Here is a 57,671-nt window from a genome sequence, read left to right as displayed (position 1 = left end):
CGTGCAAAGGTCGTCCCGGTGAGAGTACTGGGTCGTTGTGGCGGTTATCTGTCGGACATCACCGACGGGATTGTCTGGGCTGCGGGGGCAGAGGTGGCTGGGGCGCCAATCAATCCCAATCCGGCGCAAGTCATCAACATGAGCCTGGGTGGATGATCGGACAGCTGCCCGGAAACCGCGCTGGCGGCTATCGACATAGCACGACAGAGAGGAGCCTCCATCGTTGTCGCGGCAGGGAACAACGCTGAAGAGAGTTCAGGATTCGCCCCGGCCAACTGTCCTGGGGCGATTACCGTCGCCGCAACCGACGATACCGGTGAACTCGCCAGCTTTTCCAATTTTGGCGCGACTGTCGACTTGGCCGCGCCAGGTACCCGTATTCTCTCGACCCATAACGACGGGGTCATCGGACCCGGCAGTGAAAGCTATCGGTTGATGAGTGGCACCAGCATGTCCACCCCCCATGTGAGTGGGGTTGCAGCCCTGCTCTACGGCATTGATCCCGGGATCACGCCGGATGAGGTGGCTGACATCCTGAACCGTAGCGCCCGACCATTTACCAACGCCTGCACAGGCTGCGGTAGCGGTATTCTGGATGCCCGTGCCGCCGTGGAGATGGTGACCAGCGACGAACCCGGGGTAACCATACTTCATGATGGTGTGGCGGAAACCGGCCTGAATGGTGATTTGGAGAGCCAACAGTTTTTCGCCATTGACGTACCGCCCGGCGCCAGCAGTCTGAGCTTACACAGCTACGGCGGCAGCGGTGACGCAGACCTCTATCTGCGGAGTGAAACCAAACCCGGTCTGGATCTGTTCGACTGCCGTCCATACCTCTACGGTAATGATGAGGAGTGCGTCATCCGACCTGTGCCGGCCGGCAGATACTATGTGATGCTGCATGGCTACAGCGCCTTTTCCGACCTCACACTGGTTGCCGACTATCTGTTGGATGAGCTTCAGCCGGATGGTGAGAGTTTTGACAACAGTGAGGATCATGAGATACCGCAATCGAGTCTGAGCGGCGCTTTGAACCCGATCCAGGTGGACCGGACCGGCGCCTCCGGGAGAGTCCGGATCGAAGTCGGAATCATCCATCAATCGGTCCGCGAGATCTCAGTTACTCTGATCGATCCAAGCGGTGCAAAACACAACCTGAAGGGATTCGGTGGTATTGGGGTGGATCTGTTTGAAACCTATCATCTTGAGCTGGCTGAACAGCCTTCTGAAGGTGAATGGACTCTGCAGGTCAAGGATCTGGGCAACAGAGGGAGAGGTTATATCGATTTCTGGAGAATCAGCTTTCCCTGAGATTTCGCGGCAAACAATCGGCTGAAAATGAAAAAAGCACTCAGGATAATCCTGAGTGCTTTTTCAGCATGGGTTGCTCAGATGTTCTTAGCTTTTGGCTTGACGTCTGCGCATGACACCAAAACCGATCAGCCCGGTGCTCAGCAGCAACAGTGCGGAAGGCTCTGGTACATTGGAAACCGGAGGTTGAGTTTCGTGGTTTCGGACCAGGAAGCTGCCGAAATCGTCGTCCACTTCGTTCGGGTTATAGAACATGTCACTGATATAGGCACTATCGTTTGTGCTGCTATCGACAACCAGCAGACCGGCGAGAGAGAGGCCACCCACTTGATCATCAACGAAACCTAAGGAACCACGCATGTTGTTGGTACCTACGGTTTCCTCATAGGTGATACCGAAGAGGAAGAAAAACGGGTTGTTATACCAGCTGGAACCGGTAGCGGTGAAAATCTCAGTATTACCGCTTGTGGATACTGAATTAGCGGTTTGACCGAACAGCACGTTGTCGCCGCTAGTATCGAACTCAGACCACATGGACCAGAACTGACTGGCAGTAGCGAGTGTGTAATCAGGATTTTCCAGCAGTGCCTGCTCTACTGTCCGGTTCTCAGTGAAGGTAAGATCCAACCAGTCCAGATCATTGACGGTGGTGTAAGAACCATTATTAATAATGAGTGCACTGGCATTTGTCGAAATACCGAGACATGCAGCTAAAAACAGACCAAACAACTTCTTCATGATAGCTCCCAAGCTTTTAAACTAATTGAGGGTAATAACCCTGTTGCATGAGTATATGCACTTCCCGTGCCAACACGAAGAATCAACAACTTACATCACACAAATTGAACCCCGTGTAAAATATATCGACATTCAGTAGGGTTTTAATTTCTAAATAAGTAATCTAATGACTACAAAGACTTAGCGAGGGCGCTATCTGAGATATCGAGACCGCCATTGGGGAAACGTGATGAGATTGCACGATTTTGGTTTCTCCCTTCAGTGCGAAACAGAGCTCAAGAAATCAAGTGAGAAACGGATCGCCATCAGCCTGGAATCAGGTCCAATAAAAAAAGCGCCCAGGAGAGAGTCTGGGCGCTTTTTTAGGATTTGGTAGGCGCGATTGGAGTCGAACCAACGACCTCTACCATGTCAAGGTAGCGCTCTAACCAACTGAGCTACGCGCCTGGAAAGAGGCGAATCATACAGGCAGCCATATAGAGATTGCAAGCTCCAACACAACAACTGAATTGAGATCTGACTAACGCTCACCGGTCAAGGGTACAAAAGTAACCGGGAGCAGGTTTGAAGTATGGACCTCTCCTGAATGATCTTTTTGCAGCAACATCAAATCCTGGGTGTAGTGGCGCTTGCCGACCGGCAAAACCAGGCGTCCGCCCGGGGCCAGCTGATCGATCAGTGGTTGGGGAATCTCTTCCGCTGCCGCTGTCACCATGATGGCATCGAAAGGCGCCTCTTCAGGCCAACCGAAATAGCCGTTGCCAACTCGATAATTGATGTTGTTGTATCCCTGCTTCTCGAGCAGTCGCTGGGATCGCTCTGCCAGTTTTGGAATGATCTCGATGGTATAGAGTTGATCGACCATCTCAGCCAGAACAGCGGTCTGGTAACCGGAACCGGTGCCCACTTCCAATACCTTGTCATCCCTTTTGGGAGCAACCAGGTCGGTCATCAGGGCAACGATAAAGGGTTGGGAAATTGTCTGTCCCTTGCCGATCGGCAATGGGCTGTTGTCATAGGCATGGGAGCGGAAGTTCTTTCTGACGAAACGCTGCCGGGGGACCCGGCTCATCGCATCGAGAACATGGTCGTTAAGCGTACTACGGCCAGTCATGCGACATGCGTAGTTCGCCTCCGCCTCTATATCGTGGAGCATTGCCTCAATATCTGCCATTGTCGACCTTGGGTCACGCCAGTGCTAAATATAGTTTAGATTCATTCTATTCTAGAATAACACCTGAATTTTTAAAGGCTTTCGCAAACTATCTATAAAAAATATATCAATTGTAAGTATTATTAATTCGATAGCCTAGCTAGCGCCTCAACACCAACTACTCTTTGAAGAATGGATTATCTCCCCAGTCGATGATGATTGGGGTATCGGCTGAAAAGTCACCATCGGCCAATTCCAGGTATGGAAATTGTCAGGCAATCAGCCCTTTCTGCTGAAGATTCTTGATCTGATCCCGGATCCCGGCCGCCTCCTCGAACTCCAGATCCTGGGCATGCCGATACATCTGTTCCTCCAGCTGCTGCACCCGTTTCGCCATCTGTTTGGGGGTCAGCTGAGCATACTCCGCCTCCTGATCCGCCACTTTTGCATAGCCTTTGGCGTTCATCTGCGCACCGGGATAGGCACCCTCCATGATATCGGCAATGGATTTGAGAATGGTTTGAGGAGTGATGCCGTTGGCCTCGTTATACTGCTGCTGCTTGGCGCGGCGCCGCTCCGTCTCATCGATTGCCCGACGCATCGAACCGGTCACCTGGTCGGCATAGAGAATCGCTTTGCCATTGGCATTTCGGGCCGCTCTGCCGATGGTCTGGATCAGAGAACCTTCGGAGCGTAAAAAGCCCTCCTTGTCCGCATCCAGTATCGCCACCAGCGAGACCTCCGGCATATCCAGTCCCTCCCGCAGCAGGTTGATACCCACCAGCACATCGAACTCACCCAAACGAAGATCACGAATGATCTCCACCCGTTCCACGGTGTCGATGTCGGAGTGCAGATAGCGCACCCGTACATCATGATCCCCCAGGTAGTCGGTCAGATCCTCCGCCATGCGCTTGGTCAGTGTGGTCACCAGCACCCGCTCCTTCTGCGCGACCCGCAGCCGGATCTCCGATAACAGATCATCCACCTGACTGCTCGCCGGACGCACCTCGACTTCCGGATCGACCAGCCCTGTCGGTCTGACCACCTGTTCGATGATGGCGCCGGAGCGGTTGATCTCATACTCCCTGGGTGTGGCGCTGACATAGATGGTCTGCGGCGCACGGTGCTCGAATTCCTCGAACTTCAAGGGGCGATTGTCCAAGGCGGACGGCAGGCGAAAGCCGTACTCCACCAGGGTCTCCTTGCGCGAGCGGTCGCCACGGAACATACCGCCGAGCTGCGGGATGGTGACATGACTCTCATCCACCACCAGCAGCGAGTTATCGGGGAGGTAGTCGAACAGAGTTGGCGGTGGCTCACCGGCGGACCGTCCGGACAGATAACGGGAGTAGTTTTCGATCCCGGAGCAGTAGCCCAGCTCGGTGATCATTTCGATATCGAAACGGGTGCGCTGTCCCAGGCGCTGGGCTTCCACCAGTTTATGCGCCGACTCAAGCTGGGCCAGCCGCTCTTTCAGTTCAACCTTGATCTGATCCACCGCCTCCAACAGGGTCTCCCTGGGTGTCACATAGTGGCTCTTGGGAAAGATCGAATATCGTGGCACCTTGCGCAGTACCTCACCGGTCAGGGGATCGAATACCGAGATCTGCTCGATCTCGTCATCGAACAGCTCAACCCGTACCGCTTCGGCATCCGATTCCGCCGGGTAGATATCGATCACCTCCCCTCTGACCCGGAAGGTCGCCCGGTGCAGCTCCACATCATTGCGCTTGTACTGCAGCTCAGCCAGGCGACGCAGAATGGCCCGTTGATCGATCAGTTCGCCACGACTCAGATGCAGCATCATGCCAAGATAGGAGCGGGGGTCGCCAAGTCCGTAGATCGACGAGACTGTAGCGACGATGATGGTGTCTTCCCGCTCAAGCAGCGCCTTGGTTGCCGACAACCGCATCTGCTCGATATGGTCGTTGATCGAGGCATCCTTCTCGATGAAGGTATCGGAGGCAGGAACATAGGCCTCCGGCTGATAGTAGTCGTAGTAGGAGACGAAATACTCCACCGCGTTATCGGGAAAGAACTCCTTGAACTCTCCGTACAGCTGGGCCGCCAGCGTCTTGTTGGGCGCCAGCACCAGGGTTGGTCGCTGCACCTGCTGTATCACATTAGCGACGCTGAAGGTCTTCCCCGAGCCGGTCACACCCAGCAGGGTCATCCCGGCTTCACCGTCTCCCAGCCCCTCCACCAACTTTTCGATCGCCGCAGGCTGGTCCCCTGAGGGAGAGAATTTTGAGCTTAAATTAAACGCTTTACTCATTTAGGGATTCTTCATCGTCAATTAATTGGCTATTATGGCATCCGGACATCGAAATCATACTACCTCTATCGACCGGGTTGAGGGCATAATGGATGTCCTTCATTAACAAATCCAATGGTCATCCATTGGGCTGATGTTTGAGCAGCTGGGATCAATAACCGCCATGAATTCACAACTATCAAGCCGCGTAAAAGCCGTTAAACCCTCACCGACTCTAGCAGTCACAGCCCGTGCAGCAGAGATGCGCGCCGCCGGCAAGGATGTGATTGGACTGGGCGCAGGTGAACCCGATTTCGACACCCCCGACCATATCAAGAAGGCCGCCGTTGAGGCGATCAACGATGGTTTCACCAAATATACCGCCGTGGACGGCACGCCAGGCCTGAAACAGGCGATCATCGACAAATTCCAGCGGGACAACGGCTTTGAGTACGCCATGGATCAGATTCTGGTCTCCTGTGGTGGCAAGCAGAGCTTTTACAACCTGGCCCAGGCGATTCTCGATCCGGGTGATGAGGTGATTATCCCGGCCCCCTACTGGGTATCCTATCCGGATATGTCGATCCTGGCCGGTGGTGTTCCGGTACTGGTCTCGGCCGGTGCGGCGCAGAATTTCAAGATCACCGCCCAGCAGCTGGCCGCAGCCATCACCGACAAGACCAAGCTGTTTGTGATCAATAGCCCCTCCAACCCCACCGGCATGGCTTACACCAAAGAGGAGCTGGCTGCCCTGGGTGAGGTACTCAAGGAGCATCCACGCATCATCATCGCCACCGATGACATGTATGAACATATCCTCTGGCCCGGCAACAGCTTCGTCAACATTCTGAATGCCTGCCCGGAGCTGAAGGATCGCACCCTGGTACTCAATGGCGTATCCAAAGCCTACTCCATGACCGGCTGGCGTATCGGTTATGCGGGTGGACCGGCTGAGATCATCAAGGCGATGAAAAAGATCCAGTCCCAGAGCACCTCCAACCCCACTTCCATCTCACAAGTGGCGGCCCAGGCAGCACTGGAGGGCCCTCAGGCCTGTATCGCCGAGATGCTGACCGCTTTCAAGGAGCGGCACGATTATGTGGTGGAACGGCTCAACAGCATGCCCGGCATCGACTGCCTGCCGAGTGACGGTACCTTCTACTGCTTTCCCAAAGTCGAACAGGCCCTGGCCGGCATCGATGGGGTGAGCAACGACCTGGAGCTCTCTGAATACCTGATTTCAGAAGCCGGAGTCGCGCTGGTGCCCGGTAGCGCATTCGGTCTTGCCGGCCATGTGCGTATCTCCATCGCGACCGGCCAGGATAAGCTGGAACAGGCGCTGGATCGCATCGAAGGCGTACTCAAAGGCTAACAAGCTTGCTTAGCCGCCGGATCATCGATCCGGCCTGAAACACAACGGGCGCAGGATGCGCATCACAGCTACTCCAAGGAGGGAGTCCCATGACATCTTCGTCTCTTGCCTGTCCGTATCGAAATTGCGGCTTAACCCTGGTTGAAATGATGGTAGCCCTGCTGGTGCTCACCATACTCATCGCACTCGGCGTCCCATCTCTGGCAACCCTCTCCATAAGGAACGAGCAATCATCCAGCCTCAACGGGTTTCTAAGTCACTTCTACCTGGCCAGAAGCCTGGCCATACAGCAGGAACAGCATATCATCATCTGCCCGACCTCAAGTGGGGAGCGCTGCAGGGAGGAAGCGATCTGGAGTGATGGACTGATCATCTTCGAAGACAGCAGACGGGACGGGGTTCTGGGATCTGACGAGCCGATCCTGGCGAAATACCTACTACCTGAACATTCAGAGCTGACGATCCAATCAAGCGAGCACCGTAAACGAGTGATCTACCATGGGGATGGTCGCCCAAGCGGCTACAACCTGACTCTCTCCTTCTGTGATCCAAAGGAGCGAATCGAGCCTAAGGCATTGATTGTGAATAACGTGGGCCGTATTCGCATTTCTGAGCGAGGTGCTGGGGATAGCCCCCTTAAATGTGTTCATTGATTGTACTTTTTATCGAGAAACTATTGACGCTAGGGCTCAGTCTCATTATTATGCGCCCCTCTTGAACAATTCCCCGGTAGCTCAGTCGGTAGAGCGGGTGACTGTTAATCACTAGGTCGGCAGTTCGAGCCTGTCCCGGGGAGCCAATTAAAACAAGCACTTAGGTTTAAACCTAAGTGCTTTTTTTATTTCCGAAGCAACCTTCTTTTAGCTTTTAGGCAGGATTCACAACCATCAACCCAGCTTGATCCCTTCTTGGTTTCTGGCCACCATTTTGCCGAATAGCCGATGCTCCATTCCACCCAATACACCTCAGAACGACCTACTTGGAAATCGACTTAGTTGATTTATCAGTCTCAAGCGGTCAGGGATTTCTTGTTAGACAGTGGCAGCGGGAGTTTAGAGACCGAAGTCTATATGACCAGCAAATCAATAGACTGAAAAACCATTAAATCCCTCTAAACAACACGATCTTTAAGCAATCTATCAACTTCAGTTCAAAGCTTATTGATAGAGAGTCGCAGCAGAGACCCTGTGACAACCTGCTCATTCCAAAATAGTCCTGAACCACAGATTGTGGCCAGTTAACATCCAGAATCGTGACTTATACTAAAGAATAAGAGCATCAACTCCTGTTTTTACGTTTGAATTATAAGAATACCGATAAGATTAAAAATTAATGTAAATAAAATATAAAAACCTTCATTCATCAAAACAATTAAGATCGGATATGAAGTCACTAATTACCTAGCCAAAGGAGTATCAAGTGAGAAGCTTCTTTTCATTATTACCTTTGTTAATCATTTCCTCTATTACGCAGGCAGATTGGAAGGTAGACAAAAACAGCATCGGTTCGTCAATAGCTCCAGTTGATATAGCTATCATCAGAAATGGGCTGGGTGACAGCTTCGCTTTGTATCGCATCTCCAAAGGAGGCGAAGTTTGGGCTAAATTCAATCTATCTGAGGACATTTCTGAACCTGCAGATTGGAATAATCCACCCATGCTGCGCATTGACGACAATAAACCGATAAGCCTGAGCCGACAGAAAGATCTGCAGTTAATGGGCGTAGCCGTAGATGCCTATAAATCGCAACAGAATCAGGTTGAATTTCTAATCTGGCATGGAAATGAAACCGAGGGACTATCTGATACCTTGCTACAGATACTGGAAGGTGATGAGCTTGTTGTTAGATATTTTCTCAGTAGTGGACATTATAAGGAGAGCTCTTTTCCACTGGCAGATGCGGAAGCCACGATTTCAAGGGCGCTTGATATCAGCAATAAAACAAATCGAACCATTCAACAAAAAACAACCACATTCGAAGAATTCGTTCTGCTAGAGATAAAACAGTGTTTACAACAGACAGAATCATCCAACACCTGCCTGAAACGTATAAAAGATTGCAGAAACAAAGCGGATAGAGACATCACCCAGTTTAATACCTGTTACAGATAGCCTTCAGAAGATATCAATGGGTTGCAGTAATATGCTGAACCGAACCAATCATACCGGCGTCGGCGTCCATTTTTATCGGGCGAAAACTTGTCAGAAACAGTTAACAAGGCGATGATTGTCGTGGAAAAAAACACATCGCGCTGCTAGGACCTGTTAACACTCTGAAATTAATATTTCGTCGAGCTAGATTGAGATACTGAGAACAAAACAGGAAATGCTGCATTGAGTTTATTACGATAACAGCCCAGGTTTGCCTCATCAAAACAAATCAACCCTGCTCTACTCAGCAGGGTTGATCTCTTCCTCAATAACTTCGTTATTTAGGGCAGACGAATCACCCGCTGTGGATTGGTGGCATCATCCATCATACTCACATTGCCACCCAGTACATTGATGATGTACTCCTCCAGAATCTGCTGCTCTCCAATGCTGGTCGCCCCAAGCACCACCGAAGCAGGAAATGCGGCATAGCCATCACCTCCGGTTGCAGTGAAACTGTTGGTGGCCAGCACAAAGGAGTCACTCAGGGCAGTTGCATCGGCAACACCATCGGTAACCAGGTTGACCACTGTACCGTCATGCTTGGTGATGGTCAGGTTACGCACACGGGATGGCGTGGTGACAGAGGCCAAGGCTTCCAGTGGTGGATTGGCTGTATCGAACTCCAACACCATGCCGGCTATCTGTGGAAAGCGGCCATCGGTGGCATCGGCACGGCTGACGGAATTCTCCATGGCAGCCAACACCTGATCCCCACTCATTTGCAGCACTGTGAGGGTATTATCGAAGGCAAGTGCGGCTTCCACTGCCAAGCGGATGATGGTTGGTCCCTGAATGGTATCGCGGATACCACCACCGTTCTTCAGGGCGATATCAACAGTCGGGAAGCCGTTCTGTTGAGCTCCCCAGATTGTGGAGTCAGCAGCCAGGAGGCCCAGATTGGTCTCACGAGTACGAACATCGGCACGAAAACCATTCAACGGATAATCCGTGCTGCCTACGACAAAGAAGGCGTCCTGGATGATGGTGGTATCCCGGATGGCATCATAGATGCCTACCACTCTCTTCTTTGGTCCGAGTCTGCGTGCACCCAGTTCCATCTTAAGGGCCTCTACGCCTGCTTCGTTGGTCGCTACAGGTCCACTGCGCATATCCACATCGGCAATATGGCCTGATTTATTGAAGGTTACAATCAGATTGCCTAGGTAGCGGTATTGCTGATCACTGTTGATCACCAGTACAGTCTCACCTTCACTGTCGACACGCCAGGTCGGGTAGTCTGCTTCAGCAGTGTCCTCCGGACGTAGCAGATTGTATGGGCCATCAGCGACTGGTCGGGCCATGAATCCGGTGGATCCGGCCGCCACAATAATATCTATACCCCGCAGGGCACTGGCTGAGAGGGGATCCGCGGTGAAATCCTGAGCATGGTCAAGCAGGATAATGCGGTTGATACCCTTGGACTCCAACAGTTCAACCTGTTCGAGAACCTGACCAACAGCAGAGATCAGTGGTTGGTTGTTTGCATCACGACCACCAACGAAATCGAGTCCAGGCAGTGTATTGATCGGATCCTCAATCACATTGAAGAAGTCAGCCGGAGCCCGACCAATCAATCCGATTTTGTGCTCACCACGTTTCACCCAGCAGCTTTTTACTACCTTTCCCCGACTCTTGGCACAACGCTTAGCATCCTTACCGATCTCAATCTCTGGTGTGCCATCTGCCACCACGACCTGGCTGAAATCCAGATTGACGGCTATGAAGGGGTAGCGTGCCATATTGATCATCTCGGCAAACTCATTGATACCACCATCAAACTCGTGGTTACCGATCCCATTGGCAGCCAACCCCATCGCATTGTAGATCAAGATATCACCCAGACCTGGTTCACCAAAGGCTTCAGTCGATGCCTGATAGAAAGGTCCCGGCAAGGTATGATCACCGGCAGTCAGGTATAAAGAGGGAGTACACTCCTGCTTCGCCACGCGCTTCAATCCTTTGGCTATCGTGGAGTAGTTAAGAATCTTCTCCTCTAAGGTGTTTGGGTCCTGGAATGAGGACTCATTATCTGAACTGTGGAGGATCTGTAGTTTGTTGTGGTAGTTGTATTCACACTGATGCTCATGAATATCTTCTTTCTCTTCATATCCACTATCCTCCTGATCAGTTTCAGAATCTGATCCTGCCAGTGCCGATGTGGAGATCATCATCGACGCTGTCAGCAGTCCGGCTACTGTTATTTTGAGAAACATGACTCTACTCCCTTATACACTGAAGTGTTCAATTGAGTGAGTAAGCCTAGGTCAGATTTCTTACAATATTTCGTAAGTTAGATGACCAGTAGATGATGAGTACAGCGGTAAATGTAGGGTTATTGATGACAAGTGCCAACCAACCATGGAGGTTGTCCTGAGCATGTCCCAATCTGGATTTTTATCTCAAATCGTTCAATGCCATAGGGTGGTTTTTATAGAAAGTCGATTGATTAAACATGAGAAGTAATATGATTGAAATTGTAAAATCGGCCGGAAGAAAGTTAATCGAATTCGAAACCTGTTACCGACCTAATCTCTGCCTCAAGTTGTCAGATGATTCGCTAAGGATCAAGCAATCGATATACAACAGAAAGCCATTCAACTAGTGACTGGCTTTATCGAGTACCATACGGAGGGGAATGTTCATATCCCGAAGAAAGTTGAAGTAGGCACGAGTGGCCTCTTTACTCATGCCGATCAGCATAATGCCACTCTTGTTTTTTACCGTGTAGATCACAAATCCGCGTAGTGTTTGTACTACGCCATGTATCCACACTTCCAGCAATACGATATCATTTGGGATCAGATTCGGTTTCTCCAATTCAAGCGCCATTCCGCCCAGACTCAAGTCCTGTGTGACAGCACTCCCAATATTTTGACCTCTTCTGATCAGGTCAACTTTCATGGACAGTCGTATACGAGGAAAATAGCGGTTTTCCACTTTCTGCTCCGGGTACATTGTGTAATCAATCCTCTCTTTTTCCCAATCACCTTTGTTATCTACTTAGTGATTTGAGGTTCCTACCACCGGTTTCCAGGCTGCACTCAGATGCACTTTGGAATGAGCCTCACAAATATCCAATTAAACCCATCCATTGAATAAGTATAACTATAAAACTTACACGCTCTATAAGTATATTATGATTGATTTACAACCCACCCTTACTCCGATAGCCGGCTTTCAATGACATAGATCAATACTCCTATGAAAATCTTACAAATTTTGACAATCTGTAAGTTGCGCTTCAATACAGTTGATATCAATTTGATGATTCAGTCCAAACAGACGCCCTAATTTAATGGATGAAAACTTATACCCTACTATTCTATAGATTGTTTTTATCGATCTTGAAATAAACAGGCCCATAAGTAAAAAAGTACAATAATGAATAGTTTCCAGGTCGAATATCTGGCAAATAGGTAAAACTCAATGCGCGAGCGGAAGTCTCCAGAAGCATGAATGAAGCGGGCAATCCTTACAGTGAATTACCTGGACAGATAACATCTGTATAGATCATGGAACCCGAATAGTTTTGGAGTATTACATTTTATGACAGATGATAAAAAGCAGCATCTATCAGAAGCACTCAACTGGATTGTATCCCTTCTGAATCAACATCGAATACCCTATATGATCTGCGGCGGGCTTACCGCGATTGGTTGCGGATCGACGTGAGAGTTAAATGACATCGATCTATTTGTACCAGGCAAGCTGTTCAGAAAAGTAGCGGCACTTGGAAGCAAATATCTCAGTAAACCACCACAACACTATTGCGAAGCCAGTGAAGGATGGGATCTGAAGTATGTTCAGTTCATCTATTGCGGTGTTAAGATTGATGTTGGATGTCCACATGGAGCGAATATCTTTGACGCTTCAAGCCAGAATGGTACTGTATTGAAACTCGATTTCACAGTTATCGAAACCAAAACAATTTTAAGTACTGAAGTTCTCCTGATGAAGCCTGAATCGTTAGGGCCTGTTAACACTAATCCAATAGACCCTAATTGAATATAAGACAAAATTGGGACGCCCTATTGATCTCCTAGACATTGAAGCCATAACAAAAAAACCATCGAAATGATGGCTTAAGGATCAAAACCTGTTAATGCAAATTAAATAATTTATCTACAAGGAACTCTTCTGCTTGATAGAATATGAAACTTATTTAATGAATAAACAGTAAAGATGTCAATTCTTAATGAACTACGCAAAAATCTGAGTTTCGCTATCCTCCTGGCCTCTTCAGGCTATACCATATTGTGCCTCTACTATTACCTCAACCAGGTCAACATCATTTTTCCCGCAAGCCGAATCGATGCTGATGCGGTATTGAATTTCACCATCGATCACCAGGAGCTTTTTATCGATACCCCAGATGGAGCTCGGTTGCATGGGGTGCTCTTCAAGGCAGAGAAACCCAAAGGGGTGATACTCCATTTTCACGGCAATGCAGAGAACATGCTCTCAATGCAATACGCAGCCGAGCCTTTTGTTCATCGAAACTACAGTTTTCTGGCAATGGATTATCGCAGCTACGGCAAGAGCAGCGGCAGATTGAGTGAAGAGAATCTGTTTGCCGATGCTGCCCTGTTTTTGGATTATCTGAAAACTTCAGGTTGGGACAGTTCTGAAATCATTCTTTATGGACGATCGATCGGGACGGGTGTTGCTATCCAACTGGCATCAAAATCCGATCTCAGGGGTATGATTCTGTATGCACCCTTTTACAGTTTGACTGATTTGGCGGCTTACCACTTCCCCATGTTACCCGCAGATCTGCTGCTAAAATTCCCTATGGACTCAGCCGGATACCTGAATAATGTCAAGCACCCTGTGTTGATCCTGCACGGTGCTGCCGACCGGATCATTCCTCTGGATCAAGCTGAAAGATTAGCCAGGATCAAAGGTAAGCTGGTCGTGTTGGAAAATGGCCGCCATAACAATCTGTATGGTAATGAGAGATTCTGGTTTGAAATCGATTCTTTTTTAGCCCGTATTTGAATTTCATTATTTACGGATCTATCTATCCTATCCCGGTATTTTCATTAAACCAACACGATCAATATGGGAATTATCTTCCTACTGCATTTCTACATAACGATGTGATTTCCAAGCTGATTCTCGATCCTTTTGACTCATAAATACTATTTAATTCAGTATCAATTTGATGCTGAATTGAGCTCAACTCAAATTCCCAAGATTGTTAACATCTAAAAAAATATTGACTTGAGCCACTTGATTAACTATTTATTTGTATCTAATTAAACGCGCATGTAGTTTAATTGCGCTATCATTTTTAAGTAGGGAACATCAGTATACTTCAGCCTGCGCAGCAACGACCAAACAATGAAGTAACTGATTGAGTAATAATAATTTCCAGGGGAATGATGTTATGTCATCAGATAAACGGGTAGGCATGGGACCAGTCCCTACTTCGCCTGAGATGTATATCAACGAGAAACAAGTCGATGGAATGTCGATCCTGAAGAAATTTGGCTGGAAACTGGTCTGTATCAGAAGACCGGGCTTAGGCCACGCACTTACCGTGCTGAAGAACAGTCAGGAAAAGTCAGTTGGCGTTCTTGGTGAGGATGGAATACTCAGACTCACAACCGATCTCAAGATCCGACAGGCCAGCTAGCGGCAGTCACCAAGATTTAAATTCAATATTATGGTGAGGTGGCTGGACGGACACCCCCACCCCCCTCAGTCGATATTTTCGATGGAAGCGGGATTTTCGATCTGATTGAGTTCCAGTGCTGCCTGGTACTCCGTGCTCTCCCATTCAAATCTCGGCAGATTACTGAACGATTGGATCAATCCATTGGTCCAGGCTTGTTGCAGCTCAATCAGATAATCCCCCTGCTCTTCAAATTTACAGCGGCTGGCCAGTTGAAATTCATCCGTCCGATAGAGTGACAGCTCATAAGGAGGCCCTACTGTGATATTGGACATGGTGGTGGAGCTGAGGGAGACCAGCGCCAGACGGGCGCAATCATTCAAAGGCAGATCGTGGCTGAGCACCCGGTCGAGTACCGGTTTGCCATACTTGGTCTCGCCAATCTGCAGGTATGGGGTGCTTTTTGAAGCCTCAATATGATTGCCTTGCGGATAGATCAACATCAGACCATGGGGTTGACCTTGGATCTGTCCGCCAATAATCAGTGAGACCTCACCACTGACACCCGCTTGTTGCAACGCACTGTTGTGCTGTTGCTGAACCTGCTGGCTCACCCGTCCCACATAGTCCGCTGCCTCGAACAGATACCTCGCAGAGAGCAGACTGTCGACTCCACTCGGGTAGTCGATATCCCGTTGAATGATATTGATGATCTCCTGGGTGGTGGCCAGGTTACCCGCCGAGAGAATCACAAACAGACGATCCGGCGCCGGGTTGAAGACATGCATCTTGGAATAGGATGTCACGTAGTCCACACCGGCATTGGTACGGGAGTCAGAAGCGAACAACATGCCATCTTTGACACAGATACCGAGACAATAAGTCATAAACCGACCTTTCTGTTTGAGTGTGTACCCAGGCATCTTAATACAAATTTGAAATCCCTGGATACCGTTTTCCGGGTTCGATCATAATTAATGTTCTCGCCTGGCTGGCATAAAAACTGCTCTATACCTGTTTAAGTATTGAAATGGCTATCAATACCACCCGAGAGCACCAATCTGGAGCATCCAGCGCACCATGTCAGTTCGAATTGCCATACAGCACCGTACCGAATACCACTTTGACCGCCCGGTTGATCTTGCACCTCACCTGATTCGCCTGCGTCCTGCGCCCCATACCCGCACACCCTTGCACCACTATGCGCTGAAGATTGAACCGCAGAAGAAATTTCTCAATTGGCAGCAGGATCCATTCGGCAACTATGTAGCCCGTTGTGTGTTTCTGGAAAAGGCTAAAAAACTGGTGATCGAGGTCAACCTGGTTGCGAACATGGTGACCATAAATCCATTCGATTTTTTTGTCGAGGAGGTGTGTGAACACTTTCCCTTCAAATATGAGACGCAACTGAAAAAGGAGCTGTTTCCCTATTTCGAGTTGAAAGAGCGTGGGCCCAGACTGATGGCCTGGTTGAAGCGTTTGAAGGCGGATCCGGTCGGCTTCGGTTATCAGTCAGATGGTAAACCGCAAGCCCCGGAGGAAGCGGGTCAGGGCCCCCATATTGTCCACTTCCTGGTCGAACTCAACCAACGTCTGCAGCAGGATATCGACTACACCATCCGCATGGAACCGGGTGTTCAGAGTTGTGAGCAGACCCTGACCAAAGCCAAGGGCTCCTGTCGCGACAGCGCCTGGCTATTGGTTCAGATTTTACGACACCTGGGACTGGCAGCCCGGTTTGTCTCCGGCTACCTGGTTCAGCTGGTGGCAGACCAGAAATCCCTGGATGGCCCTTCCGGTCCTGAGGCGGATTTCACCGACCTTCACGCCTGGACCGAGGTGTTCGTACCCGGTGCCGGCTGGATCGGTCTGGATCCCACCTCCGGCCTGTTTGCCGGTGAGGGGCATATCCCCTTGGCCTGCACACCGGATCCGGTCAGTGCTGCCCCGATCGTCGGCGCCACGGATAAATGCAAAGTCACTTTTCACCATACCAACAATGTTCAGCGGATCCACGAAGATCCCCGGGTCACCAAACCCTACAGTGACAGCCAATGGCAGGCGATCCTCAGTCTTGGTGACTTTGTGGATAAGCAATTGCTGTATGGTGACGTGAGACTCACCATGGGGGGTGAACCAACCTTTGTCTCGATTGATGACATGGACAGCCCCCAATGGAACACCGCCGCCCTGGGTCGCCATAAACGGGCACTGGCCGGGGATCTGCTGAAGCGGCTCAAAAAGGCATTTGCCACTGATGCCATCCTGCACTATGGCCAGGGTAAGTGGTATCCGGGAGAACCCCTTCCCCGCTGGGCACTGACCTGTGCCTGGCGCAAAGACAAACAACCGGTCTGGCGTCACCCTGAACTGTTGGACCAGCCTGACTCATCGAGCGAATACAACGCTCACCATGCCCAGTTGTTGATCCGGCATATTCAGAAGCACCTCGATCTGCTGGATGACCGCTATGTGGTACCGGGCATGGAGGACAACCTCTACTATCTGTGGAAAGAGGGTACCCTGCCGGCGAATGTGGATGTGCTCGACAGCAAGTTGAAAGATCCTCTGGAACGGAGCCGCTTGCGCCGGGTCTTTGAACAGGGTCTGCAGAAGGTGGTCGGTTACGCTCTGCCCATCGCCTGGGACTACCGTCAGGAGAGCTGGGTGAGCAATCCCTGGAACTTCCGGCGTGGCAATATGTATCTGATACCCGGCGACTCACCGATGGGTTATAGACTCCCGCTGGACTCTCTACGCTGGGAGAAGGCCGAGGAGCGTCATGAGATACATCCCCGGGATCCCTTTGATGAACGGCAGTTACAGCCGGAAATCAAAGATCGACTGCGCCTGACCCAAAGTGGTATGACCATCCCACTGCCGGAAGCACCCATGGCAGCCGACGATCCCTCGCTGTTTGAGCAGGACGACGAGATCCATGGCCAGGCTCTGATAAGGACCGCCTTGTGTGTGGAATCCAGGTCGGGACACCTGCATATTTTTCTGCCCCCATTGACTGAGCTGGAACACTATCTGGATCTGGTCAATGCGATCGAGGCCGCAGCGGTAGAGACCGGTTACGGGGTGATCATGGAGGGATACGAACCGCCCAAGGATCCCAGACTGGAGCGTCTGCAGATCACACCTGACCCGGGTGTCATCGAGGTCAACATTCAACCCAGCAGCAGTTGGCGGGAACTGGTGCAGCTCAATCAGACCCTCTATGAAGAGGCAAGACAATCCCGCCTGGGTACAGAGAAGTTCATGCTCGATGGTCGCCACTCGGGTACCGGTGGTGGCAACCATGTCACCATCGGTGCTGCCGATCCCGCTGACAGTCCGATACTGCGACGCCCACATCTGCTACGCAGTCTGTTGACCTATTGGCAACACCATCCGGCTCTCTCCTACCTCTTTTCCGGACTCTTCATCGGCCCCACATCCCAGGCACCCAGGGTGGATGAGGCGAGGGACGACTCCCTCTATGAGCTGGGCATCGCCTTCAGCGCGATGCCCCCTGGGGATACTCCGGCCCCCTGGCTGGTGGACCGGATTCTTCGCCATCTGCTGGTGGATCTGACCGGCAACACCCACCGGTCTGAATTCTGTATCGATAAACTCTACTCTCCGGACAGCCCCAGCGGCCGTCTTGGCCTGGTTGAATTCCGTGGCTTTGAGATGCCACCCCACGCGCAGATGAGTGCACTGCAGATGTTGCTGCTGCGCGCTCTGATCGCCCGCTTCTGGGATACCCCCTATGACCGGGCACCAGTCAGCTGGGGTACCGAACTGCACGACCGGTTTATGCTGCCCCATTTCGTCGCCCGGGATCTGGCCGATGTGGTGAATGATCTCAACCGCGCGGGTTATGCGTTTGAGAACCCATGGTTTGATCCGTTTCTGGAGTTCCGCTTCCCCCGCTACGGCACCATCAATGTGGATGATCTGGAGCTGGAGTTACGCTTCGCCATCGAGCCCTGGAACGTGTTGGGAGAAGAGGTGACGGTCCAGGGGACCGCCCGTTTTGTAGACTCCTCAGTGGAACGGCTGCAGACCAGAATCAAAGGCATCACGCCTGGTCGACACGCGGTCACCTGCAATGGCAGGCCGTTACCACTGCACAATACCGGCACCCATGGTGAGTATGTGGCGGGAGTTCGCTTCAAAGCCTGGCAACCGCCTTCCGGCTTGCACCCCACCATCGGCAGTCATGCGCCACTGGTGTTCGACATCGTGGATACCTGGAACCGCACATCCCTGGGTGGCTGCACCTACCATGTCGCCCATCCCGGTGGACGCCACTATGAAACCTTTCCAGTCAATGCAAACGAAGCCGAAGCCCGTCGCCTGGCCCGCTTCCATGACCACGGCCATACCGGCGGCACGATCAATCTGACTGAAGAGAGGATCAATCCGGATTTCCCCTATACCCTGGATCTTCGCACCAACCCGGGAGGCTCAAGATGACCATCAATCGGGAGTCCTTTGAAAACCATCCATTCTTCGATGAACTGATCACGCCCAACGGTCATGCCAGAGGCTATGCCCGTAAACTGATCAGCTATCTGGGTAAGCTCGATGAGGGAGAGCTGGCATCCCGCCAGCTGGGTGCCGAACTGGCGATCAAACAGATGGGCATCACCTTTCGCGTCTATACCGAAGAGGAGGGTTCCATCGATCGGGTCTGGCCGTTCGATATCGTGCCCCGGCTGATCCCTAAAAAAGAGTGGGACCGGATCGAATCCGGTCTTAAGCAGCGGGTCGAAGCACTCAATCTTTTCATTGACGATCTTTATCACAAACAGCAGATTGTCAAGGACAAGGTGTTTCCGGCGGAAGTGCTGGCAGATTCCGAAAACTTTCGTGAACAGTGTATTGGCGTCAATCCACCACTGGGTGTCTGGGCGCATATCTGCGGCAGTGATCTGGTCCGCGATGACAAGGGTGAGATCTATGTACTGGAGGATAATCTGAGAGTCCCTTCCGGGGTTTCCTATATGCTGGAGAATCGACTGGTGACCAAACGGGTCTTCCCGGAACTGTTCGAAACCTACAGTCCCCTGCCCATCGATGACTATCCATCCGAACTGTTCGATACTCTCTCTGCCCTGTCACCCCGTCCCGGAGATTATCCGGAGATTGTGGTACTCACCCCGGGTATCTACAACTCAGCCTACTTCGAACATGCCTATCTGGCACAACAGATGGGATGTGAGCTGGTTGAGGGACGCGACCTGGTTGTTGAGAAGGATGATTGTGTCTATATGCGCAATATCGAAGGGCACTCCCGGGTGGATGTGATCTATCGCCGTATCGATGATCTTTTTCTTGATCCCGAGGCATTCAATGCCGACTCGATGCTGGGTGTTCCCGGTCTGATGCGGGCCTGGAAAGCGGGTAATGTCGCGATGGCCAATGCCCCGGGGGCCGGTGTGGCGGATGACAAAGTGGTCTACTCCTTTGTGCCCGATATCATTCGCTACTATCTGGACCAGGAACCCATCGTACCGAATGTGCCAACCTGGCGCTGTATGGACAAACCATCCTGTGATTATGTCCTGGATCATCTTAAAGAGCTGGTGGTAAAACCTGCCAACGAATCGGGTGGTTACGGTCTGCTGGTGGGTCCGTCATCGTCCCGGCAGGAGCGAGAGACCTTTCGCAAGCTGATCGAGAAGAATCCCCGTAACTACATTGCACAACCAACCCTGGCGATCTCTACGGTCCCCACAATCAATGGTGGTTTGCTTGAACCCAGACATGTTGATCTGAGGCCGTTCATCCTCAGCGGCAAGTCGATGGAGGTGACCACCGGTGGGCTGACCCGGGTGGCACTGCGTAAAGGATCCCTGGTGGTGAACTCATCCCAGGGCGGCGGCAGCAAGGATACCTGGATCGTGGACAGTTAGGGCCTATCTGAGGAGTAAACAATGCTATCCCGAGTTGCACAAACCATATACTGGATAGGACGTTATCAGGAACGGGCTGAAAATACCGCGCGTCTGATCACCGTCAACACCAATCTGATGCTGGATCTGCCGCCCAAGGTTGCCCCAGGCTGGGATGCACTGATCAACCTGCTGGGCTGTTACGACTCCTATCTGGCACGTCATCCCGAGTTTACCGAGCGCCGGGTGGCGAATTTTTTGATCAACGATGAATCCAATTCCAGCTCCATCATCAGTACTCTCTGCGCATTGCGAGAGAATGCCCGCACCATACGCGAGATATTGCCGCGGGAAGCCTGGGAGTCGATCAACAGTTATTACCAGACTGCCCTGGAGCGTAAACAGAGCAGCTTTTCCCGCCAGGGGCGACAAACTTACCTGGAACATATCATTGCTGGCTCACAGTTGATGACCGGGCTACTGGCCGGCAGTATGAATCACGACACGGCCTACCGCTTTCTCAATTTGGGACGAAAACTGGAACGTGCCGATATGACAACACGTATCATCGATGTACGACCCGAAAATCCACTCCCGGAAGAGGCACCTGAACTGGCGCCATTTGAAGACATTCAATGGATGAGTATGTTGAAATCACTCAGTGCTTATCAGATGTATCGACAACATATGCAGGTCAGAATCAATCGTAAGGACGTTCTACAGTTCCTGTTTAAAACACAGGGTTTTCCCCGTTCAATAAGTTATTGCACGGAAAACATCCGTTTCAATCTCTCCCGTCTGCCGAAAAACAGAACACCGTTAAAAGTACTGAAAAAGATCGATACCCGCCTGACAGAGATGTTGACGGATAAGATGGATAACAATGAGCTGCATGAGTTTATTGACGATTTACAGATCGATTTTGGCACCCTGCATGAAGCGATTTCAAAAGCCTATTTCCCACCTGCTCTGATGTCCGCAGCATAATTGACAAAGGGTTTATTGAGTGGCGTCATTGGGCTGTAACATAAAGATGATTTGATAACAAAATAACGCGTACAATACTACGCACAACCACAACAAAAGGTGACTCCGAGTATGACGACGAAGTCCATACAACAACCTGAACCCGGTATTGTCCACGGACTGTTTCTCTACCTGCTTGTGTTTGCACTCTGGATGTTGTTGGTCGGTAATCTGGACACAGCGGAGATGGCTGCCGGAGTGGTGGTCGCTCTGATTGTCACTCTGGCAAGTCGACCTCACCTAAGCATCCTGACCGGGCTGATCATATCACCGACTGCCCTGCTTCCTTTGTTACGCTACCTCGGCACATTCATCGTGGCGCTTGTTCAAGCCAATCTCGATATGGCCCGGCGCGTGCTGAGTCCTTCACTGCCTTTGCAACCAGCCGTGGTTGAGGTGGAAACCAAACTCAAATCACCACTCGGCCGGCTGATTCTGGCCAACACCATTACCCTGACCCCCGGCACCCTGACTGTCGATGTACAGGATCAGGTACTGTTGGTGCATTGGGTCGACTCTCCCCCGGGGAGTGATCTGGCCTCCACCACCCAGGCCATCACCAGCAAATTTGAACAACATCTGAAAGGCTTCGTGTTATGACATTAACCCTATTGGAGATCGTGGCACTGGGCTTGTTGGGTGCGGCGGTACTACTCAGTCTGTTGCGCCTAATCCTGGGCCCCACAGCCCCGGACCGGGTGGTAGCCGCCGATACCCTGGCGGTGATCACGACATCGGGACTGGTGATCCTCGCCGCCCTGCTGGGCAGCCCGCTCTATCTGGATGTGGCTCTGATCTATGGCACATTGGCATTTGTCGGTGTTGTCGCCATTGCCCGTACGATTGAGGGGAACGGCTGATGAGACTGATTGCCGACCTGTTTCTTGTTATCGGTGCTGCCTTCACCCTGTTCGGTGCCATTGGACTGATCCGTATGCCCGATGTCTATAACCGTATCCAGGCAGGCACCAAGGCGGTCACCCTTGGCTCGCTCTGCCTATTGATCGGCATCGCTCTGCTCTACCCTGCCTGGTGGTCGAAGCTGTTGGTGATCGGCGTGCTGATTCTGATTACCAATCCACTCGGCTCTTCCACCATTGCCCGGGCACTGCTGAAGGCCGGGGTAAAACCCTGGAGCAGAGCCACCGTCAGCCATACAGGAGAGGCCGACCGATGAGTGAAGTAGAACTTTGGATCGCCCTGATCCTGGGGATCATGATGTTAAGCAGTGCGGTGTTGGCACTGGTGGTCAAAAACCATCTCGCTGCGGTAGCTGCCGCATCCGTGGTGTCGCTCGGTTTGGCGCTGCTGTTTGCCCTGATGCGGGCACCGGATGTGGCAATGACCGAAGCCGCTGTCGGTGCCGGTCTGAGCAGTTTGATCCTGGCTTTGGCGCTGCGACGCCTGGGCTTGTGGCAGATCGACAGCGGAAATGACAACAGCAATCTGCTGAGCGCTTCAACCAGGGGGAAAGAAGATGCGTAAACTCACCGGCCTGTTGTTTGCCGGCGGCCTGGGTTTCATGCTGCTGGCGATTACCAGCGGCATCGATTTCGGTAGTCCGCCAATGCGCATCGGCGAAGCCATACAGTCCGCCTCTCCTCAGGAGATCGGCGCCGCCAATATTGTCACCTCAGTGGTGCTGGGCTACCGGGGTATCGATACGCTCGGTGAGCTTGCCATCCTGTTTGCCGCCGCATCGGCTGCCGGACTGGTGCTGGGTCGCCGACATACCACCACGGGCACTCAGCGCAAAGGTGGTTTCGTGCTCTTTCATGGTGGCGCCTTGATCTTTCCTTTTCTGCTGACGATCGGTTTCTACATCATCTTTCATGGCCATCTGACACCGGGTGGCGGATTCCAGGGCGGTGTTATTCTTGCCGCAGCCTTTTTCCTGCCTCTGTTGGCCCGGCCCGGGGCGCGCCTGCACCACTCCATCCTGAGTGTCATCGAAGCCTTTGCCGGTGCCAGCTTTATTCTCATCGGACTTGCCGCCCTGGCGGAGGGCCAGGCATTTCTGCAACCGATGCTCAATCAGGATACCCTTGGCACGCTGATCTCCGCCGGGACCCTGCCACTGCTCTATATCGCCGTGGGTTTGAAAGTTGGTGCCGAGTTGGCAAGCCTGCTCTCCAACCTTGCACATACGGAGTCTGAACAATGATCCCGGGTGTGACACTTGAACTGATACTCTATGTCACAGCACTGGGGCTGGTGACTATCGGCCTTGCCGGTGTGGTGCTCAGCAGCCACCTGTTCCGCATGGTGCTTGCGCTGGTGATTGCCGAAGCGGGGGCCAATCTGATGCTGGTACTCTCCGGCTATCGCTGGGATGCGGTGGCGCCGATCCTGATGCAGCGAGCCGAACAACCGGCGATGGTCGATCCGGTTCCCCAGGCCATGGTGCTGACCGCAATCGTAATTGGCGTCGGCATTCAGGCACTGGCGATCAGCATATTGATTCGTATCCGCCAGCGCTATGGCAACCTGAAACGTCGTGAAGTGGCAGAAAAAATGGATGCTGAAATAGCCGCCAGTGCAGGAATCCGCAGGGACATCAGTCAGGATGAACCACTCGGTGAGCGTCCCCTGTCACCCCTTCCGGCTCATACCGCTGAATCCCGAGGAGGCGATGCATGAATAACCTGGCATTGACCATCGCCCTGCCTCTGCTTGGCGCCTTCTTACTGCCTGTGATGATGCGTCTCTCCCAGGCCATCGGTTTATGGCTCGGACCAATCATTCTAGGTTACGGCTGTTGGTTGTTGGGAAATCTCTGGTTCAGCGACATCAACCTGCCACTGTCGATTGTGATTGGCGGATTCGATGCCCCATACGGCATCAATCTCTATCTGGACTCTCTGGCCCTGTTGTTTGCCTTCGCGGTGCAGCTGCTTGGCTTGATCTGCTGGCCCTATGCATTGAATCAGGATACGGCCAGACGACAGGCCCTGATGCTGCTACTGGTTGCCGCCTCGACCGGACTGGCACTCTCCGGTGATCTGTTCAATCTGTATGTCTTTTATGAACTGGCTGCTGTGGCCACCTTCGGGCTGGTAGTTGCATCCAGCACCTCGGCAGCCTACGCCGCAACCTTCCGGTATCTGATATTGAGCGGTATCGGTTCCGTGTTGACTCTGCTCGGTATCGCACTGATCTACAGTCAGACCGGCACCCTCAACCTGGCCCATCTGGCACAACTGGCACCGGAGCTGTTAAACAATCGACTGGGATTGACCGCCTACCTGCTGATCCTGATCGGTATCGGTGTCAAAGCGGAGCTGTTTCCGGTCAACGCCTGGGTTCCGGAGATCTATGCTACCGCCTCAAGCCGGCTCTCCGGCTTCCTTGCCGGACTGCTGTCGAAACTGGCACTGCTGATCATTCTGCGACTGCTGGTGCTGATATTTGACCAGCCGGAAGCGATACAGATTGTTCTCATTCTCGGCATACTGGGTGTCATCAGCGGTGAATTTGCAGCCTGGCGCGCCAAGGATATGCGACGTATGCTTGGCTTCTCCTCGATCGGTCAGCTGGGCATTATTTTTATCGCCCTATCCTTACCGGATGAGCGGGGGCTGTTAGCCCTGCTGGCTCTCTCGCTTCACCATCTGGTGATCAAAACCGGGCTCTTCATGCTGGCTGACGGCTGGGGCGGATCACTCGACCGGTTGACCGGGATTGCCAAGAAGTCACCTGTCGGGGCAGCACTGTTTACCCTGTTCGCCCTCTCCCTGGTTGGTGTTCCCCCACTACCCGGTTTCTGGGCCAAATTCACCCTGATCACCGAGCTGGCAGCCCAGAGTGAACCACTCTATCTGATCGGTCTGCTGGTATTTCTTTTTGCCACGGTAATCGAGACAAGTTATCTGTTCCGTATCGTGACGAAACTCTACAGTTCAGCCGAGACCACAACCGAACAGCCTGAGCACGTACATTTGCCCGGCCTCTCACTGGCTACGGCTTCACTGTTCGGCGTCGCTCTGCTGTCGGCAACAATTCTGATCGCCCCGATCGGTGATGGACTGCAAGCCGTTGCGGCCGAGGCAAAAAATGCCGAGCTCTATATACAAACCGTGATACCGGCAACGCCCGGAGGCCCATTGTGATTTTCAGCCTGTTGGATGAGCTTTTGATCTTTTCGGCTGCCACGGTGCTGGTTGCCCTGATCCTGGGTCGCGGTCTGGCGGTAGGCTGGATGGTCACCATTCTCTATGGTGGACAACTGCTGGTCCTGATCAAGATGGCCGCACTGGGTTACGGCGGGGATCCCATCGCTTCCGAGTTGAGTCTCTCGGTGATGGGACAGGATCTCTCCTGGCGCTTCGATGCCCTGAGCTGGTTCTTTGCATTGATCACCCTGGTGGCAGCACTGCTGACCAGTTGGTTCTCCTGCGGTGAGTGGGAACGAAAATTCAAACAGCAGGGAGGCAATGTCTGGCTGTTTCATCTGGCCATGGCGTTAAATGTCTTCACCATGTTGATCCTGCTTGCCAGCGGCGATCTGCTCTCCCTCTTCATCGGCTGGGAACTGGTCAGTTGGGCAGGCTTCCTGCTGATGGCCGTTGCCGGTGGCGTTGCAACCAAGGCAGCCATGCGTTACATCACCTATGCCGTTGTCGGCGGGATGACGATCTTCGGTGGCATTGCACTGGTTTATGCGGCGGCCGGTTCACTGCAGTATGAAGCCATATTGATAGCGGTAGAAAAAATGAGCACCGGCCAGCTTTGGATGCTGGTATTGCTGTTCGGCAGTGGCTTCGGCATCAAGATGGGATTACTCCCCTTTCATCTCTGGCAGGCGGCCGCCTATGCGGAGACCCCGGGACCCGGCAGCGCCTTTCTCGGCGCCATCTCTTCCCGTATGGGCCTGTTTGCCATTCTGCTGGTATTGGTGAAGCTGTTCGGCATCGTCAACATCGACAGTCTCAAGATTCCCTTCACACTCATCGATGCCCGGGACCTGCTGGCCTGGATTGCGGTGTTTACCATTATCTTTCCCACCTATACCGCCCTGAAACAGAATGACGCCCGATATCTGCTGGCCTGGCATGGCATCGGTCAGGGTGGCTACATGCTGCTCGGCCTGGTCACCGCCAACTCCCTGGGGGCTGCCGGTGGTCTGCTTCATGTCCTCAACTATGCGGCCTGTCAGGCGGCGCTGTTGATGGCGGTGTTTGCCGTCATGCATCGCACAGGTACTGCTGATCTGAACAAGCTGGGTGGCCTGGTAGCACGGATGCCACTCTCCTTTCTGGTGCTGCTGACCGGCATCATCGGGCTGGCGGGCCTGCCCCCAATGAACGGTTTTGTCTCCAAATGGCTGGTCTATCGCTCACTGCTGGAAGATGGTATGCCACTGCTTTTCCTCGGCACCATCATCGGTACGCTGGGCACCATCCTGTCGGTCTATAAGCTGATTCACAATATGTTTCTCGGCCAACTGAGAGTGGAACATGAACATATTCGCGAAGCCCCCTGGAGCATGATGATTCCGATGCTGATACTGGCCGGCACGATCTTCACCACCGGACTGTTGCCGGGTATCCCGCTGACCTGGGTTACCGCCGCACTGCAGACGATTGGCCTCACTGGTCCCGAGATCACCCTGGGTGGCATCGAATCCTCCAGCGGCAGTCTCGATATGATCTGGGTGATCGGCGTGCTGTTTGCCGGCTTCGGTATCGGTGCTGTGATCTTCTACTCCGCCGGGCCGAGTAAGCGGGTTCATCAGCTCGACAACTACGCAGGCGGTCACTTTCTCAGCGCCGATGTGCGTTACCAATACAGTGACAACTTCTACTCCGGCCTGATGCATCTGATCCGTGGCTGGTATCGTGGCAGTTTTCAATGGCTGGAAAACAGCATTACCTCGCTGGTCGAGTTTCTCTCCCTTGGCATGCAGGGTATCTACCGTCGTGCCAACTCTGAATTCTATCTGTTAAGTACGGCACTCTTCATAATTGCCTGGGTGGTTTTCTAATGGCACCGATCGAACTTTTCATTGAGCTGACCCTGATGCCGCTGGTTGCCTTTATCGTCGGCATGATGATGGTGCTGATGATGCGGCGTATCGCGGCAAAGATTCAGCGTCGAGTCGGACCACCTTTCTTTCAGCCACTCTACGACATCGTCAAGCTTCACGGCAAACGCACTCAGGTCTCCCACGGTCTGATTCATGACATCGGTATTGTCATGGCCATGGGCGGCTATATTGCCGCAGAGACCCTGCTACCGGTACCCGGCATGAACGGCATCGCGGAAAAGGGGGGACTGATCACCCTGCTCTATCTGATGATGATTCCCTCCCTCGGCCTGGCGCTGGGTGTCGGTCAGTGCGCCAATCCCAATGGCTCGATCGGCATTGCCCGCGCACTGACAGCCATGCTGGCCTACGATATTCCATTGGTCATCGTGATCTTCGGCGTTGCCTATGCCGCCGGCACCACCAATCTGGTGGAGATCATCGCCACGCAACAGGCTGGTGGTTTTGCAACCTGGGGTGTGGTTGAGATGCCACTGCTGGCCATTGCCGGTCTGATCGCCATGCATGCTTCACTGGGTAAACAGCCTTTCGAGATCTATATCGCCCCGGCTGAGATTGCCACGGGACCGATGGTAGAGATGAGTGGTAAGTACCTGGGTGGCTTGTTTGTCATGCAGTGCTTCCAGCTCTACACCACCTCGGTGCTCTATGTGAGTCTGTTCCTCGGCGGTGGTACCACCTGGTTCGATTTTCTGATCAAGAGTTTTCTGGTGCTGGCCATACCGGTGAGTATCGCCTATCTGTTTCCCCGTTATCGCACCGAGGATCTGTTGCGTCTGATGTGGAAATGGCCGGTGATGCTGGGACTGATCGGCTTGGCTTTCGTGATGTGAATTTACGCCGACAGGGAGTGTGTTTGGCGAGTCCTTGTAAAACAGTGATTGTATCTCAAGGCAAATGAATACCGGCGCTGCCGGACTGACGAACCTGTAGTGAAAACACCACAGGCAAGTTAACACAACGACTTTGGTGATGGTTATGAGCACGTTACAAAAGATACCGGTAATCGAAGAGAAAAAGGGCAACCCCCTGGCCCGGGTGTTCGATGATTTGGTGCGCTTCTGCCGCTCACGTTCCCTGTTCATTCTCCATTACTGCACCGGCTGCGGGGCAATCGAACTGCCGCCGGCGATGACCTCCCGTTTCGATATGGAGCGGCTTGGCATTCAACCCATGGTCTCTCCGAGACAGGCCGATATTCTATTGATAACCGGCTATGTCTCGATCAAAACCCTGAAACGGGTGATCCTCACCTATGAGCAGATGGGTTCACCGAAATATGTGGTGGGGATCTGCTCCTGCACAGTCAATGGCGGCATGTACTGGCAGAGCTATGCAACCGCTAAAAAACTCGATGAATATATGCCGGTCGACCTCTATATCGCCGGTTGCATGCCAAGACCCGAGGCGGTAATCAGCGGTCTGCAGAAACTGATGGATCGTATCAACAGTGGTGAAGCCGACAGTTGGCAGGACTACTACCGCAACTATGACTACTACCTGGGCAATCAACAGAAACTGTTCGGTGAGGATTGGCAGACACCCACTGACATCATCACCGAAGCGAAACACTATGAGTTGATGGGTGAAGGCACCCTGGGCGATCACACCCGCCTGCTGGAGCAGCATCAGAAACCCCTGGAGGCCCTTGATATGCGCCTCGGCCACAACATCAAGGAGTCAGTTGAATGAGCCAGGAAGTCGCCCATTGGCTGGACAATCTCTTGAAGGAGATCGAAGGCATCGAAGTTCGTCGTAAAAGCAGTCGCCGGGTAAGAGTCGATGTACCGGCGGATGCCCTGCCCGCACTGCTGGAGCTGCTGCAGGGACGAGCCGGTTATATACACCTCTCTGCGATCAGTTGTGTCGACTGGATCGATGATGACGAGTTTGAACTGGTCTACCACGTCTGGTCCTATGAGAGTCACTCCCTGGTATCGGCCCATATTCGCATTGCCCGTGAACCTGGGGTCTATCTCTCGGTATATGACCTCTATCAGCCTGCTGGGTTTTTCGAACGGGATATCCACGAGATGTATGGCATCCACTTCGAAGGCAGTCCCAATATGGAGAAGTTCATCCTTACCGAATGGGACGGTCCGCCACCGATGCGCAAAGAGTTCGACAGCGAAGCCTATATCAACGAGCACCTGAGCTGGCAGGAGTACAACCCGGAGTGGTTACAGGAGCTGGTCGCCGAAGGTGGTGGTGTGATCATCCCGCCGGAAGAGCAGCGCTTCAGTCAAAAGAAGAAGTGAAGCGTTTTATCAGTCCGTAAATGAACGCGAATAAATGCAAATGCGGCCCCAAATTTTTAAAATAAGCGAAACGACATGAGACCTGAGAATTACGAAGCCCAGCGCCAGCCGCCGAGTAATGAGTATGAACTCAATTTCGGTCCGAACCACCCCGGTATTGAAGGCAACTATGCACTGAAGGTAAAGCTGCATGGCGATATCGTGCTGGAGGCCAAGGCGGATGGCGGTTATCTGCACCGGGGCTTTGAAAAACTGATGGAGCAGCGGCTGTGGATTCAGAATATTGCTCTGGTGCCTCGTATCTGCGTGCCTGACCCTTCACCGATGGAACTCTGTTACTCGATGGCGGTTGAAGAGCTGTGTGGACTCAAGGTCCCGCTACGGGCTCAGTGGTTGCGGGTGATGCAGCTGGAACTGTCACGCATCGCGGCTCATCTGTTCACCTTTGGCGGTCATGCGGCAACCACCGGTATGTACAGCACCATGTATTGGGGTGTGGCTGACCGGGATCTGTTGCTCGATCTGTTTGAGGAGTTTACCGGCGGCCGGGTCTACAGCATCTACAACATTCCCGGTGGAGTGCGTCGGGAACTGCCTGATGGTTTTCTGCGACGCTTGACAGAAACCCTCGACTACATCGAGTCTCGACTACCCGACTACGACAACCTCTTTTTTAAGAATCAGGTGTTCGTCAAGCGGGCCAAGGGCACCGGTGTGATGTCTCGGGAACAGGCCCTGGAATGGGGTGTCACCGGACCCAATCTGCGGGCCACCGGACTGGCCTTCGACGTACGCCGGGATGATCCCTATCTGGTCTACGATCAACTTGAGTTCGATATCCCGGTTGAAGAGAGCGGTGATGCCTGGGCACGTACCCTGGTGCGTCGCAAAGAGTTGATGGAGAGTATCCGCATTCTGCGCCAGGTGGTGGAGATTCTGCCTGACATCCACGGTCCGATACGCGCACCGATCCCCAATCCACTGGCCTGGAATGTTCCCGCCGGGGAGACCTACACCCGGGTTGAATCATCCAAAGGGGAACTCTGCTACTACGTGGTCTCCAACGGTGGCCCCAAGCCCTATCGGGTCCATGTACGGGGGCCATCGTCGATGCATGCAGTGCAGGTGCTGGAGAAGATGTCCGTCGGATCACGCATCGAGGACATTGCCCAGACCATGTTCTCCCTGGATGCCTGTCCGCCGGAAGTTGACCGTTGAGATCTATGGGTAATCGCTGATGTCCAAACCGATTGATAATGCAAAACTGAGCAAACAGAATGTGACCATCGAGCATGAGGAGGCAGGTTCAATCCTCAGCCCACTCAAGGCGTTGCAGTTTTTCTTGCGCAAACCGGTCACAGTCCCGCTGGAACCCCGCCCCGCGGCAGACAACTACCGTGGCTTTCATCTCAACGATCATGAAAAGTGCATCGGTTGCAGTTCCTGCCAGAAAGTGTGTGACAACGCAGCCATCACCATGGTCAAGGTTCCCCATCTGCCGGAAGATCCGATCAACGGGATACGCAATCTGCGACCGGCGATCGATTATGGTCGTTGCTGCTGGTGCGCCCTGTGTGTGGACATCTGTCCGACCAGTGCCATCTCCCTCTCCCGTGAATATGTTCATATCTGTACCCAGGAGGAGATCGACAGCTACTTCATTCTACCGAACGAAACCGGTATCCATGGCGAGTATTATGGTGAGGGTTGGCAGAAGACCAGTGACTCCGACCTGCTCGACCTGAACCGTCAGCCGATGGCCGAGCTGGAAGCCGAGGAGCGAATCGATAACTTCAATGAGATCGTTGCCGGCTATACCGATCAGCAGGCGGTGATCGAAGCCTCACGCTGCGTTCAGTGCGGCATGTGCCACGATGCCTGCCCCACCCATATGGATGCTCCCGAGTATATCCGCTCGATCTGGCAGGGCAACCTGGAAGAGGCGGTACGCTGGATCTATCAAAGCAATCCCTTCTCCCATGTCTGTGGCCGGGTCTGCACCCATCGTTGCGAGGATGCCTGTTCGATCGGCCGACGGGGTGAACCGGTCTCCATCCGCTGGCTGAAACGCTACGCTATGGATTCGGTGGATCATGAACGGATCAAACAGATTGCTGCGGAAGGTAAAGCGGACTACCTGAGCGGCAAACAGATCGCCATCATCGGTGCCGGACCGGCTGGTCTCACTGCCGCCTATGACCTGATACGCAAAGGTCATCAGGTGACGGTATTCGAAGCCCGTAAGGAAGCGGGTGGTATGCCCCGTTACGGTATTCCTGAATACCGCCTGCCCTACGACATGCTCGACCGGGACATCGATGTGATTACCTCCATGGGAGTGAAGATCCAGACCGGTATTCAGGTTGGCAAGGATATCACGATGACCCAGCTGGAAGCGGATTTTGATGCGGTGGTGTTAGCCATCGGTCTGCATCTTGGCCGCTCCACCCGGGTTCCCGGCGCCGACCACAAACAGGTCCGTAAAGCGATCGATCTACTGCGTAGAACCACCGATGATGAAGACTATGAGATTCCACACAGGGCTGTGGTCATTGGTGGTGGTAATGTGGCGATGGACATTGCCAGAACCCTCGCCCGGCAACAGCAACAACAGCTTGGCAAAGTACAGGTCACGGTCACAGCACTGGAAGATATGACTCACTTTCTGGCTGACCCGGTGGAGATCAAAGAGTGTCTGGAGGAAGGCATCGAGATCTATGATGCAAGAGGTCCCCAGGCGTGCATCATCAAAAACAACAAGCTGGTCGGACTGAAGACCTGGAAGGTCCGTTCCATATTCGATGAGCAAGGTCGCTTCGCACCGGAATATGATGAGCAGGATGAGCAGATACACGCGGCAGACATGGTAATTGAAGCCATCGGCCAGATGTCGGATAACAATCTGCTTGGTGACGAGCTGACGGAAGCCCTTGAGTGGCAAAGGGGCCGACTCAGTATCGATGAACAGGGACGAACTGCGGTCGACTGGCTGTGGGCCGCCGGTGACTGCGTCAACGGGCCGGATGTGGTTCATGCGATCGCAGATGGTCACCGTGTGGCGGCCAGCATCGATGAATGGTTGAATCAGCAATAACAGTAGGAGTGTCATCGCCATGTCTGAAAGTCATAGCAGCAGTTACGACAGACTGAAATCGAAAAAAAGCCTGGCTGAGATTCTTGAAGTTGCAATTGAGTTCGAACGTACTGCCCGGGATTTCTACACGAATCTGATTCCAAAAGTCAGTAAACAGATCCGCTATCTGGTGGAGGAGCTGGCGGAAGAGGAGCAACGCCATTTTGATCTGTTTAACGAACTGAAAAACCGTCCCGGCCTTGAGCTGCAGGTTCAAACCCTGGTGGAGATCCCGGCAAGTGATAAAAAGTTTTCCGATGCCATCCATCTTCCCGAACTGGGTGACAGACCCGACGACCAGTCGGTACTGCAATATGCATTAGGTCGTGAACATGCGGCCATGGAACAGTACCATGCCCTTGCCGAGAGCACCGAGGATGGTCCAATCAAGGAGCTGTTTCAGTTCCTTGCCAATGAAGAGACGGAACATAAGAACCAACTGGAAAAGGTCTATTACGAAACCATTCACAGTGGTGGCGTTTGAACTGCATTCTAACCACCACCGTGCTTTTGCAATGGTAACTCTTCACACGATCAATCGCTTCTGAAAGCCAATAGGTCGAGCCACCCATAATCGACTGTTCATCAGTGGTATCGAAAATCCCTATTGCCATATTATGTCTCTCGGTAAACCTCTAGCTTACCCGGCTTGATTACCGGATATTCAGGCTCCGTCAAGGTCATTCAGGCTGTTATCGGTCTTGAATTCAGTTTTGTATGCCAACCTGTTTTCAGCTGCGAAGATCAAATTAACCATAATCACAGAAACACATCCAATATACAAAGCAACCGCTAAACACCCTCGCGCCATAGGCTGGCCTAGTATAGGTACGCCAATATACATCCTGGCCATACCGCATATCAGTATCAGAAAACTCAATGGGTTATTGAAAGCGATGTACTTCTTTCTGATTACAGATGCTATCTAGGGCCTGTTATCACTAATCCAATAGGCCCTAGTAGGTTAACGAACGCATTGACTGCATCTTGGCACTCCATCAACAGTCGCATCGATACTCCTCTCTATAGTGCCAGGTCTCTTATCAATGACTATCGACTATTAAAACCAACCAAGCAGTTGTGTAAATCACTGACTTGCTAAAGCGATCAGAAATCAGGCCATATCACCCACTCTAGGTCTTATGACTTATATCTCAACTCAAATGAATTGCATTTAATTTTTATAATTCAACAACTTATTTTCTGGCCTTGAAATTGCTTTTTGTGGGATGTCCGCCAGGGAAAAGCAGTCAGCCGGATTTCGATTCGGACTCGGGAACAGAGATAAAAGTTCGATAACTTTATAACTTTATTCTGTGACTACTTGGAACAGCGATGTGATTGATCATCCGGATGATGATCATTAGCAACCTTTTAACATGTACAGCAGAATCTAATTTATGAAGTCTTTACCTAAAAACAGTATCAACTTTGCACTCATATCTTTTCTGACCATTACCACCCAACCTCTCGCTGTCGCAGATGAAGCAGAAGACCGCACATCGGATGAGGAGTTCGACGTCATCAGTGTTACAGCCTCCAGGATCGAGCGAAAAACCAAAGAGGTTGCCGGATCGATCGATGTCATCGATTCGGAACGTATCGAAAGCGAGAAAATGTTCAATATCAAGGATGCGATTCAAGGGAGCGCCGGCGTTCTGATCAACTCCAAGAATTCTGCCTACGACAGCCGCCTGATTATTCGAGGCGCCGGACAGAAAGCCAACTACGGGGTGCGGGAGATCATGGTCATCCGGGATGGGGTCCCAATGACAGACCCCGACAGCTTTTCCCGGTTTGATTTCATCGATACCCAGGATATCGAACGCATCGAGATAACAAAAGGGCCTGGCTCACTGTTTGGTGCTGGCTCTGCAGGCGGCACAATCCAGATCATCTCCAAATCAGTGTTCGACACGGACAGTAACCGGGTCAAACTGGGAGCCGGTGAATTTGGACAACAAAATCTGCATGGCCGCCTGGCTGGTGATATCAATGACTATAACGCCGCATCGATCACTGCTTCCTATCGTAAAACAGACAACGACTGGCGGGACTGGAACGAATTCGAATCCAAGCAATTGGCTTTGAAACACGGCTATCTGTTGGACAACGGTGGTACCTTGGAGTCAGAACTGAGTTACCATGAAGCGGATCTGCAACTACCCGGTTCCATGGATGATGAAGAGTTCGAGCGCTACCTTGACACCGGCGAACAGAAAGATACCACCAGCAGCCCCTGGCAGCACAGTGGGCGCTATTCCACAATCTGGTTTTTCAACTCCCGCTATGAACAGGAGATGGACAATCTCACACTCAAGCCACGTGTCTACGCCAATCAGTGGGATCACTACCACCCGGTAACCGGCGCCATCAACGACAACCCGGGAACAACTGTTCTCGGCACAGATCTCGAGATCACATACAAACATCAGCTGTGGGGAGAAAGCACTCTGGTCACGGGTGTGACAGCCCGCCGGGACAACACCGAAGGTGCGAAGAAATACACCTATGCCGATGTTGAGACAGCACCACCACCGGCCTGGAATCCAACCGGACCAGCAACCATTCTACACACCAATTCCGATCGAGCCGGCGATCTGCTTGAAGAGGAGGATGCCACCAATACCCTGTATGGTTTTTACATTCAGGAGACCATGCAACCGACTGAAAAAGTTAACCTTGAATTCGGCTTTCGTTATGACCGCAACAACTTTGACATCGATAGTACCGCTTTTGGTGAATACAGCTATGGCAGTGGGACCTATACCTTCTTTGACACACCGGAACTGACAAAAACCGATAAAACCTTCAATCTATTCTCACCCAAACTGGGTTTGACCTATGCGCTCGATCAGCGCGTCAATGTCTATGGCCTGGTTGCTCAATCCGGACAGGTGCCTTCCGAGTCAGAGATTCAGAGCAATCCGAAACTGGATGCGGCCACTGCACAAAACGTAGAAGTGGGCTTTAAAGGGCGTGAGCAGGCGTGGTCATTCGACCTGGCAATCTATCGCACCACAGTCACTGACGAGATTGTTTCAACCCTCAATGAGGATCTCACAACAGAGTTTCAAAACGCCGGTGAAACCTTAAAGAAAGGTGTTGAACTCAGTGGACGTTACGATGTTGCGAACAACATCTGGTTAGAAGGCAGTTTTGCTTACAGTGATTATACCTTCACAGATTTTGATGAACTGGTACGCAATGGACGCAGCCAAACACCTGTCGATCGTTCGGGCAATCAGCTCCCCTATATTCCACGTCAGCAATATGGTCTGGGATTGGGTTACTACCATCCACTTGGCATAAAAGCGGTTATCCGCAGCAACAGCTGGGGCAGCTATTACGTCGATAATGCCAATACTGAAAAGTACGACGGCTACGACTTCCTGACCAATCTGATGCTCAGCTATCAGACAGGCTCCCATACGCTCGCTCTGAACGTGGAAAACCTGTTTGACAAGCGTTACGCCACAGAAGTGAAGAAAAGTACCAGTGGCAATAAAACCTATTCGGCTGGCGCACCTCGAAATGCCATGCTCACTTATACCTATCTGTTCTGAGGATGAACATTCATGAAACCATCTATATTGGCGATCATGCTGGCTGCTTTGGTGTTGCCCCAGAGCGGGGTAGTTGCAGCGGATCAGGCACAGAACCTCAAAAACAGCAAGCCTGCAGTCTCACATGGCCACCGGGGAGCCAAAACCTTTCATATTGATAATCTGGATGGCGCCACGATTACCTATATAAAACCCGATCTCTCAAGCCAATCCATAACTCCGGTAATGGGTAGGATCACCATGCCGGTGAGTGGTGTGGACAACTATCATGCTCTGGTTGTAGAGAAGGATTGGGGTGATCATAAAGAGGTGATTATCCGATACCAATATATGTTCGGTCGTCCCAGTAAGCAGAATCCTGTCCGCTTGACCGCTGCTGAAAAAAGCGAGTTTGAGATTGTCCCGAATCCATTGCCTAGAGAACACTACCGATACCACAGTCAACAAGCTTGGCAGTTTCTGGCCCGATACCAGGGCGAGTTTGTCGCGAATCAGCCATTGACACTGAGTACCTCAAATGGCAGTGAACAGACTCTGAATACCGATCAACATGGCCGGGTCACTTTTCTTATTCCAGATGATTTCCCTGGCTTGATCGAAGGCGAGAGAAACAAACAGTCAGCACAATTCACCATCAGCGGTGAATACCAGGAAGGTGATACCACCTACTCCACCCAACTCGTTGCCGATTACCGGGTTAATCCCAGCCACTGGCAATCCACAGAGTGGGGAGTGCTGGTACTGGGTATCGGCTTCCTCGCTGGAGGCTATCTGGGACAAAACCTGAAGAAGCGGGATAAAAAAGCATGAGCATCTTGAATCTCTCCGTGATACGCAAACTGGTGCAGATCAGTGCCTTTGTCTTTTTTGTTTATGGTGGTTTGATTACCGGTTACTACCTGGAAGAGAAGATCAGTGGTGCCCTTCCCGCCCTCAGTTGTGCCTACGATTTCCAGGGTTCGGATCTCTGCACCCTGATTCCCATCCAACACCAAATGGATCACCGGCTTGGTGAGACCATTGCCAAAGGGGGAAATCTGTTGATGGGTGTGATGCCCACATTGATTACCCTGGGCACCTTTCTTGTACTGTTTGTGTTACTCAACAAGGCTTTCTGCGGTTGGCTCTGCCCTCTGGGCACATTCCAGGAGCTACTGCAGATGATCGGTCAGAAAATCGGCTTGCAGCGTCAGGAGTCACTCTCCAAATCCCTGGTTGCTAAGATCCGCCCTGTAAAGTGGTTCATTCTGGTGGTGCTGGTCTTCGGCTTCCCTTTGCTGACCGGTATGGGGATGATCAACCATGACCTGGGAGACCCGTTCTGTAAAATATGCCCCAGCCGAATCCTCACAACTCTGGCTACCGGCAGTACCGTGCAGCTGCATGTCGATACGGCAAATGCCACCACCATCACCCTGACATTATTCGCTGACTTTCTGTTCGGACTTATGATCGCGTTGGGATTGACACTCCGCCAACCCTTCTGCCGGATCTGTCCCATGCTGGCGCTACACGCCGTATTTCGCAAAATGGGCTTGTTACGGTTGATCAAAAATGCATCCCCACGATGTGATCGCTGCGGACTTTGCGCCAAGGCGTGTCCAATGGACATTCATGAAATCCATACCGACATGATCAGACGGAATGTCACTTTTGAAGACTGCACACTTTGCGGACGTTGCATTGAGTTCTGTCCTGATAAGGATGTTCTGCAACTAAAATATGCGTTCATACCGGTCTTCAGAGCTGACCCCCAGTATTTCAAAAAGCGAAAAAAGGCGCAGACCAATTGGGAAAAACAGAATCTGATCACCTGGTTTGGCAACAAAGGAAGCAAAAGCCGGGCTGAATCCTCATGATCCCAATCGAACCTGTCAGCCTGAGCTTTGGCTCTGCTCTGTTGCTGGGCCTCAGTTTCGGATCGGGTCCCTGCACCATTGCCTGTCTTCCCTATCTGGGACCGGTATTTACCGGTAGTGACCAGCGTGACTGGGGCGTATGGCGTACCCTGTTGCCCTTCTCACTCGGGCGTATTTCCGGATACACCCTACTGGCAGCTGCCGCTGGATGGGCTGGACTCTGGGTGGAAGACATGATCGCGGAACCCTGGGTACGCTGGTTCCTGGGTGGTGCGACCATATTGGTCGCGCTTTCGATCATCTTTCGTCGCCAGCCTAATGCCTGCCAATCTTCCTGCCAATCCGTCCATGGGATAAAGCCTGATGCGTTGAGCGCAAGTCTGAAGCCCACGCCTCTGGCACACAAGAGTCTGCCTGGCAGTCTCTATATGATGGGCTTCGGCATGGCTCTCAATCCCTGCGCTCCCCTGACTACCCTGATACTCGCCGCGGCTACCAGCGCCAGCTTGCTCAACGGTGCAGTTTTAGGCGCCGGGTTTGCAATGGGTGCCGTATTTCTGCCAACCCTGGTATTTGCAACGGGTCTTGCTCATTTCAGCCAGCAGATCAGGCTCCATTTGAATTGTCACCGACTGGCCCTCGAAAACACCAGCGTCGGACTGCTCATCCTGATCGGATGTGCCACAGCCCTGGGATGGATTACACCATGAACATTGAAGAACTGATCGCAAAAGGAGGCCCTGTAATATGGATACTCCTCGCTTACTCCTCGATAGGCCTGGCCATTGTACTTGAGCGTTACTTCCTTTTTATGCGCCTTCATCGCCTACCCAAAACATGGCTGTCGAATCTCGGTCAACTGCTTGAGCGAATGGATCGTCAAACACAAATCGCAGAGCTGAAGGGACCGGAAGCCCGCATCATTCAAGCCATGGTGCAGGCCGATAGCGAAGGCGTCAAAGATCTGCAAGGGGTTGGCAGTCGGCTACGCGATGAAGAGGTACAACGGATGACATTTGGTCTGCGAACCCTCTCTATCCTTGGCAATACCGCCCCCCTACTCGGCCTGCTGGGTACAATCACCGGTATGATAAAAGCCTTTATGGTGATTGAGCAGGCTGGTGGCAAGGTGGATGCACAAGCCCTCGCCGGAGGCATCTGGGAAGCCATGATCACAACAGGTGTCGGTCTTGCCGTGGCAATACCACTGCTGTTATTGCTCCACTTTCTGGAGGGCATTGTGGAGAGACGGGCACTATCGATGACTCGCTGTATCGCTCTGCTACTGGAACGTCGCTGCTCAACTTTCAACCAACAGGAGGAACCTCAAACGCCACATTGGGAGAATATTACCGATGGCGTATGAGTATCGCAGACACTCCAGTCATGTGCTCAATCTGACGCCTCTGATCGACATCGTCTTTCTACTACTGGTTTTTTTCATGCTGACGGCCCATTTTATCGAGGATGAGGCAATCGACATACAACTGCCGGAAGCGATCAGCAGTCAGTCAAGCCAGGAAGATCAGCCTTTAGTGATCAGTCTGCTACCCTCGGGAGAAATTCTGCTGGATGGTGAGTCAATACCACTGGTGCAGCTTGAGAAGAAGCTCAGTGCCATGCTTCATGCAAACAGCAAACGGGTGGTCCAACTCAAGGGGGATCGGACGGCCCAGTTTGGCCTGGCGATCAAGATCATCGATGCCGCCCGGAGCGCCGGTGCAGAATCGCTGGATATCCTGACCGAAAAACCATGATTGACGGCAAGCTCTTAAGATACATAGCTGCCATTTGCCTTTCGCTCGGTCTGCATATGGTGATTATGATCAACTGGTCTGATGAGCGGATCGACCATGCAAAGCTCGTCAAACCCAAAGCTGATCCTCTGTTGATTCAATTGAGCTTTTCACAACCTACTCAGAAAACAGTTCAACACAAACCGGTTGAGAAGAAAGTTGTAAAGCAGATCGCCAAAGCTAAGACAAAACCGAAACCCAAAAAGAGTCCCAGGAAAAAAATTGTCAAGACCAAAAAACCACCGCAGAAGAAAAAGCCAGTAAAAGTAACTGAAACCACTCAAGCGGATACCGTGGAGAAAATCGCACAACCCACCCCACCGAAAACGCAACCCATAGCAGAACTGCTGGAGATCTATCTTGCAGAAATTCTTTCCAGCATCGAGCAGAAAAAGCGTTATCCAAGCCTGGCACGCCGTAAAAACATCGAGGGAAAGGTAAGCGTCAGATTTAAGTTATCATGTAATGGTGATATTACCGATCTGAAGATTCAGGGGGCACATGGCCTGTTACGCAAAGCCGCCAACAAAGCCATCAAGGCAGCTCAGCCTTTCCCTAAAATCCCACAAGCATTGAAATGCCCCCTGCCGGTCACCTATGCCATGGCCTATTCCCTGAAACAGTAGTCGATCGACCTGGCCATAACTATCCATACACTCGATAAGCTCTCGGTTGATGAACTCTTCAGGAGTTGCTACTGAATCAACAGACAAAAAAAACCCGCATGAGGGGAAACACGCGGGTAAGGGTAAAACTACCTGATTCTCAATCGTGGTTTATTTCATTCTCGTGGCATTCAACACAGCCTACCATGTAGCCTTTCTCGAAAGTGGCACTGTTGCCATCAGGACAGAATGCGGTGCTGGAGTCACACTCCAGATCGCGGGTGACTGCCATTCTTGACAGTACGGTACCCAATCCGTCAGGACCATGACACGCCTTACACTCATCAGAGTTCCTCTCTGCCATGTCACCATGACCACCATCAGCAAACCGGGTGTTGCCGACTGGGTGCATACCATGAGGACCACCGAGAGTATTACCTAAATCACCTTCATGACAGGTACTGCACTCAATTATGGTGCCTTTATGGCCCTGCAGTTGATTGGCGGCCACGTTATCATTGGCAGCATCATGCTTGTTCGGCCAGATACCGTGTGTTGCACCATGACAGGCTTCACAGAAGATCCCTTCATGTCCCACGCTGACACGATAGAGCATGGGATTACCGATGCGTGGATCCTCGGGACCGGTTACCGCCGGGTTATCCGCCTCGATACTGTTTTCAGCAAAGCGCTTGTTACTCGGAACGATCGGAGTGGCTTTATCGTCATCTGAGAGATAGGCCTTGAAGAGCCGGATGTTGTCCGGATTGCTATCGGTATCGGCGGGGTTCACCACCGTGCCAGGCATACCAGCCATATTATCCATCGCATCACCGGTATGGCAGGAACCACAGCCAGGCTCATTGGCCCAGGGCACCCGGGGTTGTTGCGGATCGGCAGTTGTATCATAGAAGTTGCCGCCAAGCACAAAATCACCTGGATTATCCGGGGTAACCTTATCGGTAAAATCTCTGCCGACCTGCATCATATCGCCATGACAGTCCTGACAGAGCATACCGCCATTGGACATGGCGCCACGCAGACAATCGGTACGTCGACCAGGGTGACACTGGTAGCAGGTCTCCTGCAGTATTTCGCGGCGCTCCTGATGATTTGAGACAACACCAAACTCATCCTTGATGGCATCCGGCATATATGGAAAGATCGGTTCTCCACCCGCATCAGTGAGGCTGCCATGGTGGCTATGCATGACATTGGACATGCTCTTCACGGAGATCTGATTCCGACCATTGGCAAAACCGCCATAGGGATCGAACTCCGGTCCCAACGGACCGAGTTGCGCCAGATCGAGTGCCGGTGTGTAGTGACACTGCTGACAGACCACCGGGGTTTGATTCTCCAGATCAGTGCCATGCTTCTGATCATGCAAACGGACCAGATTAAGATCCGTTGCATACTCCTTACTGACTTCATCCGGCACCATTTCATACATCGGATCATCCAGGGATGATGCCACTTCGGCTAACGCTGACGTTGCCAGGCCGTTTCCACCATCAACACCCGCCCCGTGACAGGCACCGCAATTGGCTTCTCCAGAGATTGGTACGACGGTATCCACTGAGGCCAGAATGGTCTCACCCTGCTTGGCCTGGACGCGATAGAGAGGCCATGGGTTTTCCAGGCCGAAATCATCAAATGCACTGATCGGTATACCAGGCGCTTCAAACCAGTTCACATCCTCCACCACATAACCGAACTGGAAGTTCCTATCCAGGCCCAGGGCAGGAAACATATCGATGAAGAATGGCTGATCCGTCACAAAAGCCTCGAACTTCTCAAGCGCATTTTCCACATAGGGACCATGACGGCCAGGCATTGCCTGTTGCTCAGCAGAGAGACCGAAATCCCCCAGATAGAGTTGCTCAACGTTTGGCATGGGCAGACCCAGATCGAGAATATCCTCAACCGGACCAGCCGGATAGAAAGCAGGAAGAATACCGGGTGGATAGAAAGGATCGTAGGCGTCCCGGGCCACATCCCAGAAGTTGGTCTTGAAGACCTCGCCGGTTGCTACATTTCTGCTCGAATAAACTGGACCGGATTGCGCTGAATTCTGACCAGTCGTAATGATCGGGTCTTGTGGATTTGAAGCCGCTGAATAGTAAACATCCACGTCATTGGGCCCCAGGATCTCCGGTTCGAGACCACGTCTGATCACAGTCGCGTGAAGTACATTGAACGGTGGCAGAATACTTGAAATACGGGTATCGAAATCACCACAATGCATGCCCAGGTCATTGACGGCAAAAACACGATAATCGTCGGTATTGAGTAGTGGCTGCTCTGGAACCGGTTCTCCCGGTATACCGTTCTGACTGGTTGAGTTGATCGATACGGCAGTTGGCTGACCACCCTCCTGAATCGACGCAACGGTCATTACTTCGCTAGAGGCACCCTCGCCATCCTTCACGGTAAGCATCACCTGAAAGATACCGGTTTCGTTATAAACATGGGATGGGTTGGCTTCATTACTGGTGTTACCGTCACCAAAATCCCAGATATAAACCAGATCACCCATTTCCGGGTCACTGGAACCCTCACTTGAAAAGTCAACCGCCTGATTCGGGCTGCCTGCATAGGGCCCATTGGCATTGGCTATCGGTGGCATGTTGCCATCGCCACCGCCCATATCACCTTTACAATTATCCGGTGCATCCTTTACGCGCATCTCCTCCATGGTTCCATCAGCACTACGTTTTGCACTGACTTTACAGGGGACATCTGTGTCGTCTTCTATCTTGATTTTGAAGCGCCAGTCATCGTCTTTGGAAACAACACTCTCCAGAACATCCTCGGTTGCCGCATTCATGAGAACAACTTCGAGGTCTTCCCCACCCTTGCCTTTTACAATCAACCGGTTCTCTTCATACTTCCATATCGCTTTCTTTATGGTGAAAGACTCATCCTCACTTTCACTTTTGCTTTTACTATCACTTGCAGAAAGATTGTTGGAAGCTAGCGCCAGAAACCCTAAAGGCATTAAGGAATAGAAGATTGCTCTGGTCCATTTGTTTGCTCTGTTCATAGACTTGATAACCTTGATAGTCGTTTGTTTATTAAGGTTTTACGCCTATATGCAATACATCTATAAAGTGAGATGTAGGCTCCATGCACGACATGCGTGGCGAAACAACTAAAGCAAAAATTAGCAGTCTATGCTTAAGATTCTCTTAACTGAGGAAGGAACAGGTTCACAATTAAACCAGTCTCGTCTTTACGATCCTGTAGGTTGATATTTCCCTGATGCAATTCGCAAATTTCCTTAACAATAGAGAGGCCTAATCCACTCCCTGATTCCGTCTCTCCAGGGAGTCGGTTCAAACGTTCGAACACCCACTTTTTCTTATCATCCGGAATACCCGGACCAGAGTCCTCAACAGCAAGTTTGACACCCTTATAGTGAGTCTTTATGGAAACGGAAATCTTATTTCCACTGGGTGTAAACTTCATGGCGTTGGTCACCAGGTTACTCAGCATAATAGCGATCATTTCCCGATTGCCATTCAGCTCTATTTGATCATCGGCTATCAGCTCCATTTCAACCCGTTTACTGAGCGCCATTGGTGAAATATCAGACAGAACATCTTCTGCTACAGAGATCAGATCGAATACTTCAAACTGCATTCTGATTTTTTCCGGTTCTATCGATGCGAGTATCAGTAGTTGATTCACTACATGATTAAGATGATTCAATCCTTTGTTGATTTGAGTCAATCCCTTTTCGCGCTCTGCATCAGTACGACCGGTAACGCTCGATTGCATCTGTACCAGCATACCGGCAATCGGTGTACGCAATTCATGGGCCACATCAGCGGTAAAACGATTGTTCCGTTCAATCGAGACTTTAAGCCTTTTCAGCAGTGCATTCAGTTCATCGACAAGATCTGCCACCTCTTCTGGAATATGCTCAGCCGTTACCGGATTAAGATAATCGTAATCCCGTTCACCAATCAGTCGCGATACTGAGCGTAACGGCCTGAAACCCTGCTGAATTATGAACCAGAGCATGCCTGAAAGTGGGAGTACTATCAGCAGCGGTTTCACCACATCCTGAACGAATGAACTGACCAGTGCTTCACTGACAGCATGACCTCGGGCAACATGAATCCGGTAGTTGTGTTGTGTAATATTAAGGGTGTAGACTCGCCAACCTTCACCATCAAATTCGCTATCTGAGTAGCCGTCATCAACAGATGAAGTAAGCACATAACCTGGTGTCCCAGGCCCCTGAATAACCAGTTTATTATCATCGGACCATACCTGAAGCAACAGTGGAAAGTCGTAACCCGACTCACTCAAATTGATCTGGTAATCCTCAAGATCCAGCTCTTCCAGCTCATGCTCCGTAGCAACAGCCAACAGCTCTGCCACCAGTTTCAATTCCGCATCGTAGACCAGATTGATATCTCGGCTGGTTCGCCACCAGGTAAAGCCAAAGGTAGTGCCCCATAACAGCAGAATGGAGAGGGAAATCATCACCAACAATCGCAAGCGAATTGAGCGGATAATCATTTCACCTCCCCCCGGTTGAACAGTTTTACCCGATACCTTAATCAGCCATCCGGAAGATGCCGAGCATACCTTGATTCAGGTATGATACATCCACAATTACTCCCTTGGCGAATTGCACATCGAAGTCACAAAAGCCAGCTCGCAGCTCTGTTTAGAAACTGGTATGACACTGATACTTTATCCCGTTTCTGTATTGAGATTGGTGAAATACTCAGCCAATGTTGTCTCACGTACATGTGCAAGGGGCAACATTAATCGAGATACTCGTTGTCTGCCCAAACCACTTCACTGATACTACAATCCCATTTGGAGTTTTTGTTATCAGTAACGAGTTCAATCAGCTTGCTGATAATTCTTAATAGATTGTTGATAGTTATTAATTATTCTTTATCGCTTAGCGAGCAGACCAGGTTTCTCAATCACATATCCGACTCCTCTCACGGTACGAATCGGATGGTCGCCGAGCTTTTTTCGTAAATGATGGATATGCACTTCTATGGCGTTGCTCTCCACATCATCTTCCAGACAATAGACTTTCTCACTCAACTTGCGACGTGACATGACTCTGCCCATGTTCTCCATCAAGCTATGGAGGATATCGAACTCTTTTGCGGAAAGTGATATAGCACTGTTTTGAATGGTTACAGTATGCGCAGAAGGATCCAATACCAAATCACCATGACGAAGCATTTCCGGTTCCTGACCACTATGACGCCGATGAAGTGCACGAATCCGGGCGCATAGTTCATCGATATCGAAAGGCTTGACTACGTAATCGTCAGCCCCCCCATCCAGTGCCTTTACCCGATCAACCACCTCAGAACGTGCGGTCAATACGAGCACCGGAATCTGATTACCTTCAGATCGCAGTCTGGCCAGTACTTCCAGTCCAGACAACCAGGGAATATTCAGATCGAGTAACAGAACGTCATAATGAACACTTTTAACCGATTTCATCGCGGACAACCCATCGCGAACCCAATCGATACTCATGCCACGGCGTTCCATCACCGTTTTAATGCCGTCCCCCAGCATCTCATCGTCTTCAACTAATAACAGGTTCATATCGACTGACATACGTCCCCCGAGCAACAATATGTCACTGACCAGGCAGAGAGGCTCCTTCCTGTACTCAATCCACACAAGATTTGAGTGCCCTACACCTGGCGCTGAGTTTGTGCCGTCCATCCGATTACACGACAAATCTATGGCATACCTACTGTGAAATGCCATGTAATAGCATAGCAAGCCAGCTGGACAGCAGGGCTAATATTGGGAATTATATACCAAAATCCCGTAAAATTATAATATTGAAAATGTGAAACAGGGCACGTTCCGAACCCCATTCCTACGTCATCGCTGCCAAAGCAATGGCCTGACTAATAATAGACCATAACTATATTAAGCAATATGAAGATTAGCAGAACCAATCAAACCAGCAGAAAGAAGGCAACCGCTGCCGCTGTAACCAGGCTGATCGTTGTGGGCAGGGTTACCAGCATGACACCACTACCCAGCATTAGATAGGCCGTCTCCACCACCAGAATCCCCATGGCGATCCCTAAGGCCCTCGGCGTTTGCATCCACTGGGTCACCCCGGCCAGGGAGATAAAGGCCAAACCCAACAAGGCGGCTCCCATCATCCCTGCAAATGCCTGATTCACCGGCTCATTGCTGAAAAAGCCGACAATCAGATAGGGATCGACAATCAGAATCACTCCCCACAGAGTCAACATCACGATCGCGAGTACCAACGCCAGACGCTGCAAAACTCGGTTAGGCATAGTCCCTCCCAAATTATCTTTTAATTATCATGTAATTATAGAAAATTTCTCGACCGAATAACAGGGATAGTTAGCGCCAGCCCTAGCGCCTGATATTCATACGTGATATCAGAGGCTTGCACTGCCACCAGCCGCAGACCCTCATCCAGGTTGCCGGCCTCCTGACACTCTCGGTTGCCAACAGCCTGGCATCACGCTGATTCACCCATTAGTCAGGTGTCGCCATACTATTAATCCGGCCGCTGAAGACGACGTATTTAGCTACCGGGTTAATAGCATCAGGACATATCTTTTGTTCTCATAATGTTCTATACTTCAGCCACTGGAGATTAGAACTTTTAGAGAACAGTATATGCTCACAGCCACACAACATAAAACCTTGGCTTTTATCCGCCGCTATCTGAAACGGCGCGGATATGCCCCATCCCTGATTGAAATCGCCGAGGGGATCGGCATTACCTCCAAAGGCACCGCTCACCGCCATGTACAGGCACTGGCCGAAGCTGGACGTATCCGCCTGATTCCAGGTCGCAAACGGGGTATCGAACTGGTGGATGACGAGGAACAGTCCAAATACAGTCTGCCCCTGCTGGGCAGCATTGCCGCCGGTCGACCGATCGAAGCCATCGTCGGACAGGAGCGCCTTGATCTGGCCGAATACCTGGCCGGCGCCAACCGCTACGCCCTCCAGGTCAAAGGCGACTCGATGATCGATATCGGCATCCTGGACGGTGACCTGGTGATTATCGAACGCTGTGACACCGCCGACGACAACGCCATTGTCGTGGCTTTGATCGACGACCAGGAGGCCACTTTGAAGCGACTCAGGCGACTCAAAAGCGGTCGTATCAAGCTGATTGCCGAGAATTCCGAGATTGCCCCCATGATCTACACCGCGGACCGGGTAAGGATTCAAGGGGTACTGGTATGTCAACTCCGCCAGTATCACTAACCTCTCGCAGGGCCAGGGCCTGTTAACACGAATCCCATGCAACTTGACGACACACGCCCAGACACCCACTGGTCCCGCGCTATTATCCTGGTGGACATGAACGCCTTCTTCTGTAGCGTGGAACAGATTGACCATCCCGAGCTGCAGGGTATTCCGATCGGCATCACCAATGGTGCCCAGGGAACCTGCATTATCACCAGCTCCTACGAGGCCAGAACCTTTGGCGTACGTACCGGTATGCGCTTGAAAGAGGCGAAACGCCTCTGCCCCGGATTCAGGCAGGTCCCCGCCAATCCGCAACGCTATGCACAGATCTCATCCCGCATCATGACAGCGCTGTCAGAGATCACCCCCGATCTGGAGATCTTTTCCGTGGATGAGGCTTTTCTCGACGTCACCCACTGCCAACGCCTGCTCGGCACACCCCAGCAGATAGCTCATCAGGTCAAGCGGGCCGTATCCGAAGCATCCGGAGGCATGGTCTGTTCAGTCGGCGTGAGTGGCGATAAAACCACCGCCAAATACGCTGCAAAACGGCAGAAACCCAACGGTCTGACCCTGATCCCCCCCAGCCAGGCCCGCGCCACACTGGCTGACATACCGGTCACCGAACTGTGCGGTATTGCCCGGGGAATCGGTCGCTATCTGGCTGAACGGGGTGTCTATACCTGCGGTGACATGCAGCGCCTGCCGATCGGCGAAATCGGACGCCGCTTCGGTAACCCTGGGCGACGCATCTGGCTGATGGCCCAAGGGCTCGACCCCGAACCGGTCCATACCGATGTCGACGCGCCCAAATCCATCGGCCACGGCAAAGTCATGCCCCCCGACACCAGAGACCGGGAGGTTATCGACACCTTTCTGTTACACATGACGGAAAAGGTGGCGGCGCGGCTGCGGCTACATCAGTTTCGCGCCAGCCACTTCTATATCGGCCTGCGGCTTGAGGGCGGTTTCCTGAGCCGTAAATACCGTTGTGACCCACCTACGGATCACGGCCCGGATATTCTCGCCATGTGTGAGGATCTACTGAACAATCACTGGGCAGGAGAAGGCTGCTTTCAGGTGCAGGTCACAGCCCTGGACCCCAAGCCGACCGGCTACCAGAGAGACTTCCTGAATCCTGGGCAACAGCAGCGGGAGCGTCTCGATCAGGCGATGGATGAGGTCAACCAACGCTACGGGGAGTTTACGCTCGCCCCCACCCGTCTGCTCGGCCGCTCCAAAATGCCTAATGTGATCGCACCTGCCTGGAAGCCCTTTGGCCACAGAGAGACGATTCTGATGAATCACACTGAAGCCTGAACCATGATCCTGATCTGACAAGATGTGTACCGCTGTCTACTACACTTTTAACAATCAAGATGTCCGTACGGCATTTGCCGATTCCCGCGCCTGCCTGCCGGTCCGAAAAAAACAGGGTGATATAGCACTCCTGCCCTGGGGTAGAAGAAAACAACAAGCTGGCAAGCTGCCGCTGGGCGGATGGGCCAGGCTTGATGCCATCTATGGTGGGCATTGGGATCGCTGGCACCCTCTACCGGTGAAACTCGATATCCGCCAGTTCATGGAGATCGATTTTGAAGGAGCGCGACGCTGGTTCGACGTTACCTCCGGTAAGTGGATCCAAGGGCTGATTGCTCATTGGCAGCATGAACGTCGCGTCTATGTAGTCACCATCACGCCGGAACTGGAAGACTCAGAGTATGAGCGCTGGCCGAGAATACTCAGTGCCGGCAGCCGCTCGAAGTCGTTGATCACAGCTCATTTTGATCAATAGTCCAGTTGAAATCATGGAGGTGGAGCGGTGAATCAATCGATTGTTGCTATGGGTAGGCTTCTGACAACAGCTGCTTAACCTGAGCGATTGACTCTTCACTATCCCACTCGACAGGGCCAATCGCCTTGAATCTCAAAAAGCCTTGTTTGTCGATAAGAAAACTGCTGGGATAAACCGTGATACGCCAATCCTTTGTTACCGATTTAGTAGCATCGAGCAGTACGGGAAAGTTGAATCCCAACTTGCTGGCAATACGTGCAACCCGGTTTCTATTCTCATTGACATTAACTGCAAGCACCTGCAGATCATCTGTCTTCATATGTTCAACAAGCCTGATCAGTGAAGGCATCTCCTCGATACAGGGAGGACACCAGCTCGCCCAAAAATTAATCAGCACAACCTTCCCTTTCGCTTCAGAAAGATTGTGCTGCACCTTGTTAAGGTCATTCAATTCAATTTTTGCCGTTAACGTGGGCGGATTAACCGCTTCCAACCATCCTGCATTTCCCATATGACAGAACAGTAACAGCAAAAACCCAAATATCACTCCATAACCCTTCCTGGTGATAGTCATACAGGTAAAATATCGGATTACGGCCATCTCATACTCATTTAATTCATAATGTCATGGCGTTTATATTACACCGTTTATTTAGCAGCAAGTCAGCTTTTTCATTGAGTTATTCATTACAGTAGCAGGTTTTAGTTCGGTTCAGTGCCATGTGTGAATATTATGAAATCCTTTACTTCGACTCATCAGTCATATAGTTCTTAAAGTTTTTTCAGTCCACGTCGATTATTGATTATGAAAATGGAATCAATTATAGAACTAGGGAGTCTCTGATAATTTCAAACCGGTGCGACCAAAAGCAGTTCTCGTGAAACACCTCTGTTGACGAACATATCAGCGGTTCTTCAAGGAAATCTTCTGGATTCCAGATAAGTTGTAGCAAATTAATAATGCCTACAGGCGGCTTGTAGGGACTCAACATTTTTACCTGGCGGAATAATAAATATAACAGGTAACAAATTGTTTTATAGGGTATTTCCAGGAGAACGGCATGCAAGTTGTCTCTATATTTTCATCGATCAAAACAAAACTATGGCTTGGTTTCGGGCTGGTTCTTTCACTCTTTTCAATCAGTACAGCAGTAACTTTAATTAGTTTGAACGGGGTTAACAGTAATGTCGAGAAGGTCGTCGTAGACAGCCAACCCACCCTATTACTAGCGAAAGATCTCACCTTCCATATTGAACAGGCCACCGCGTCACTTGGTTTCTTTATGGTAACGAAAGAAGATTACCACCTGCAGAATTACACGAGAGCGATCAAAAACTGTAAAGATATTTTACAGGAACTCAGACAGGCGACTGTACGCAATCCTGAGATTGACTTTAATCAGCCTTTAAATTCCCTCAGAGATGATATTGGAGCATTTGAAGCAACGGCCAAACTATTGCAACAAAAGACCTCATCATTTGAAAAAAATTTTCCTGGAATCGACTATGCGAATCAGCACATAAATCCGATCAATCGCACGGTAATGCAATTAGCCTCGCAAATGATCCTGACAGAAGTGGATGAATATTCATCTGAAGAGCGTAAACAGTTACTCGTTGATCTGAGCGAACTAAGATATAGCTGGAGTCAGGTCATTAATGGTGTTAGAGGTTACCTCGCTTTTAGAAGTGACAACAATATTAATAATATTGACCTCTACCTTACACAGGCTGAATCTCTGTTACAGAACCTGATAAAGATGGAAGACCTTTTGACGCTTGATCAACTCGATTCAATAACAGGGGTTGCAGAGAGTATAGCTACTTTTAAAGAACATTATGCCAAACTGCTTGAGATTCATGGTGGGGATGAGTGGCGCAGTGATGCTGCACTGGTTCGTAACAACCTGAACGTTAACCTTCAGTCAATCCAAGGTAACCTTTCTAGCCTTGTCAGTCAGCTTCAGTCCTCCATCAATCAAACCAGTTCCTCACTAAGAGATAGTACACAATTTGTATTTGAATTGGTGATTGCATTGTTCATCCTTGGATTAACCTTAGGTATTGGGATTAGTTGGTTTATTGCCAAATCCATATCCGAACCCATCATGAATACCGCAAGTACCATGCAGAATATTGCAGACGGAGATGGCAATCTGATGATCACACTAGACCAGTCAGGTCGTGATGAGTTAGCCCAACTGGCCTCTAGTTTCAATGTTTTTGTCAGCAAGATTCGTGAACTAATCAAAAAAACCGCCCACTCAACTGAATCTGTTATAGAGTCAGTGGCACAAACCTCCGATAATACCAATCAGATAATTAAAGGCATATTGAATCAAGAGGTACAAACTGAACAGGTTGCAACAGCAATGAGTCAAATGACCGCCTGTATCAGCAATGTAGCTAAAAATGCATCGATTGCAGAGCAATCCGCTTTGACAGCGAATAAGGAGGCGCACAGTGGATGCACTATTGTTCGAAAAACATCTGTTGCTGTAAAGGAGCTAGCCGACGAAGTAAAACTTGCAGAAGACTCAATACTCAATGTGGAGCAGGAGAGCCTCAGAATTGGTGGGGTACTTGATGTAATCAAGAGCATTGCTGAGCAGACCAATTTGTTAGCTTTAAATGCAGCTATCGAAGCTGCCCGCGCTGGCGAACAGGGTCGAGGGTTTGCTGTGGTAGCCGATGAAGTACGGAGCCTGGCTACCCGAACCCACGAATCAACTGGCGAGATTGAAAATATGATTCAGTCGCTTCAGAACGGTACTCAGGAAGCGGTTTCAGTCATGTCGGCAGGTCGGGAGAAGGTCAATATAAATGTTCAATTGACTGAAGATGCACTGCGATCTCTCGGTACAATTAATCAGGCTGTTGAAACAATCAGTGAAATGAACACTCAAATTGCCACTGCTGCTGAGCAGCAGTGCACTGTTGCTGAAGAGATAAACAAGAATCTCTGCAGTATCAAGGACAGCAGTAAATTGAATGCTGATGAGGCAAATGCAACAGCTGCAACGGTGAATTCACTGGGTAATCTCGCCTCTACGCTTCAGAGTGTAATACAACAATTCAAGTTTTCTGGAGACAGTGGGCTTGACTTCAGTGCTGCCAAATCGGCTCACCTGGCCTGGAAGGCGAGACTTCGTTCTTTTCTGGATGGCACGTCCTCACTCTCTCACAAAGAGGCCGTCTCGCATCATGACTGTGTTTTGGGTAAGTGGTACTACAGTGACGGATTGGATCAATATGGCGATATCCCTGAAATGCGTTCAATAGAAAAACCACACCATGAATTGCATGAATTAATCAAGAAGATCATAGAAAAAAAGGAGAGTGGTCATATGAATGAGGCTGAAGCACTTTATACTAAGATCGCACCACTATCCTCTACCATTATAAATCTGTTGGAACAGGTAGAGAGGTCGATTGATACAGGCGAGAGCGCAGCATGATTTGCCAGTGAGGATGCTGTTCTGCAAAGTGTGGTTAATGTAACTTATGCATAGCGTATAACAGCATGTGTGATTTATAGAGATCGTTTCAATCTGGCCAGTTCCAAATCTAGCTTGTAGTTGGCTTCTTGTATACGCTCTTTTAAAGGTTGATAGTCAGCATTGGCTTCTTCAGAAAGTGGCATTTCTTCAGATAGTTCAAAGTATCGCTCCATTGGCGTTTTACCTTTGTGAGCGCCATGAGGACGATCCCAGTTGTAGTAGTGCTGCCCTTCTGCCAGCAGGTTATCAAGATCATCTGAAGACGTATCATTGGTTGCGTAGAACTCTACCTTATCTGTCTTCTGAGAGCGTTCAACTTTGCCGTTAAGATGAGGAGTTCCTGGTTTGTTGGGACGAAATATAATACCCAGTTCCACCAACTTTTCTTGAACTTTGGTCGCAAAAAACTCTCTACCTCGGTCAGTCTGTTTACGCTGAATAGGAAACGGTATCTCGTCAGTGACTGCATCATTAAAATCTAGTGTATTTGCCACCGTACGACGTTCATAGATGCGTAAAACCCTATAACGGGTGCAATCATCAATGGATGTATATTGATAAAGACCTGGGCCAATCTTACAGGTGTCCATTTGAACCCGGTCACCTGGAATGGGCCGTTCATACCTGATGAAATCGGACTTTTTCCTAAACTTTTGACAGTTTTTATCTGATGCTTTTTGAAAACCTTATGAATTGACGCGGGTGATAGCGAAATATTGTGGAGCCGCAATAACTCACTTTGAAGTCGTGTTGCACCAAGATTACGGGATTTCCTAAGGTCTAGAAGTAAGGTCTCCATCTCAATAGTGATTATGGCGTTGGGTGATGAGTGCGGGCGTCTGCTGTGGCTCTGTAAGCCTTCTTGACCATCGGCCTGATATCTACGCCACCACTTTCTCAAAGTGGGCCTAGAGATACTGCATCGCCTGCAAACAAAGCCTGCATCACCAGACTCTTCATAAAGACTAACCCATTGTAATCTTTGCTGAATTTCTCGGTTAATAGCACCCAATAATAATGAAAGGATGTCTAAGAATCACACAACTAATCGACCTATCTTCTTTTCCACCAAGATAATCCTATTGTAACCAAGCCGAGAGCAATTCCGGTTGAGAGAACCATTCTAGCCAGCCACTCTGGCCAGGCAGGATTTGGAGTGATCAACGCAAAAATACCAAGGACGGTCATCCAAAATGCAATTTTAGTTAACAGCGCTGCTTTTAACACACCTACTCCGAAGCTTATCTTTATAATACAATGTCTTATTGATCACTTATAATTTATCATATTATATTATCCATTGTTATTCACATCTCTATTTTTATTGATTTGCATTATTATAAATGCATGATCCAATATCTTACTGTAATTTTGAGTCAATAAGCTCAAACTATCGTTTAACTCTGTTCTCACGTACCAGATCTGCTTTTTGTTTTCTAAATAAAAAGCCTGGTAGTGGACAAGTATCGACTTACCGAGTTGATCAGTGGATCGCCTCATTGTTGTTATTACCGACAACCCCGGTATTGTTGTCAGTTGAACATGGTACTGAGCATCTATTCTGATTAGTCTTTTTTTGTCTTTGTCCGTGTAAGTAAAAAACTGCTTCGCTGCTGTCTGCTTATCATTAACAGCACTAGAGAATAGATTGACCGTGATATAGTCACCTTTTGGCAATCCATACAGTTTAAGGATATACAGACCATCACTTTCCAATGAGAGCCAATGTTTTTCTGATGAATTTACTGCTATAGGCACAAATGACATTATTATAATGACTATGAATTTCGTCCTTGATTTCATACCGACCTTTCTAACCACTCACTGTTATTTTTATACTATTTTACAATTATCCTTAATTCCGGTTTTTAGTTATTTAACTATCTATGCTTAATGATCACTCATATATGAAATAAACCCAACGGCACTCTGATTGAGCTTATACTATAATCATTTATGATACTTCGTCCATACATATTATCCTTGACTGACTATAACCAAGAGCACTTATCAGAATACTCTCTCAAAATAAATGAGTTTGAAACGACAATTATATTATATACATGATCCTATGTGCAGTTGGTGCTGGGCATTCCGCCCCACTCTCCACCGATTGTTAAATAATTTACCTTCAGAAATATCTTCCAGATACCTTTTAGGTGGTTTAGCACCTGATTCTGACCTACCGATGGACGTCAACTTGCGTAGAAAAATAGAGGGAACCTGGAAAACAATCCAGTCCAAAATACCAGGCACTGATTTCAATTACGATTTCTGGAGGAAGAATACACCACGTCGCTCAACATATCCTGCCTGTAGGTCTGTCATCGCAGCAAGAGAGATCGACTCGTCAAAAGAAGATGAGATGATCTACGCTATTCAACAGGCTTATTATTTAAACGCGATGAACCCTTCTGATTATCACACACTGGAAAACCTGGCTATGAATATCGGAATCAACGGCAGTCAGTTTTCAAAGGTTTTTCGCAGTGATGTCACAGCCAATCAACTCCATAAAGAAATCGGACAATGTAGAACGATGGGTGTATACAGCTTCCCTTCACTTGTATTAGAAATAGACGGTAGTTACTGGCCGATTCCAATTGATTACAATGATGCAAATACCATACTGGAATCAATCTTCGATATCAGTAGCTGAAATAAATTATAGATAGCATCCTTAACTCCTCTGTTATAAACTTCACTTTCGACAATATCAACTTACAATTAGCTTCGTATGCAAGATAGTAGCAAACTGGATAAACTTAGAAAGGATATCGTATTTTCTACCGACTTAGCGGGTGAGCATCTTATCTTTCACTCCACTTGGGGTATATTTTCTCCCAAGGAAATTGATGTTGGTACACAACTCTTGGTTAACCTTCTTGAGATCGAACCTGGCGATAGTTGCCTCGACCTGGGATGCGGATATGGGCCTATCGGTTTATATATGGCACGGCGCGCCTATCAAGGCAAAACTCTCTTAGTAGATAAGGACTTTATGGCAGTTGAGTACGCTAATGCCAACGCTGTACGTAACAATCTAAATAATGCAAAGGCGGTTTTAAGCAATGCATTTGATCATATAGACCCTAAAGCTAAATTTGATGTAATCGCTTCGAATATTCCAGCCAAGGTAGGTAAAGAGATGTTATCGCTGATTCTATATGACGCATACACAAGACTGAATTCAGGGGGTAAACTTTATGTAGTCACTATTAATGGATTGCGTCAATACATGAAACGTAACCTAAATGATATTTTTGGAGACTATAAAAAACTGAAACAAGGTAAAACCTATACTGTCGCAATGGCACAAAAGTTTCACAAATAATCTATTTTTCAGCTAAATAACTCAGCACATGGGAGACAGCAACCAACCCAAAAGTTGCTGTTACTGTCATTACAGAACCATAACCAGCACAATTCAAATCACTCTGAAATCCTTTATCACTATCCAAACATGTTAAGTCAACAGGTGCGCTCTGGTGCTCAGTAGAATATACACATGGCACACCAAATCGCCGCTTCAAATTAGTAGAAAAATTATAATTCTGTCTAAGAAGCTTTCTTGTTTTTGATAGTAATGGATCCTGTTCGCTGCGACTTAAATCTATTTTACGAATTTTTAGAGGATCGATTTGTCCACCAGCAGCACCAACGGTAATTATTGGTATTTTTTTTGATTTACAATAAGCAACTAAAGCAGCTTTGGTTCGGTAGTTATCGATACAGTCAATTACATAGTTGAACTCATTTCCAATTAACTGTTGTAGATTTTTCTCCTCAACGAACTCTTCAATTGCATTGACCCTACATTCCGAATTAATCTGCTCCACCCTTTGTGCAAGAACTTTGACTTTTGCTTTACCCAGCTCACTCTCTAATGCCGAAAGTTGTCGATTGATGTTGGATTCTGCTACGTGATCCATATCATACAGGCTTATGTTACCTATCCCGCTTCTAGCCAGTCCTTCAACTGCCCATGAACCAACACCGCCGACACCAACTACAGCTATATTTGAACCACGTATAAAATCAAACCCCCGTTTTCCGTATAAGCGTAAAATACCGGAAAATCGCCTATCGTAATCCATTAATTTCCACCTAGTATAAAACTAAAACCGTCATATAAGACTGACTTTAAAAACAAACAATTAGTAAGAGACATCAAGATATACACAATATATTCAATCGATTTTTGAGAGTAGCTTCTGTAATTGATTGACGAATTGGTCATGCATTGCATTTAGCTCATCCAATTTTTGCAGCATACGCTCCTGCTGACCACTGTTTGAGAGTTCATTCAACTCCTCCACCAAGAGATGTATATGTTCGTGGCA

General features: G+C 50.4%; 49 protein-coding genes, 2 tRNA genes and 2 pseudogenes (2 of these 53 running past the window's edge). 38 read left to right on the top strand and 15 right to left on the bottom strand.

All coding sequences use genetic code 11. From position 1 onward, the window contains the following. Window positions 1–543 (top strand): annotated as a pseudogene (locus A3193_RS20765) (S8 family serine peptidase) (its annotated part extends 744 nt beyond the left edge of the window); the annotation flags it as partial. Between the two features lie 72 nt (window positions 544–615). Next, window positions 616–1,311: a pre-peptidase C-terminal domain-containing protein gene (locus tag A3193_RS06215; RefSeq protein WP_235614971.1), complete on the top strand. Its 696-nt coding sequence runs from the start codon at window positions 616–618 to the stop codon at window positions 1,309–1,311. An 87-nt stretch (window positions 1,312–1,398) separates the two neighbouring features. Here the strand turns inward: A3193_RS06215 and A3193_RS06210 are convergent, their stop codons facing one another. The 4 genes from A3193_RS06210 to uvrB form a co-directional block, all read right to left on the bottom strand. Then, window positions 1,399–2,049 (bottom strand): PEP-CTERM sorting domain-containing protein, encoded by a 651-nt coding sequence (locus A3193_RS06210; RefSeq protein WP_069005707.1) that lies wholly within the window; start codon window positions 2,047–2,049, stop codon window positions 1,399–1,401. Between the two features lie 370 nt (window positions 2,050–2,419). After that, a tRNA-Val gene (locus A3193_RS06205) sits at window positions 2,420–2,496 on the bottom strand. A gap of 73 nt (window positions 2,497–2,569) precedes the next feature. Next, window positions 2,570–3,223, bottom strand: coding sequence for a protein-L-isoaspartate(D-aspartate) O-methyltransferase (locus A3193_RS06200; RefSeq protein WP_069005708.1), 654 nt, complete (start codon window positions 3,221–3,223; stop codon window positions 2,570–2,572). A 250-nt stretch (window positions 3,224–3,473) separates the two neighbouring features. Then, window positions 3,474–5,480: an excinuclease ABC subunit UvrB gene (uvrB, locus tag A3193_RS06195; RefSeq protein WP_069005709.1), complete on the bottom strand. Its 2,007-nt coding sequence runs from the start codon at window positions 5,478–5,480 to the stop codon at window positions 3,474–3,476. A gap of 163 nt (window positions 5,481–5,643) precedes the next feature. Between uvrB and A3193_RS06190 the strand changes: the two genes are divergently transcribed. From A3193_RS06190 to A3193_RS06170, 4 genes are all read left to right on the top strand, one after another. Continuing rightward, on the top strand, window positions 5,644–6,831 hold the full coding sequence (locus A3193_RS06190) for a pyridoxal phosphate-dependent aminotransferase (protein ID WP_069014731.1): 1,188 nt from the start codon (window positions 5,644–5,646) through the stop codon (window positions 6,829–6,831). Window positions 6,832–6,920: 89 nt separating this feature from the next. Next, complete coding sequence (locus tag A3193_RS06185; RefSeq protein ID WP_083218386.1) at window positions 6,921–7,484, top strand: GspH/FimT family pseudopilin; 564 nt, start codon at window positions 6,921–6,923, stop codon at window positions 7,482–7,484. 70 nt (window positions 7,485–7,554) lie between these two features. Next, a tRNA-Asn gene (locus A3193_RS06180) sits at window positions 7,555–7,630 on the top strand. Window positions 7,631–8,250: 620 nt separating this feature from the next. Then, a complete protein-coding gene (locus A3193_RS06170) occupies window positions 8,251–8,943 on the top strand; it encodes a hypothetical protein (protein ID WP_141694593.1) in 693 nt (230 codons plus the stop codon). Between the two features lie 320 nt (window positions 8,944–9,263). Here the strand turns inward: A3193_RS06170 and A3193_RS06165 are convergent, their stop codons facing one another. Both A3193_RS06165 and A3193_RS06160 read right to left on the bottom strand, forming a co-directional pair. Continuing rightward, complete coding sequence (locus A3193_RS06165) at window positions 9,264–11,198, bottom strand: bifunctional metallophosphatase/5'-nucleotidase (protein ID WP_069014328.1); 1,935 nt, start codon at window positions 11,196–11,198, stop codon at window positions 9,264–9,266. Between the two features lie 385 nt (window positions 11,199–11,583). Continuing rightward, window positions 11,584–11,940, bottom strand: coding sequence for a PilZ domain-containing protein (locus A3193_RS06160; protein WP_069005284.1), 357 nt, complete (start codon window positions 11,938–11,940; stop codon window positions 11,584–11,586). Window positions 11,941–13,167: 1,227 nt separating this feature from the next. Here A3193_RS06160 and A3193_RS06155 point away from each other — a divergent pair. Both A3193_RS06155 and A3193_RS06150 read left to right on the top strand, forming a co-directional pair. Continuing rightward, window positions 13,168–13,983, top strand: a complete 816-nt coding sequence (locus A3193_RS06155) for an alpha/beta hydrolase (RefSeq protein ID WP_069014327.1) — start codon at window positions 13,168–13,170, stop codon at window positions 13,981–13,983. 391 nt (window positions 13,984–14,374) lie between these two features. Continuing rightward, window positions 14,375–14,623: a hypothetical protein gene (locus tag A3193_RS06150; protein WP_139116978.1), complete on the top strand. Its 249-nt coding sequence runs from the start codon at window positions 14,375–14,377 to the stop codon at window positions 14,621–14,623. Between the two features lie 65 nt (window positions 14,624–14,688). Here the strand turns inward: A3193_RS06150 and A3193_RS06145 are convergent, their stop codons facing one another. Then, entirely contained in the window at window positions 14,689–15,489 is an 801-nt protein-coding gene (locus A3193_RS06145; protein ID WP_069005281.1) for a proteasome-type protease, read from the bottom strand. Window positions 15,490–15,682: 193 nt separating this feature from the next. On the opposite strand from A3193_RS06145, the gene A3193_RS06140 reads away from it, so the two are divergent. The 24 genes from A3193_RS06140 (at window position 15,683) to A3193_RS06020 (ending at window position 40,800) form a co-directional block, all read left to right on the top strand. Beyond that, window positions 15,683–19,069 (top strand): transglutaminase family protein, encoded by a 3,387-nt coding sequence (locus A3193_RS06140; protein ID WP_069014326.1) that lies wholly within the window; start codon window positions 15,683–15,685, stop codon window positions 19,067–19,069. Further along, window positions 19,066–20,511, top strand: coding sequence for a circularly permuted type 2 ATP-grasp protein (locus tag A3193_RS06135; protein ID WP_069005279.1), 1,446 nt, complete (start codon window positions 19,066–19,068; stop codon window positions 20,509–20,511). Before A3193_RS06140 ends, A3193_RS06135 begins: the two co-directional genes overlap by 4 nt. Window positions 20,512–20,532: 21 nt before the next feature. Next, a complete protein-coding gene (locus A3193_RS06130) occupies window positions 20,533–21,477 on the top strand; it encodes an alpha-E domain-containing protein (RefSeq protein WP_069005278.1) in 945 nt (314 codons plus the stop codon). A 111-nt stretch (window positions 21,478–21,588) separates the two neighbouring features. Then, window positions 21,589–22,116, top strand: coding sequence for a Na+/H+ antiporter subunit E (locus tag A3193_RS06125; protein WP_069005277.1), 528 nt, complete (start codon window positions 21,589–21,591; stop codon window positions 22,114–22,116). After that, window positions 22,113–22,376 carry a monovalent cation/H+ antiporter complex subunit F gene (locus A3193_RS06120; RefSeq protein ID WP_068995179.1) on the top strand — a complete coding sequence of 88 codons (264 nt, stop codon included), beginning with the start codon at window positions 22,113–22,115 and terminating at the stop codon, window positions 22,374–22,376. Before A3193_RS06125 ends, A3193_RS06120 begins: the two co-directional genes overlap by 4 nt. Beyond that, entirely contained in the window at window positions 22,376–22,693 is a 318-nt protein-coding gene (mnhG, locus tag A3193_RS06115; RefSeq protein ID WP_069014325.1) for a monovalent cation/H(+) antiporter subunit G, read from the top strand. Before A3193_RS06120 ends, mnhG begins: the two co-directional genes overlap by 1 nt. Beyond that, entirely contained in the window at window positions 22,690–23,001 is a 312-nt protein-coding gene (locus tag A3193_RS06110; RefSeq protein WP_069005275.1) for a Na(+)/H(+) antiporter subunit B, read from the top strand. Before mnhG ends, A3193_RS06110 begins: the two co-directional genes overlap by 4 nt. Continuing rightward, window positions 22,994–23,680, top strand: a complete 687-nt coding sequence (locus A3193_RS20955; RefSeq protein WP_069014324.1) for an MnhB domain-containing protein — start codon at window positions 22,994–22,996, stop codon at window positions 23,678–23,680. The genes A3193_RS06110 and A3193_RS20955 overlap by 8 nt, the downstream gene beginning before the upstream one ends. Then, window positions 23,677–24,156, top strand: coding sequence for a sodium:proton antiporter (locus A3193_RS06100; RefSeq protein ID WP_069014323.1), 480 nt, complete (start codon window positions 23,677–23,679; stop codon window positions 24,154–24,156). Before A3193_RS20955 ends, A3193_RS06100 begins: the two co-directional genes overlap by 4 nt. Further along, entirely contained in the window at window positions 24,153–25,625 is a 1,473-nt protein-coding gene (locus A3193_RS06095; protein ID WP_069014322.1) for a complex I subunit 5 family protein, read from the top strand. The genes A3193_RS06100 and A3193_RS06095 overlap by 4 nt, the downstream gene beginning before the upstream one ends. Next, entirely contained in the window at window positions 25,622–27,499 is a 1,878-nt protein-coding gene (locus A3193_RS06090) for a proton-conducting transporter transmembrane domain-containing protein (protein WP_069014321.1), read from the top strand. The genes A3193_RS06095 and A3193_RS06090 overlap by 4 nt, the downstream gene beginning before the upstream one ends. Then, window positions 27,499–28,395: a respiratory chain complex I subunit 1 family protein gene (locus tag A3193_RS06085; protein ID WP_069005270.1), complete on the top strand. Its 897-nt coding sequence runs from the start codon at window positions 27,499–27,501 to the stop codon at window positions 28,393–28,395. The genes A3193_RS06090 and A3193_RS06085 overlap by 1 nt, the downstream gene beginning before the upstream one ends. 145 nt (window positions 28,396–28,540) lie before the next feature. Continuing rightward, window positions 28,541–29,254, top strand: coding sequence for an NADH-quinone oxidoreductase subunit NuoB (gene nuoB, locus A3193_RS06080; RefSeq protein WP_069014320.1), 714 nt, complete (start codon window positions 28,541–28,543; stop codon window positions 29,252–29,254). Next, window positions 29,251–29,820: an NADH-quinone oxidoreductase subunit C gene (locus A3193_RS06075; RefSeq protein WP_069005268.1), complete on the top strand. Its 570-nt coding sequence runs from the start codon at window positions 29,251–29,253 to the stop codon at window positions 29,818–29,820. The genes nuoB and A3193_RS06075 overlap by 4 nt, the downstream gene beginning before the upstream one ends. Before the next feature lie 75 nt (window positions 29,821–29,895). Further along, a complete protein-coding gene (locus A3193_RS06070; protein WP_069005267.1) occupies window positions 29,896–31,038 on the top strand; it encodes an NADH-quinone oxidoreductase subunit D in 1,143 nt (380 codons plus the stop codon). Between the two features lie 19 nt (window positions 31,039–31,057). Then, window positions 31,058–32,914: an FAD-dependent oxidoreductase gene (locus A3193_RS06065; protein WP_069005266.1), complete on the top strand. Its 1,857-nt coding sequence runs from the start codon at window positions 31,058–31,060 to the stop codon at window positions 32,912–32,914. Window positions 32,915–32,933: 19 nt separating this feature from the next. Beyond that, a complete protein-coding gene (locus tag A3193_RS06060; RefSeq protein WP_069005265.1) occupies window positions 32,934–33,437 on the top strand; it encodes a ferritin family protein in 504 nt (167 codons plus the stop codon). 916 nt (window positions 33,438–34,353) lie between these two features. Continuing rightward, window positions 34,354–36,519, top strand: coding sequence for a TonB-dependent receptor (locus A3193_RS06050; RefSeq protein WP_083218590.1), 2,166 nt, complete (start codon window positions 34,354–34,356; stop codon window positions 36,517–36,519). A gap of 12 nt (window positions 36,520–36,531) precedes the next feature. Continuing rightward, window positions 36,532–37,329: a hypothetical protein gene (locus tag A3193_RS06045; protein WP_069005263.1), complete on the top strand. Its 798-nt coding sequence runs from the start codon at window positions 36,532–36,534 to the stop codon at window positions 37,327–37,329. Beyond that, window positions 37,326–38,378 (top strand): 4Fe-4S binding protein, encoded by a 1,053-nt coding sequence (locus A3193_RS06040; RefSeq protein ID WP_069005262.1) that lies wholly within the window; start codon window positions 37,326–37,328, stop codon window positions 38,376–38,378. Before A3193_RS06045 ends, A3193_RS06040 begins: the two co-directional genes overlap by 4 nt. Further along, on the top strand, window positions 38,375–39,088 hold the full coding sequence (locus A3193_RS06035; protein ID WP_069014319.1) for a sulfite exporter TauE/SafE family protein: 714 nt from the start codon (window positions 38,375–38,377) through the stop codon (window positions 39,086–39,088). The genes A3193_RS06040 and A3193_RS06035 overlap by 4 nt, the downstream gene beginning before the upstream one ends. Continuing rightward, window positions 39,085–39,744, top strand: a complete 660-nt coding sequence (locus tag A3193_RS06030) for a MotA/TolQ/ExbB proton channel family protein (RefSeq protein WP_069014318.1) — start codon at window positions 39,085–39,087, stop codon at window positions 39,742–39,744. Before A3193_RS06035 ends, A3193_RS06030 begins: the two co-directional genes overlap by 4 nt. Beyond that, window positions 39,734–40,135, top strand: a complete 402-nt coding sequence (locus A3193_RS06025) for an ExbD/TolR family protein (RefSeq protein ID WP_069014317.1) — start codon at window positions 39,734–39,736, stop codon at window positions 40,133–40,135. The genes A3193_RS06030 and A3193_RS06025 overlap by 11 nt, the downstream gene beginning before the upstream one ends. 65 nt (window positions 40,136–40,200) lie before the next feature. After that, complete coding sequence (locus tag A3193_RS06020; protein ID WP_162272470.1) at window positions 40,201–40,800, top strand: TonB family protein; 600 nt, start codon at window positions 40,201–40,203, stop codon at window positions 40,798–40,800. A 139-nt stretch (window positions 40,801–40,939) separates the two neighbouring features. On the opposite strand, the gene A3193_RS06015 is transcribed toward A3193_RS06020, so the two are convergent. The 4 genes from A3193_RS06015 to A3193_RS06000 all read right to left on the bottom strand — a co-directional run bounded on the left by A3193_RS06015 (window position 40,940) and on the right by A3193_RS06000 (window position 47,096). Beyond that, window positions 40,940–43,825 carry a PKD domain-containing protein gene (locus tag A3193_RS06015; RefSeq protein WP_069014315.1) on the bottom strand — a complete coding sequence of 962 codons (2,886 nt, stop codon included), beginning with the start codon at window positions 43,823–43,825 and terminating at the stop codon, window positions 40,940–40,942. A gap of 134 nt (window positions 43,826–43,959) precedes the next feature. After that, window positions 43,960–45,312, bottom strand: a complete 1,353-nt coding sequence (locus A3193_RS06010; RefSeq protein WP_069005256.1) for an ATP-binding protein — start codon at window positions 45,310–45,312, stop codon at window positions 43,960–43,962. 387 nt (window positions 45,313–45,699) lie between these two features. Then, window positions 45,700–46,389, bottom strand: coding sequence for a response regulator transcription factor (locus A3193_RS06005; RefSeq protein WP_305782006.1), 690 nt, complete (start codon window positions 46,387–46,389; stop codon window positions 45,700–45,702). Between the two features lie 353 nt (window positions 46,390–46,742). Further along, window positions 46,743–47,096, bottom strand: coding sequence for a hypothetical protein (locus A3193_RS06000; protein ID WP_068995622.1), 354 nt, complete (start codon window positions 47,094–47,096; stop codon window positions 46,743–46,745). 352 nt (window positions 47,097–47,448) lie between these two features. Here A3193_RS06000 and lexA point away from each other — a divergent pair, with 352 nt between their 5' ends. The 3 genes from lexA to A3193_RS05985 are packed head-to-tail and all read left to right on the top strand — an operon-like array spanning window position 47,449 to window position 49,828. After that, the gene (gene lexA, locus A3193_RS05995; protein WP_069005255.1) at window positions 47,449–48,048 is read left to right on the top strand and encodes a transcriptional repressor LexA; all 600 of its coding nucleotides are present in this window, start codon (window positions 47,449–47,451) and stop codon (window positions 48,046–48,048) included. A 36-nt stretch (window positions 48,049–48,084) separates the two neighbouring features. Continuing rightward, the gene (locus tag A3193_RS05990; RefSeq protein ID WP_069005254.1) at window positions 48,085–49,353 is read left to right on the top strand and encodes a DNA polymerase Y family protein; all 1,269 of its coding nucleotides are present in this window, start codon (window positions 48,085–48,087) and stop codon (window positions 49,351–49,353) included. 22 nt (window positions 49,354–49,375) lie between these two features. Beyond that, window positions 49,376–49,828 (top strand): hypothetical protein, encoded by a 453-nt coding sequence (locus A3193_RS05985; protein ID WP_069014314.1) that lies wholly within the window; start codon window positions 49,376–49,378, stop codon window positions 49,826–49,828. Between the two features lie 46 nt (window positions 49,829–49,874). On the opposite strand, the gene A3193_RS05980 is transcribed toward A3193_RS05985, so the two are convergent. Continuing rightward, window positions 49,875–50,375 carry a TlpA family protein disulfide reductase gene (locus tag A3193_RS05980; protein WP_069005252.1) on the bottom strand — a complete coding sequence of 167 codons (501 nt, stop codon included), beginning with the start codon at window positions 50,373–50,375 and terminating at the stop codon, window positions 49,875–49,877. 514 nt (window positions 50,376–50,889) lie between these two features. Between A3193_RS05980 and A3193_RS20950 the strand changes: the two genes are divergently transcribed. Beyond that, a complete protein-coding gene (locus tag A3193_RS20950; RefSeq protein ID WP_069014313.1) occupies window positions 50,890–53,286 on the top strand; it encodes a methyl-accepting chemotaxis protein in 2,397 nt (798 codons plus the stop codon). A 74-nt stretch (window positions 53,287–53,360) separates the two neighbouring features. On the opposite strand, the pseudogene A3193_RS05970 reads toward A3193_RS20950, so the two are convergent. Next, a pseudogene (locus A3193_RS05970) lies at window positions 53,361–54,331 on the bottom strand (IS481 family transposase). A gap of 1,029 nt (window positions 54,332–55,360) precedes the next feature. Between A3193_RS05970 and A3193_RS05960 the strand changes: the two are divergent. Then, window positions 55,361–55,987, top strand: coding sequence for a DsbA family protein (locus A3193_RS05960; protein ID WP_069014311.1), 627 nt, complete (start codon window positions 55,361–55,363; stop codon window positions 55,985–55,987). A gap of 78 nt (window positions 55,988–56,065) precedes the next feature. Continuing rightward, a complete protein-coding gene (locus A3193_RS05955) occupies window positions 56,066–56,662 on the top strand; it encodes a class I SAM-dependent methyltransferase (protein WP_069005248.1) in 597 nt (198 codons plus the stop codon). Window position 56,663: 1 nt separating this feature from the next. Here the strand turns inward: A3193_RS05955 and A3193_RS05950 are convergent, their stop codons facing one another. Both A3193_RS05950 and A3193_RS05945 read right to left on the bottom strand, forming a co-directional pair. Next, window positions 56,664–57,425 carry a tRNA threonylcarbamoyladenosine dehydratase gene (locus A3193_RS05950; RefSeq protein ID WP_069014310.1) on the bottom strand — a complete coding sequence of 254 codons (762 nt, stop codon included), beginning with the start codon at window positions 57,423–57,425 and terminating at the stop codon, window positions 56,664–56,666. 93 nt (window positions 57,426–57,518) lie between these two features. Next, window positions 57,519–57,671, bottom strand: partial view of an EAL domain-containing protein gene (locus A3193_RS05945; protein WP_162272469.1) — the final stretch only. It continues 2,712 nt past the right edge of the window; 153 of the gene's 2,865 nt are visible here — the last part of the coding sequence; its start codon lies off the right edge, out of view; the stop codon is at window positions 57,519–57,521.

Source organism: Candidatus Thiodiazotropha endoloripes (genome assembly GCF_001708965.1).
GTDB classification, from domain to species: domain Bacteria; phylum Pseudomonadota; class Gammaproteobacteria; order Chromatiales; family Chromatiaceae; genus Thiodiazotropha; species Thiodiazotropha endoloripes.
This window is presented reverse-complemented; position numbering and strand designations above follow the sequence as displayed.

What these genes read in the sequence shown, in the direction of transcription:
- A3193_RS06215 (WP_235614971.1), top strand. Translation starts at nt 616, where the DNA reads ATGGTGACCAGCGACGAACCCGGGGTAACCATACTTCATGATGGTGTG.
- A3193_RS06210 (WP_069005707.1), bottom strand. Translation starts at nt 2,049, where the DNA reads ATGAAGAAGTTGTTTGGTCTGTTTTTAGCTGCATGTCTCGGTATTTCG.
- A3193_RS06200 (WP_069005708.1), bottom strand. Translation starts at nt 3,223, where the DNA reads ATGGCAGATATTGAGGCAATGCTCCACGATATAGAGGCGGAGGCGAAC.
- uvrB (WP_069005709.1), bottom strand. Translation starts at nt 5,480, where the DNA reads ATGAGTAAAGCGTTTAATTTAAGCTCAAAATTCTCTCCCTCAGGGGAC.
- A3193_RS06190 (WP_069014731.1), top strand. Translation starts at nt 5,644, where the DNA reads ATGAATTCACAACTATCAAGCCGCGTAAAAGCCGTTAAACCCTCACCG.
- A3193_RS06185 (WP_083218386.1), top strand. Translation starts at nt 6,921, where the DNA reads ATGACATCTTCGTCTCTTGCCTGTCCGTATCGAAATTGCGGCTTAACC.
- A3193_RS06165 (WP_069014328.1), bottom strand. Translation starts at nt 11,198, where the DNA reads ATGTTTCTCAAAATAACAGTAGCCGGACTGCTGACAGCGTCGATGATG.
- A3193_RS06160 (WP_069005284.1), bottom strand. Translation starts at nt 11,940, where the DNA reads ATGTACCCGGAGCAGAAAGTGGAAAACCGCTATTTTCCTCGTATACGA.
- A3193_RS06155 (WP_069014327.1), top strand. Translation starts at nt 13,168, where the DNA reads ATGTCAATTCTTAATGAACTACGCAAAAATCTGAGTTTCGCTATCCTC.
- A3193_RS06150 (WP_139116978.1), top strand. Translation starts at nt 14,375, where the DNA reads ATGTCATCAGATAAACGGGTAGGCATGGGACCAGTCCCTACTTCGCCT.
- A3193_RS06145 (WP_069005281.1), bottom strand. Translation starts at nt 15,489, where the DNA reads ATGACTTATTGTCTCGGTATCTGTGTCAAAGATGGCATGTTGTTCGCT.
- A3193_RS06140 (WP_069014326.1), top strand. Translation starts at nt 15,683, where the DNA reads ATGTCAGTTCGAATTGCCATACAGCACCGTACCGAATACCACTTTGAC.
- A3193_RS06135 (WP_069005279.1), top strand. Translation starts at nt 19,066, where the DNA reads ATGACCATCAATCGGGAGTCCTTTGAAAACCATCCATTCTTCGATGAA.
- A3193_RS06130 (WP_069005278.1), top strand. Translation starts at nt 20,533, where the DNA reads ATGCTATCCCGAGTTGCACAAACCATATACTGGATAGGACGTTATCAG.
- A3193_RS06125 (WP_069005277.1), top strand. Translation starts at nt 21,589, where the DNA reads ATGACGACGAAGTCCATACAACAACCTGAACCCGGTATTGTCCACGGA.
- A3193_RS06120 (WP_068995179.1), top strand. Translation starts at nt 22,113, where the DNA reads ATGACATTAACCCTATTGGAGATCGTGGCACTGGGCTTGTTGGGTGCG.
- mnhG (WP_069014325.1), top strand. Translation starts at nt 22,376, where the DNA reads ATGAGACTGATTGCCGACCTGTTTCTTGTTATCGGTGCTGCCTTCACC.
- A3193_RS06110 (WP_069005275.1), top strand. Translation starts at nt 22,690, where the DNA reads ATGAGTGAAGTAGAACTTTGGATCGCCCTGATCCTGGGGATCATGATG.
- A3193_RS20955 (WP_069014324.1), top strand. Translation starts at nt 22,994, where the DNA reads ATGCGTAAACTCACCGGCCTGTTGTTTGCCGGCGGCCTGGGTTTCATG.
- A3193_RS06100 (WP_069014323.1), top strand. Translation starts at nt 23,677, where the DNA reads ATGATCCCGGGTGTGACACTTGAACTGATACTCTATGTCACAGCACTG.
- A3193_RS06095 (WP_069014322.1), top strand. Translation starts at nt 24,153, where the DNA reads ATGAATAACCTGGCATTGACCATCGCCCTGCCTCTGCTTGGCGCCTTC.
- A3193_RS06085 (WP_069005270.1), top strand. Translation starts at nt 27,499, where the DNA reads ATGGCACCGATCGAACTTTTCATTGAGCTGACCCTGATGCCGCTGGTT.
- nuoB (WP_069014320.1), top strand. Translation starts at nt 28,541, where the DNA reads ATGAGCACGTTACAAAAGATACCGGTAATCGAAGAGAAAAAGGGCAAC.
- A3193_RS06075 (WP_069005268.1), top strand. Translation starts at nt 29,251, where the DNA reads ATGAGCCAGGAAGTCGCCCATTGGCTGGACAATCTCTTGAAGGAGATC.
- A3193_RS06070 (WP_069005267.1), top strand. Translation starts at nt 29,896, where the DNA reads ATGAGACCTGAGAATTACGAAGCCCAGCGCCAGCCGCCGAGTAATGAG.
- A3193_RS06065 (WP_069005266.1), top strand. Translation starts at nt 31,058, where the DNA reads ATGTCCAAACCGATTGATAATGCAAAACTGAGCAAACAGAATGTGACC.
- A3193_RS06060 (WP_069005265.1), top strand. Translation starts at nt 32,934, where the DNA reads ATGTCTGAAAGTCATAGCAGCAGTTACGACAGACTGAAATCGAAAAAA.
- A3193_RS06050 (WP_083218590.1), top strand. Translation starts at nt 34,354, where the DNA reads ATGAAGTCTTTACCTAAAAACAGTATCAACTTTGCACTCATATCTTTT.
- A3193_RS06045 (WP_069005263.1), top strand. Translation starts at nt 36,532, where the DNA reads ATGAAACCATCTATATTGGCGATCATGCTGGCTGCTTTGGTGTTGCCC.
- A3193_RS06040 (WP_069005262.1), top strand. Translation starts at nt 37,326, where the DNA reads ATGAGCATCTTGAATCTCTCCGTGATACGCAAACTGGTGCAGATCAGT.
- A3193_RS06035 (WP_069014319.1), top strand. Translation starts at nt 38,375, where the DNA reads ATGATCCCAATCGAACCTGTCAGCCTGAGCTTTGGCTCTGCTCTGTTG.
- A3193_RS06030 (WP_069014318.1), top strand. Translation starts at nt 39,085, where the DNA reads ATGAACATTGAAGAACTGATCGCAAAAGGAGGCCCTGTAATATGGATA.
- A3193_RS06025 (WP_069014317.1), top strand. Translation starts at nt 39,734, where the DNA reads ATGGCGTATGAGTATCGCAGACACTCCAGTCATGTGCTCAATCTGACG.
- A3193_RS06020 (WP_162272470.1), top strand. Translation starts at nt 40,201, where the DNA reads ATGATCAACTGGTCTGATGAGCGGATCGACCATGCAAAGCTCGTCAAA.
- A3193_RS06015 (WP_069014315.1), bottom strand. Translation starts at nt 43,825, where the DNA reads ATGAACAGAGCAAACAAATGGACCAGAGCAATCTTCTATTCCTTAATG.
- A3193_RS06010 (WP_069005256.1), bottom strand. Translation starts at nt 45,312, where the DNA reads ATGATTATCCGCTCAATTCGCTTGCGATTGTTGGTGATGATTTCCCTC.
- A3193_RS06005 (WP_305782006.1), bottom strand. Translation starts at nt 46,389, where the DNA reads ATGTCAGTCGATATGAACCTGTTATTAGTTGAAGACGATGAGATGCTG.
- A3193_RS06000 (WP_068995622.1), bottom strand. Translation starts at nt 47,096, where the DNA reads ATGCCTAACCGAGTTTTGCAGCGTCTGGCGTTGGTACTCGCGATCGTG.
- lexA (WP_069005255.1), top strand. Translation starts at nt 47,449, where the DNA reads ATGCTCACAGCCACACAACATAAAACCTTGGCTTTTATCCGCCGCTAT.
- A3193_RS05990 (WP_069005254.1), top strand. Translation starts at nt 48,085, where the DNA reads ATGCAACTTGACGACACACGCCCAGACACCCACTGGTCCCGCGCTATT.
- A3193_RS05985 (WP_069014314.1), top strand. Translation starts at nt 49,376, where the DNA reads ATGTGTACCGCTGTCTACTACACTTTTAACAATCAAGATGTCCGTACG.
- A3193_RS20950 (WP_069014313.1), top strand. Translation starts at nt 50,890, where the DNA reads ATGCAAGTTGTCTCTATATTTTCATCGATCAAAACAAAACTATGGCTT.
- A3193_RS05960 (WP_069014311.1), top strand. Translation starts at nt 55,361, where the DNA reads ATGAGTTTGAAACGACAATTATATTATATACATGATCCTATGTGCAGT.
- A3193_RS05955 (WP_069005248.1), top strand. Translation starts at nt 56,066, where the DNA reads ATGCAAGATAGTAGCAAACTGGATAAACTTAGAAAGGATATCGTATTT.
- A3193_RS05950 (WP_069014310.1), bottom strand. Translation starts at nt 57,425, where the DNA reads ATGGATTACGATAGGCGATTTTCCGGTATTTTACGCTTATACGGAAAA.